At 61.4% G+C, this 47689-nt stretch carries 41 protein-coding genes, 1 tRNA gene and 2 pseudogenes; 15 read left to right on the top strand and 29 right to left on the bottom strand.

Annotated features, from left to right (window positions below):
- A pseudogene (locus B9A19_RS17640) lies at window positions 1-300 on the top strand (IS4 family transposase); the annotation flags it as partial.
- Window positions 301-344: 44 nt separating this feature from the next.
- Here B9A19_RS17640 and guaA read toward each other — a convergent pair.
- The 3 genes from guaA to B9A19_RS17655 are packed head-to-tail and all read right to left on the bottom strand — an operon-like array spanning window position 345 to window position 3609.
- Entirely contained in the window at window positions 345-1916 is a 1572-nt protein-coding gene (guaA, locus tag B9A19_RS17645) for a glutamine-hydrolyzing GMP synthase (protein WP_084092482.1), read from the bottom strand.
- A 35-nt stretch (window positions 1917-1951) separates the two neighbouring features.
- Window positions 1952-3400 carry a D-alanyl-D-alanine carboxypeptidase/D-alanyl-D-alanine endopeptidase gene (dacB, locus tag B9A19_RS17650; RefSeq protein WP_084092483.1) on the bottom strand — a complete coding sequence of 483 codons (1449 nt, stop codon included), beginning with the start codon at window positions 3398-3400 and terminating at the stop codon, window positions 1952-1954.
- Entirely contained in the window at window positions 3400-3609 is a 210-nt protein-coding gene (locus B9A19_RS17655; RefSeq protein ID WP_084092484.1) for an oxidoreductase-like domain-containing protein, read from the bottom strand. The genes dacB and B9A19_RS17655 overlap by 1 nt, the downstream gene beginning before the upstream one ends.
- A gap of 62 nt (window positions 3610-3671) precedes the next feature.
- Between B9A19_RS17655 and dnaX the strand changes: the two genes are divergently transcribed.
- The 3 genes from dnaX to recR all read left to right on the top strand — a co-directional run bounded on the left by dnaX (window position 3672) and on the right by recR (window position 6477).
- Complete coding sequence (gene dnaX, locus B9A19_RS17660; protein ID WP_084092485.1) at window positions 3672-5387, top strand: DNA polymerase III subunit gamma/tau; 1716 nt, start codon at window positions 3672-3674, stop codon at window positions 5385-5387.
- A 69-nt stretch (window positions 5388-5456) separates the two neighbouring features.
- Window positions 5457-5786 (top strand): YbaB/EbfC family nucleoid-associated protein, encoded by a 330-nt coding sequence (locus B9A19_RS17665; protein ID WP_084092486.1) that lies wholly within the window; start codon window positions 5457-5459, stop codon window positions 5784-5786.
- A 94-nt stretch (window positions 5787-5880) separates the two neighbouring features.
- Window positions 5881-6477, top strand: a complete 597-nt coding sequence (recR, locus tag B9A19_RS17670; RefSeq protein ID WP_084092487.1) for a recombination mediator RecR — start codon at window positions 5881-5883, stop codon at window positions 6475-6477.
- Between the two features lie 128 nt (window positions 6478-6605).
- Here recR and B9A19_RS17675 read toward each other — a convergent pair whose 3' ends face one another.
- The 8 genes from B9A19_RS17675 to edd form a co-directional block, all read right to left on the bottom strand.
- A complete protein-coding gene (locus tag B9A19_RS17675; RefSeq protein ID WP_084092488.1) occupies window positions 6606-7691 on the bottom strand; it encodes an ABC transporter ATP-binding protein in 1086 nt (361 codons plus the stop codon).
- A 10-nt stretch (window positions 7692-7701) separates the two neighbouring features.
- Window positions 7702-8550, bottom strand: a complete 849-nt coding sequence (locus B9A19_RS17680; RefSeq protein ID WP_084092489.1) for a carbohydrate ABC transporter permease — start codon at window positions 8548-8550, stop codon at window positions 7702-7704.
- On the bottom strand, window positions 8543-9442 hold the full coding sequence (locus B9A19_RS17685) for a carbohydrate ABC transporter permease (protein WP_084092490.1): 900 nt from the start codon (window positions 9440-9442) through the stop codon (window positions 8543-8545). The genes B9A19_RS17680 and B9A19_RS17685 overlap by 8 nt, the downstream gene beginning before the upstream one ends.
- Window positions 9443-9553: 111 nt before the next feature.
- On the bottom strand, window positions 9554-10798 hold the full coding sequence (locus B9A19_RS17690; protein WP_245804378.1) for an ABC transporter substrate-binding protein: 1245 nt from the start codon (window positions 10796-10798) through the stop codon (window positions 9554-9556).
- A gap of 239 nt (window positions 10799-11037) precedes the next feature.
- Window positions 11038-12138 carry a porin gene (locus tag B9A19_RS17695; RefSeq protein ID WP_084092492.1) on the bottom strand — a complete coding sequence of 367 codons (1101 nt, stop codon included), beginning with the start codon at window positions 12136-12138 and terminating at the stop codon, window positions 11038-11040.
- A gap of 246 nt (window positions 12139-12384) precedes the next feature.
- Window positions 12385-13398 (bottom strand): type I glyceraldehyde-3-phosphate dehydrogenase, encoded by a 1014-nt coding sequence (gene gap, locus B9A19_RS17700; protein ID WP_084092493.1) that lies wholly within the window; start codon window positions 13396-13398, stop codon window positions 12385-12387.
- A gap of 123 nt (window positions 13399-13521) precedes the next feature.
- Window positions 13522-14148 carry a bifunctional 4-hydroxy-2-oxoglutarate aldolase/2-dehydro-3-deoxy-phosphogluconate aldolase gene (gene eda / locus B9A19_RS17705; RefSeq protein ID WP_084092494.1) on the bottom strand — a complete coding sequence of 209 codons (627 nt, stop codon included), beginning with the start codon at window positions 14146-14148 and terminating at the stop codon, window positions 13522-13524.
- A gap of 113 nt (window positions 14149-14261) precedes the next feature.
- Window positions 14262-16094, bottom strand: coding sequence for a phosphogluconate dehydratase (gene edd, locus B9A19_RS17710; protein WP_084092495.1), 1833 nt, complete (start codon window positions 16092-16094; stop codon window positions 14262-14264).
- 315 nt (window positions 16095-16409) lie between these two features.
- Here edd and zwf point away from each other — a divergent pair, with 315 nt between their 5' ends.
- The 8 genes from zwf to B9A19_RS23160 all read left to right on the top strand — a co-directional run bounded on the left by zwf (window position 16410) and on the right by B9A19_RS23160 (window position 29472).
- Window positions 16410-17861 (top strand): glucose-6-phosphate dehydrogenase, encoded by a 1452-nt coding sequence (gene zwf, locus B9A19_RS17715; RefSeq protein WP_084092496.1) that lies wholly within the window; start codon window positions 16410-16412, stop codon window positions 17859-17861.
- 114 nt (window positions 17862-17975) lie between these two features.
- Window positions 17976-18677, top strand: coding sequence for a 6-phosphogluconolactonase (gene pgl, locus B9A19_RS17720; protein WP_217807108.1), 702 nt, complete (start codon window positions 17976-17978; stop codon window positions 18675-18677).
- Window positions 18678-18788: 111 nt separating this feature from the next.
- Window positions 18789-19634, top strand: coding sequence for a transcriptional regulator HexR (gene hexR, locus B9A19_RS17725; RefSeq protein ID WP_084092497.1), 846 nt, complete (start codon window positions 18789-18791; stop codon window positions 19632-19634).
- A 42-nt stretch (window positions 19635-19676) separates the two neighbouring features.
- On the top strand, window positions 19677-21323 hold the full coding sequence (pgi, locus tag B9A19_RS17730; protein WP_084092498.1) for a glucose-6-phosphate isomerase: 1647 nt from the start codon (window positions 19677-19679) through the stop codon (window positions 21321-21323).
- A 75-nt stretch (window positions 21324-21398) separates the two neighbouring features.
- Window positions 21399-24056: a pyruvate dehydrogenase (acetyl-transferring), homodimeric type gene (aceE, locus tag B9A19_RS17735; protein WP_084092499.1), complete on the top strand. Its 2658-nt coding sequence runs from the start codon at window positions 21399-21401 to the stop codon at window positions 24054-24056.
- 101 nt (window positions 24057-24157) lie between these two features.
- Complete coding sequence (gene aceF / locus B9A19_RS17740; protein WP_084092500.1) at window positions 24158-25804, top strand: dihydrolipoyllysine-residue acetyltransferase; 1647 nt, start codon at window positions 24158-24160, stop codon at window positions 25802-25804.
- A gap of 10 nt (window positions 25805-25814) precedes the next feature.
- Entirely contained in the window at window positions 25815-27614 is a 1800-nt protein-coding gene (gene lpdA, locus B9A19_RS17745) for a dihydrolipoyl dehydrogenase (protein WP_084092501.1), read from the top strand.
- Window positions 27615-27825: 211 nt separating this feature from the next.
- Window positions 27826-29472 (top strand): lytic polysaccharide monooxygenase, encoded by a 1647-nt coding sequence (locus B9A19_RS23160; RefSeq protein ID WP_139798942.1) that lies wholly within the window; start codon window positions 27826-27828, stop codon window positions 29470-29472.
- 113 nt (window positions 29473-29585) lie between these two features.
- Here B9A19_RS23160 and B9A19_RS17770 read toward each other — a convergent pair whose 3' ends face one another.
- The 6 genes from B9A19_RS17770 to B9A19_RS17795 all read right to left on the bottom strand — a co-directional run bounded on the left by B9A19_RS17770 (window position 29586) and on the right by B9A19_RS17795 (window position 35751).
- Complete coding sequence (locus B9A19_RS17770; protein WP_084092502.1) at window positions 29586-30059, bottom strand: DUF3291 domain-containing protein; 474 nt, start codon at window positions 30057-30059, stop codon at window positions 29586-29588.
- A 105-nt stretch (window positions 30060-30164) separates the two neighbouring features.
- Window positions 30165-31058 (bottom strand): EamA family transporter RarD, encoded by an 894-nt coding sequence (gene rarD, locus B9A19_RS17775; protein WP_084092503.1) that lies wholly within the window; start codon window positions 31056-31058, stop codon window positions 30165-30167.
- Between the two features lie 129 nt (window positions 31059-31187).
- Window positions 31188-31652, bottom strand: a complete 465-nt coding sequence (locus tag B9A19_RS17780) for a hypothetical protein (RefSeq protein ID WP_084092504.1) — start codon at window positions 31650-31652, stop codon at window positions 31188-31190.
- A 44-nt stretch (window positions 31653-31696) separates the two neighbouring features.
- A complete protein-coding gene (locus B9A19_RS17785) occupies window positions 31697-32176 on the bottom strand; it encodes an SRPBCC family protein (RefSeq protein WP_084092505.1) in 480 nt (159 codons plus the stop codon).
- Window positions 32177-32185: 9 nt separating this feature from the next.
- Window positions 32186-33922 (bottom strand): DEAD/DEAH box helicase, encoded by a 1737-nt coding sequence (locus tag B9A19_RS17790; protein ID WP_084092506.1) that lies wholly within the window; start codon window positions 33920-33922, stop codon window positions 32186-32188.
- Between the two features lie 209 nt (window positions 33923-34131).
- Window positions 34132-35751, bottom strand: coding sequence for a methyl-accepting chemotaxis protein (locus B9A19_RS17795; RefSeq protein ID WP_084092507.1), 1620 nt, complete (start codon window positions 35749-35751; stop codon window positions 34132-34134).
- Window positions 35752-35888: 137 nt separating this feature from the next.
- Here B9A19_RS17795 and B9A19_RS17800 point away from each other — a divergent pair, with 137 nt between their 5' ends.
- Window positions 35889-36746 (top strand): dienelactone hydrolase family protein, encoded by an 858-nt coding sequence (locus B9A19_RS17800; RefSeq protein ID WP_084092508.1) that lies wholly within the window; start codon window positions 35889-35891, stop codon window positions 36744-36746.
- Between the two features lie 63 nt (window positions 36747-36809).
- On the opposite strand, the gene B9A19_RS17805 is transcribed toward B9A19_RS17800, so the two are convergent.
- The 3 genes and pseudogenes from B9A19_RS17805 to B9A19_RS23520 all read right to left on the bottom strand — a co-directional run.
- Entirely contained in the window at window positions 36810-37130 is a 321-nt protein-coding gene (locus tag B9A19_RS17805) for a DMT family transporter (RefSeq protein ID WP_084092509.1), read from the bottom strand.
- A gap of 190 nt (window positions 37131-37320) precedes the next feature.
- Window positions 37321-37635, bottom strand: a complete 315-nt coding sequence (locus tag B9A19_RS23515; RefSeq protein ID WP_444541720.1) for a c-type cytochrome — start codon at window positions 37633-37635, stop codon at window positions 37321-37323.
- Window positions 37609-38073, bottom strand: a pseudogene (locus B9A19_RS23520) (c-type cytochrome); the annotation flags it as partial. The gene B9A19_RS23515 and the pseudogene B9A19_RS23520, both read right to left, overlap by 27 nt.
- A gap of 126 nt (window positions 38074-38199) precedes the next feature.
- Between B9A19_RS23520 and B9A19_RS17815 the strand changes: the two are divergent.
- Window positions 38200-38276, top strand: a tRNA-Arg gene (locus B9A19_RS17815).
- A gap of 53 nt (window positions 38277-38329) precedes the next feature.
- On the opposite strand, the gene B9A19_RS17820 is transcribed toward B9A19_RS17815, so the two are convergent.
- From B9A19_RS17820 to B9A19_RS17830, 4 genes are all read right to left on the bottom strand, one after another.
- Entirely contained in the window at window positions 38330-39460 is a 1131-nt protein-coding gene (locus B9A19_RS17820) for an FAD-dependent monooxygenase (protein ID WP_084092511.1), read from the bottom strand.
- Window positions 39461-39462: 2 nt separating this feature from the next.
- The gene (locus tag B9A19_RS17825) at window positions 39463-41352 is read right to left on the bottom strand and encodes a LodA/GoxA family CTQ-dependent oxidase (RefSeq protein ID WP_084092512.1); all 1890 of its coding nucleotides are present in this window, start codon (window positions 41350-41352) and stop codon (window positions 39463-39465) included.
- 252 nt (window positions 41353-41604) lie between these two features.
- Window positions 41605-41781, bottom strand: a complete 177-nt coding sequence (locus B9A19_RS22670; RefSeq protein WP_176217005.1) for a hypothetical protein — start codon at window positions 41779-41781, stop codon at window positions 41605-41607.
- Between the two features lie 76 nt (window positions 41782-41857).
- Window positions 41858-43672 carry an RHS repeat domain-containing protein gene (locus B9A19_RS17830; RefSeq protein ID WP_084092513.1) on the bottom strand — a complete coding sequence of 605 codons (1815 nt, stop codon included), beginning with the start codon at window positions 43670-43672 and terminating at the stop codon, window positions 41858-41860.
- Here B9A19_RS17830 and B9A19_RS17835 point away from each other — a divergent pair.
- On the top strand, window positions 43671-44021 hold the full coding sequence (locus tag B9A19_RS17835; RefSeq protein WP_084092514.1) for a hypothetical protein: 351 nt from the start codon (window positions 43671-43673) through the stop codon (window positions 44019-44021). The genes B9A19_RS17830 and B9A19_RS17835 overlap by 2 nt on opposite strands.
- A gap of 24 nt (window positions 44022-44045) precedes the next feature.
- On the opposite strand, the gene B9A19_RS17840 is transcribed toward B9A19_RS17835, so the two are convergent.
- From B9A19_RS17840 to B9A19_RS17855, 5 genes are all read right to left on the bottom strand, one after another.
- Complete coding sequence (locus B9A19_RS17840) at window positions 44046-44369, bottom strand: H-NS histone family protein (protein ID WP_139798943.1); 324 nt, start codon at window positions 44367-44369, stop codon at window positions 44046-44048.
- A gap of 50 nt (window positions 44370-44419) precedes the next feature.
- Window positions 44420-45052 carry an Imm43 family immunity protein gene (locus B9A19_RS22255; protein ID WP_139798944.1) on the bottom strand — a complete coding sequence of 211 codons (633 nt, stop codon included), beginning with the start codon at window positions 45050-45052 and terminating at the stop codon, window positions 44420-44422.
- A gap of 1 nt (window position 45053) precedes the next feature.
- Window positions 45054-46472 carry an RHS repeat-associated core domain-containing protein gene (locus B9A19_RS17845; protein ID WP_505579039.1) on the bottom strand — a complete coding sequence of 473 codons (1419 nt, stop codon included), beginning with the start codon at window positions 46470-46472 and terminating at the stop codon, window positions 45054-45056.
- Between the two features lie 164 nt (window positions 46473-46636).
- Window positions 46637-47056, bottom strand: a complete 420-nt coding sequence (locus B9A19_RS17850) for a hypothetical protein (protein ID WP_084092517.1) — start codon at window positions 47054-47056, stop codon at window positions 46637-46639.
- 15 nt (window positions 47057-47071) lie between these two features.
- Entirely contained in the window at window positions 47072-47689 is a 618-nt protein-coding gene (locus B9A19_RS17855) for an RHS repeat-associated core domain-containing protein (RefSeq protein ID WP_084092518.1), read from the bottom strand.

Below are 47689 nucleotides of genomic sequence, written 5' to 3' on the forward strand. Positions count from 1 at the left end.
CAGGAGTTGTGGGGCGTGTTGATTGCCTACACCTTGTTGCGACGGCTGATGCGTCTGATGGCGGAGCAGCTGCAGGTGGCCCCGCAGCGAATCGGCTTTCATGTTGCAGCGATGGCGATCATCGATCTACTGCGCTTTGCGCCCTTGGAGTCTGCTGGAAACCTGCCTAAACGACTGGCATTGCTCTTTGAACAGGCACGGTTATTCGTGCTGCCGCCTCGGCGCGAGGGGCGGACTTATCCTCGAGTGGTCAAACGGCGTTCGGCGAAATACCCAAACAAAAATGCCAGTCAGGCTTAACTGACTGGCATTACCCATGCGGGGGCTTTTTGCTGGGTGAGGGATCACTCCCACTCAATTGTTGCCGGCGGCTTGCCGCTGACGTCGTACACCACGCGGTTGATGCCGCGTACTTCGTTGATGATGCGGTTGGACACCTTGCCCAGCAGCTCGTAGGGCAGTTCGGCCCACTTGGCGGTCATGAAGTCGCTGGTGCAGACCGCGCGCAGCGCCACCACGTATTCATAGGTGCGGCCGTCGCCCATCACGCCGACCGATTTCACCGGCAGGAATACGGCAAAGGCCTGGCTGGTCTTGTCGTACCAGTCGAAGGCATGCAGTTCGTCGATGAAGATGGCGTCGGCACGGCGCAGCAGGTCGCAGTATTCCTTCTTCACTTCGCCCAGCACGCGCACACCCAGGCCTGGGCCCGGGAACGGGTGGCGGTAAACCATTTCGTGCGGCAGGCCAAGTGCCACGCCCAGTTCGCGCACTTCGTCCTTGAACAGTTCGCGCAGCGGCTCCAGCAGTTGCAGCTTCAGCGTGTCCGGCAGGCCACCCACATTGTGGTGGCTCTTGATGGTATGCGCCTTGCCGGTCTTGGCACCGGCCGATTCGATCACATCCGGGTAGATGGTGCCCTGCGCCAGCCATTTGGCGCTGGGCAGCTTGGCCGATTCGGCCTGGAAGACTTCGACGAACTCGCGGCCGATGATCTTGCGCTTGGCTTCCGGGTCGCTCACGCCGGCCAGATGGCCCATGAATTGTTCGGTCGCATTGACGTGAATCACCTTCACACCGAGATGCTTGTTGAAGATGTTCATCACCTGCTCGCCTTCATTCAGGCGCAGCAGGCCGTTGTCGACGAACACGCAGGTGAGCTGATCGCCAATCGCGCGGTGGATCAGCGCGGCAGCCACCGAGGAATCGACGCCGCCGGACAGGCCGAGGATGACTTCATCGCTGCCGACCTGCTCGCGGATGCGCGCCACGGCTTGCTCGATGTAATTCGGCATGGTCCAGCCCGGCTGGCAGCCGGCGATGTCCAGCACGAAGCGGTTGAGCATGTCGCGGCCCTTGAGGGTATGCGTTACCTCAGGGTGGAACTGCACCGCGTAGAAGCCGCGTGCCTCATCGGCAATCGCGGCAATCGGGCAAGCGGCGTTTTCGCCGATCACGCTGAAGCCTTGCGGCAGCGCGGTCACCTTGTCGCCGTGGCTCATCCACACTTCAAGATAGCCTTCGCCATTGTCGCCCTTGCGGTCCTCGATGGCGTTGAACAGCTTGCTGTGACCATGTGCGCGGATTTCGGCAAAGCCAAATTCACGCACCTTGCCGGCTTCAACCTGGCCACCGAGCGCCTGCGCCATCCACTGCATGCCGTAGCAAATGCCCAGCACCGGCACACCCAGCTCGAACAGCTTGGGGTCGGCCTGATAGTCAGACTCGTACACCGAGTTGGGGCCGCCCGACAGGATGATGGCCTTGGGGTTGAATGCCTTGATGAAGTCGATCGACACATCGAAGGAATGCAGTTCACAGTACACATGGGCTTCGCGCACGCGGCGGGCGATCAGCTGGGTGACTTGCGAACCGAAGTCGAGAATGAGGACTTTGTCCAAGGCTTGTTGCGTCATGGGCAGGCTTCCTTTCGGGCGGGCAATCTGCGATTTTACCTTGTTGCGCGCAAGGCGGCGAGTTCGCTGGTCGGCGCATTGGCAATCCAGCGCAGGATTTCATCCAGCACCGGTGCATATTGCGGCGCGCGCGGGTGGTTGGCGATGGCCACCACCGCCCAGTCCACGCCATCGGCATCGCGCACATAACCGGCCACCGCCTTCACATCCTTGAGCGTGCCGGTCTTGATGTGCGCGGCAATATCGTCACGTTTGAGGCGCTTTCTCATCGTGCCATCAATGGCCACAATGGGCAGCGACGAAATGAACTCGGCGGCAAAACGGCTGCGGTTGGCGCTGACCAGCAACTGCGCCAGATGCGCGCTGCTGATGCGTTCGTGGCGCGACAGGCCCGAGCCGTTTTCCAGCGTCAGCTCGTCAAAACGCAAGCCTTGCTGGCCCAGCCAGCTTTTGATGGCAGTGGCGGCGCGCGTCGGCGTATCGCCGCTCTCCTGCGATTGCGCCCCCAGGGTAAGGAACAGCTGGCGCGCCATCATGTTGTTGCTGTACTTGTTGATGTCGCGAATGGTGTTGGCCACATCCTGCGATTTGGTCGAGGCCAGCACTAGCGCACTCGCTGGCGTGGCGCCCTCGCTCCAGCCGGCGATGCCCTGCCCGCCCAGCTCGCGCCACAGCTGGCGCACCAGCGCGGCGGTATAGGTCTGCGCATTCATCACCGCCACATAGCGCTCGACGCGGCAACCCGCCGGCACCTCGCCCGCCAGTTGCAGCGTGATCTGCAGATTGTTCATCTGCCCCAGCCGCTGATTGACGCGCTGGCTCCATGCCTCGCAATTGCCGCTGCGGCCGATGGCCAGCTCGTTGCTGACGCGCACCTCGGGCAGTGGCGGCTCGGCGGTCAGGCGCACCCGGTCACCCGTGCTGTCAATCAGCAGGCGGATGGATTTGAAATTGGTCAACGCCGCATCCGGGTCAACCATGAAGGGGCGCTCGGCGCCGTTGCCATCGTCGTCAAAGCCGCTATCGGGCGGCAACATGAACAAGCTGCGATCCAGCACCAGCTTGCCCTTGATGTCGGTCACACCAGCCGCCTTCAGATCACGCAGCCATTGCCACACGCGCTCGATGGTCAGCTTGGGGTCACCGCTGCCGCGCAGATAGAGATTGCCGTTCAGCACACCGTTCACCGGCTGCGCATCGCTCAGCAGGTCGGTCTGCCACTGCCACGCCGGGCCGAGCAGGCCCAGTGCGCTATAGGTGGTGACCAGCTTCATGGTCGATGCCGGGTTGACCGGGCGCTCGGCCTGGTACTGCAGCACCGGCTTGCCGTCATTCAGCGCCACGATGGCGACCGACAAACCATCTGCCGGCAGCTTGTTGGCTTTCAGGGCTGCCTGCACGCTGGCGGGCAGGCTGTCGGCCGCACTGGCGGCCAGCGAGAATGCCGCGCAGCACAGCGCGGCCAGGGTAGTACGAAGCAACATCAGCGGATTTCCAGTTTCACGTCGGGATGGCGCTGCTGCCAGGCCATCGCGGCGGCGCGGTAGGTATTCAGGTCGGCAGCGTAGAAGTCGAAAATACAGGGGTCGCAGCCACTGCCGCAGCACTCCTCCAGCTCGGGCTCGCGCGGCGGCTCGGGTGGCGGATCATCGGGAAAGCGTTGCAGCAACTGGGCGTAATCGGGGACGGACATGAGATTGCGTTGCAAAACATCGGGAATCGTTTAGAAACGGCCAATGGGTTAGAATTCGCCCCATGGCCTACCAAGTACTCGCCCGCAAGTGGCGCCCCAGAACCTTCGCCCAGCTCGTCGGGCAGGAACACGTGATTCGCGCACTGGCAAACGCGTTTGCCAGCGAACGGCTGCACCACGCCTACCTGCTGACCGGCACGCGCGGCGTGGGCAAGACCACCATCGCGCGCATCATGGCCAAGGCGCTCAATTGCGAGACCGGCATTACGTCTGACCCGTGCGGCGTCTGTTCAGCCTGCACGCAGATCGACGCCGGCCGTTTTGTCGACCTGCTGGAAATCGACGCCGCATCCAACACCGGCATCGACAACATCCGCGAGGTGCTCGACAACGCGCAGTACGCGCCGACCGCCGGGCGCTTCAAAGTGTACATCATCGACGAAGTACACATGCTGTCCAAGAGCGCGTTCAACGCCATGCTCAAGACGCTGGAAGAGCCGCCCGGCCACGTCAAATTCATTCTGGCCACCACCGACCCGCAGAAAGTACCGATCACGGTACTCAGCCGCTGCCTGCAATTCTCGCTGCGCCAGATGACGCCGCAACAGGTGTCCGGCCACCTGAACAACGTATTGAATGCCGAACAGATCCAGTTCGAGCCGGGCGCACTGCCGCTGCTGGGGCATGCTGCCAATGGCTCGATGCGCGATGCGCTGTCGCTGCTGGATCAGGCCATCGCCTATGGTGCCGGCCAGGTTGAGGAAGCCGGCGTGCGCGCCATGCTGGGCGCAGTGGACCAGAGCTATCTGTTCGAGCTGCTCAATGCACTGATCGCACGCGACGGCGCCGCGCTGATGGCTGCAGCCGATGCGATTGCCGGCCGTGGCCTGAGTTACGAAGCCGCACTGCACGAGCTGGCCCACCTGTTGCACCAGATTGCCGTGGCGCAGACCGTGCCGGGCGCACTGGCCGACGATCTGCCGCAACGCACCAACATCCTTGCAGTAGCGCAGGCACTGGCGCCGGAAGATACGCAACTGTTTTACCAGATCGCGCTGCATGGCCGGCGTGACCTGCCGTTGGCACCGGACGAATACGCCGGCTTCACCATGACCCTGCTGCGCATGCTGGCCTTTGCGCCGGCGGCCAACAGCCATATCGACGCACTGGGCGCGCCGGCTGCACGCGCACCCGCAACCGCACCCGTGCCCACGGCGCCAACAGAGGCAGCAGCCCCGGCGGAACCCACGGTGGTTGAAGAAGCACCGCAACGCGCCTATGTACCGACCATACCGGTGCAAATGCATACGCCTGAAGAGGCAGCGCCGCTTGTCGCCGCCCCTGCCCCTGCACCGGCCGAGCCCACACCGCCGTGGCTGGAAGAAGAACCGGCCAACCGCGTATTCGATGGCGACTGGCGCACCTTGCTCGGCCGCCTCAAGCTTGGCCGTGCCAGCATGCTGGCCCAGCATGCCGAGCTGACCGGGCACGACGGCGACAGCTACACATTGCGCGTGGCCGATGAACACAAAATGGTCGCCACGCGCGATTACCAGGAGTCACTGCGCGAGGCGCTGGAGGGCTATTTCGGCCGCCCCATCCAGCTCAAGGTCAACGTGGATGCCAGCACGGCCGACACACCGGCCGCGCAGGCTGCGCGCGAGCGCGAGCAGAAACAGCGCGATGCCGAGGCGCAGATTCAGAACGATGGCTTTGTACAGACGCTGGTGCGCGATTTTGGCGCCAGCATCCTGCCCGATTCGATCAAACCGGTTTAACCTGTACGCAGGATATTCCTCCCGATTCAACATCGCCGGCCCGGCCGGCAACGCAACAAGGAGCACATCATGTTCAACAAGGGCGGCATTGGCCAGCTGATGCAAAAAGCGCAGAAGATGCAGGAAGACATGGCCAAGGCACAGGAAGAACTGGCCAAGGTCGAAGTCGAAGGCGTAGCTGGCGCGGGCATGGTCAAGATCGTGATGACCTGCGGCCACGCAGTGAAGCGCGTCTCCATCGATGACTCGCTGCTGTCGGACGACAAAGACATGCTGGAAGACCTGATCGCAGCGGCATTCAACGATGCAGCGCGCAAGGCCGAAGCCACATCGCAGGAACGCATGAGCGGCATGACGGCAGGCCTGGGCCTGCCGCCGGGCTTCAAGATGCCGTTCTGATCCAGACGGGTATCAACCCGGCCGGAACAAGCCCTGCACGCGATGCGCCGCAGGGCTTTTTACATCGCACTGCTCACTATCCACTGGTGCCGCCATGAAAGCCCCCTCCTCGCTTGAGCAATTGATCCAGGCCCTCAAGGTATTGCCGGGAGTAGGCCCCAAATCGGCCAGCCGCATGGCCTACCACCTGCTGCAACGCGATCAGGGTGGTGCAGCCAATCTGGCGCATGCCATCGAATACGCGATTGCCACGCTCAAGCACTGCCGCCGCTGCAACACTTTTACCGAAGGCGAACTGTGCGAAATCTGCGCCGATGAAGATCGCAACCATCAGCAGCTGTGCGTGGTGGAAATGCCCACCGACCTGCTGATGATCGAGCAGACGCTGGCCTACCACGGTCTGTATTTCGTGCTGATGGGGCGGCTGTCGCCGCTGGATGGCATCGGCCCGAATGAAATCGCGTTGGCCCGGCTGCTGGAGCGTGCGGTCGATGGTGAGGTGCAGGAAGTGGTCATTGCCACCAATTTCACCGTCGAGGGCGAAGCCACTGCCCACTATCTGGCCGAGCTGATGCGCACACGCGGTCTGCAGGTCAGCCGCATTGCGCGCGGTCTGCCGGTGGGTGGCGAGCTGGAGCACGTTGATCCGGGCACACTGGCCCAAGCCTTGGTCGAGCGGCGCAAACTCTGATCGACGGGCGCGACGTACCCGCTGTATCGCAACGCGCAGACAAAAAAAGCCCCGCACTCAGCGGGGCAAGTTGACTACTCACGAGGAAATCGGCGGGCGCCGGCGCAGGCCGGACCCCGGGTCATGTATCACGCCAGGCGTGCTTCGCTCTCGGCGTCGAACAACACGGCCTTGGAGACATCCGGCTGCAGGCGCACGGTATCGCCCGGCCCCTTGGCCTCGCGCGGGTGCAGGCGGGCGCACACTTCGATGCCGTTCAGCTGGGTCAGCACCATGGTGTCCGGGCCGGTCGGCTCGGTCAGGTGCACCTTGCAGGCCAGCCCTTGCTCGCCCACCACGTCGAATTGCTCGGGGCGGATCCCCAGGATCACCTTCTTGCCCACGCTGCCGGTCAGCTTGGCGGCCTGCGGCAGCGCAATGAAGCGGGCTTCGCCCTCGCTCTGCAGGCTCACCCCCAGCTGGCCATCCTGCTCGGCCAGATGGCAAGGAATGAAGTTCATCGATGGCGAACCAATGAAGCTGGCCACGAACAGATTGGCCGGCTGGTCATAAATCTCTTGCGGGCTGCCGAACTGCTGGATCACGCCGTCCTTCATCACCGCGATCTTGTCGCCCAGGGTCATGGCTTCGATCTGGTCGTGCGTGACATACACGATGGTGGTTTTCAGGCGGTGGTGCAGCTGCTTGATCTCGGTACGCATTTCGACGCGCAGCTTGGCATCAAGGTTGGACAGCGGCTCGTCAAACAGGAACAGGATCGGGTCACGCGCCAGCGCACGCCCCATGGCGACACGCTGCCGCTGGCCGCCGGACAGCTGGCTGGGCTTGCGGTCCAGCAGGTGGTCCATCTGCAGCATCTTGGCGACACGGGCAATGATCTCGTCCTGCTCTTTCTTGGGCACGCCACGCGTTTCCATGCCGAAGGCGATGTTCTGGCGCACGTTCATGGTGGGGTACAGCGCATAGCTCTGGAACACCATGGCGATGTCGCGGTCTTTCGGTGCCACGTTGTTGACCACGCGGCCGCCAATGTGGACTTCGCCGGTCGTCGGGCTTTCCAGTCCGGCAATGATGTTCATCAACGTGGATTTACCGCAGCCAGACGGGCCGACCAGAATCAGGAACTGGCCCGATTCGATTTCGATGTCGATCCCCTTGAGGATATGTGTGTCGCCAAAGCTCTTGGTGACGTTCTTGATGGCGAGAGCGCCCATATAGTTCTCCTTATCCCTTCACCGCGCCGGCAGTCAGGCCGCGCACGAAATATTTGCCTGCGAATACGTAGACGAGGATGGTCGGCAGCGCGGCAATCAGCGCGGCGGACATGTCGACGTTGTATTCCTTGACCGAGGTCGATGTGTTGGCGAGGTTGTTCAGCCCCACGGTGATCGGCTTGCTGTCGCCGGCGGAGAACACCACGCCGAACAGGAAGTCGTTCCAGATCTGCGTGAATTGCCAGATCAGCACCACCATGATGATGGGGGTGGACATCGGGATGATGATGCGCAGGAAAATGCGCCAGAACCCCGCACCATCCAGCCGCGCCGCCTTGATCAGCTCATCGGGAATGCTCACGTAGTAGTTGCGGAAGAACAGCGTGGTCGAAGCCAGACCATAGATCACGTGCACGGTCACCAGACCGGCGATCGAGTTGGCAATGCCGAACCAGCCCAATGTCTGCGCCATCGGCAGCAATACCACCTGGAAGGGGATGAACACGCCGAACAGGATCAGCGCAAACGTCAGCTCGGAGCCACGGAAGCGCCACTTGGACAGCACGTAGCCGTTGAGCGCGCCCAGCGTGGTGGAAATCAGCACCGCCGGGATGACCATGCGTACCGAGTTCCAGAAGAACGGCTGCAGACCACCGCAATCAACACCGGTGCACGCACTCGACCAAGCCTTGCCCCAGGCCTCAAAGGAAATGCTGGTCGGCAGCGACAACAGGTTGCCGGCACGAATCTGGTCCATCGTCTTGAGCGACGTGACCACCATGACATACAGGGGCAACAGATAGTACAGCGCCGCCACCAACAGCGCTGCGTACAGCGCACCACGCCAGAACTTAGGCATTGCGGTTACCTCGCAGCTCGGAATAAAGATAGGGAACGACGATGGCAGCCACCGTCATCAACATCATGGTGGCACTGGCAGCGCCGAGGCCGGTCTGGCCGCGGGTGAACGCCATTGCATACATGAAGGTGGCAGGCACGTCCGACGCAAAGCCGGGGCCGCCGCCGGTCAGCGCCATCACGAGGTCGAAGCTCTTGATGGCGATGTGGCACAAAATCATCAGGGTAGAGAAGAACACCGGGCGCAGGGCTGGCAGGATGATCTTCCAGTAGATGCGCGGTAACGAGGCACCGTCGATCTGGGCGGCCTTGATGATGGAATCATCGATACCACGCAGGCCGGCAAGGAACAGCGCCATCACGAAGCCGGACGATTGCCACATGGCGGCAATCACCACGGTGTAAATCGAGGTATCCGGGTTCACCAGCCAGTCGAATGTGAAGTTGGCAAAGCCCCAGTCATGCATGAGCTTTTCCAGCCCCAGCCCCGGGTTCAGCATCCACTTCCACGCAGTACCGGTCACGATGAAGGACAGCGCCATCGGGTACAGGTAGATGGTGCGCAGCGCGCCCTCGCCACGGATTTTCTGATCCAGCAGGATGGCCAGGAAAATACCGACCGCCATGGCGCCGCCAATGAACAGCCCGCCGAAAATGAACAGGTTTTTGACGGCCACCCACCAGCGTTCGCTTTCAAACAGTGCCTGGTATTGAACAAGGCCGGCCCATTCGAAATTGGGCAGCAGGCGTGAACTGGTAAAGGACAGGTAGCCGTTCCAGGCAATGAAGCCGTAGACGAACAAGATCGTCAGCAGGAACGACGGTGCCAGCACCAGCCGGGGCAACCAACGCTCCGCAAATCCGTAGTGCGCGGATTGGGTTGGGTTAGACATGGCAGGATTCTCCGGGAACCGGGTTGTTGTAGGTATGGGACTTGCGCAACCGGCACCCGCGGGTGCCGGCCGGATGCGCCGCCATCGGTCGATGGCGGCGCGGTTGCTGCATTACTTGGTCTTGGCTGCGGTGGCCAGCTTGTCGGCTGCAGCCTTGGCGGTCATGTTGTCGTCGTTCCAGTATTGCGAGACGACGTCATAGATCGCGCCCTGGGTAGCCGAGTGCATGGCCATGCCGTGTGCAAACGACGGCACCAGCGAGCCCGACTTGTTGTCGGCGGCAAAGTCCTTGGCCGATTGCTTGCCGCAATCGTCGAACTTGCTCATGTCGGCACCCAGACGGACCGGAATCGAACCCTTGTTCAGGTTGAAGATTTCCTGGAACTGCGGGCTGACCAGTGTGGAAGCCAGATCATTCTGCCCCTTCACGGCATCCTTGTTCGCCAGCTTGAACATGGCAAAGCTGTCGATGTTGAAGGTGTAGGCATTGGCGGTACCCGGCGCAGCCACGCACAGGAAGTCCTTGCCCGGCACCTTGCCAGCGGCGAGGAACTCGCCCTTGGCCCAGTCGCCCATGAACTGCATGGCGGCCTTGCCGTTGATGACCATCGAGGTTGCCAGGTTCCATTCGCGGCCGGCAGCGTTCTTGTCGGTGTACGGCTTGATCTTCTTGTAGGTCTCGAGCACCTTGACCATGGTGGCGCTCTTCAGGGTGCCCTGGTCGAGGTTGATGAAGGCCTTCTTGTAGAAGTCCACGCCACCCACGCCCAGCGCGACGGTTTCGAATACGGTGGAGTCCTGCCACGGCTGACCGCCGTAGGCGACCGGCTGGATGCCGGCTTTTTGCAGCGCTTCAGCGGTCTTGAAGAATTCGTCCCAGGTGGTCGGTGCCTTGGCATTGACCTTCTTGAGCAGCTCCGGGTTGACCCACAGCCAGTTCACGCGGTGCACGTTCACCGGTGCCGCCACGTAGTGGCCCTTGTACTTCATGGTGTCGATCACGACCTTGGGCAGTACCTTGTCCCAGCCGTCGGCCTTGGCCACGTCATCCAGCGAGGCCAGCACGCCTTCATCGCCCCATTCCTGAATGGCCGGGCCCTTGATCTGTGCCGCTGCCGGCGGGTTGCCCGAGACGACACGGGTCTTGAGTGCGGTCATGGCGTTTTCGCCCGCGCCACCGGCTACCGCGAAGTCTTTCCACTTGTCGCCCTTGGCTTCGAGCATCTTCTTGAGCTCGCCAGCCGCCTTGGCTTCGCCACCGGACGTCCACCAGTGAAGCACTTCGACTTCAGCCGCATTGGCGGCAAAAGCAACGGTCATGGCCGCTGCACAGAGCGTAATACGCAGGGTTTGCATTTTCTCCGATCTCCTAGGCTCGAGCCGCCCCATGGCGGGGCTCGATGCACCAACATTAGGCCATGCCGGCACCAACAGAAATCAGGTAATCACCCTTGGGTAGGTTACGTAAGGCCTACACCTTATACGACATTCAAATTTCGCCGTGCTTCAGCGTTGTCCTTGGCACAGTGACGCAGAAACAGAAAAAGGCGACCGAAGTCGCCTTTTTCAAGCTTTAATCAACTCTTGCGAGTGGATTAGAAGCCAGTCCAAGTACCGATCAGGAACTCTTGGCCCGACTTTTGGCTGGCGGTATCAACGCCCAGACCTTGCCAGGACATGCCAGTCGGCTTCACGTAGCCGCCAGCACCGTTGTCCTTGCTGAACTGGATGTGACGAACACGAGCATAAGCTTCGGTGTTCTTGCTCACGCCGTAGTGCAGAGCAACGTTGAACTGAGTTGCCTTGGCATCGTCATTGTCCTTCACATAGGTCAGACCTGTGTGCAGGCTCAGCTTGTCGTTGAACGCGTAGTTAACCTTACCGTGGAACACGTTGGTGGTCTTGTCTGCGCTGTTCTGACCCCAGTGGTTACGAGTGTAGTCGAAGAACACAGTAACCGGGCCGAACGGGTAACGGATGCCAGTGAAGAACGATGTGTTGGTACCATCGCCGACAACAGCCGGAGTGGTCACAATGCCCGGCACGCCGCCAACGATATCAACCTTGGACGAAGCAGCAGTCTTTTGACCCTTCAGACCCAGGAAGGAGATGTCGAAGTGACCGCCAGCGCCGAAGTCAACGCCGCCACCGATTTCGTAGCCTTGGCCGTTGTTGCCGCTAGCAATTGCGTTGTCGCCAGCGTCGAATGTAGCAACAACGTTCACCGGACCGAAGTTGCCGTTGAACTGAACAGCGTTAGTCCACCACACCTTGTCGCCAACGATACCGAAGTCTTCGCCCAGGTTGCCCGAACCGTCGGTCAGGTACGGCCAGTCGTGACGCAGGTATTGGTCGGTGAAGATACGGCCAGTCTTGACGCTCCACGAATCACCGGCGATACCGATGTAAGCTTCACGCGAGCCCCAGCCCTTCACGCCCGGACCGTAAGCACCGCCGCCCGGCTTTTGCGAAACGCGCCAGATGGTCTTCAGACCGTTGTCCCACTTGTCTTCGCCGTCGAAGTTGATGGTCAGGTCGTCTTCGAAGCCAAAGCGGTTACGACCGCCTTCGCCATCACCATTGTGAGTACGGAAGATCACGTCCAGCTCAGCTGCACCGCTGATCTTGACTTCAGCGAAAGCCGGAGCTGCGAAGGCGCCAGCAACAGCGGCGGCAACCAGAACACGCTTAAACATTATTAATTCTCCTAGATACGAGAGTTGGCTTTGAAAACCAGCTTGGTAACAGCAAACTTTGCATCAGTGATCGACGCATAACCTTGCCCTACGAACGAAGGTTAAGGGAGTAACCGGCATCGATCAAACCCGATTGGCTCTGGTGACGCAAAACGTCGCATTCGCGCAACACCCCGCCTAACAGAGCAATGTTACAAACAAAAAAACCGCCGGAGGAGCCGGCGGTTTTGCTGGAAGAACGGCGGATTACTTGGCGTTCCAGAGTGCTTTGGTGGTGTCGAGCATACGGTTGGAGAAGCCCCACTCGTTGTCGTACCAGGCCAGCACCTTGACCAGCGTGCCGTGGCTGACCTTGGTTTGCGTCGAGTCATAAGTCGACGAAGCCGGGTCGTGATTGAAGTCGACCGAGACCAGCGGCTTGTCGTTATAGTTCAGCACGCCCTTCAGCTCGCCTTCCGAGGCCGCCTTCAGCACGGCGTCGATTTCAGCCTTGGTGGTTTCACGGGCAGCGGTGAAGGTCAGATCGACCAGCGACACGTTGATCGTCGGTACACGCACCGAGAAACCGTCCAGACGGCCATTCAGCTCCGGCAGCACCAGGCCGACAGCGGCAGCAGCGCCGGTCTTGGTCGGGATCATGCTGTGGGTGGCCGAACGCGCGCGACGCAGGTCGCTGTGATACACGTCGGTCAGCACCTGGTCGTTGGTGTAGCTGTGGATGGTGGTCATCAGGCCGGACACGATGCCGATCTTGTCGTGCAGCGGCTTGGCCAGCGGTGCCAGGCAGTTGGTGGTGCAGGACGCGTTCGAGATGACGGTATCCGACGCCTTCAGGATGCCATGGTTCACGCCGTACACGATGGTGGCGTCAACGTCGTTGCCGCCCGGGGCGGAGATCACCACCTTCTTGGCACCAGCGGCGATGTGGGCCGAAGCCTTTTCCTTGCTGGTGAAGAAACCGGTGCATTCCAGCACGACGTCGATGTTCAGTTCTTTCCACGGCAGTTCGGCCGGGTTGCGCTGTGCGCACACCTTGATCTTGTCGCCATTGATGACGAGGTATTCACCTTCCACCGACACTTCTGCATTCAGACGGCCGTGCACGGTGTCGTACTTGGTCAGGTGGGCATTGGTTTCTGCATTGCCGAGGTCGTTGATGGCAACAATCTGGAATTCGTCGGTGCGACCGGATTCATACAGCGCGCGCAGTACGTTGCGGCCGATACGGCCATAGCCGTTGATGGCGATGCGGATAGCCATGGTGAGTCTCCTTGGAAAATGAATCTGCGGGCAAAATCAGCGCAAGTATGCCAGCAAGACATGGCCGGCACATTGCGCAAGAACAATAGGGGCCGTTTTCAAACGGCCCCGCACATGCGGTATTTACTTGCCGCCGAGCGCGGCAGCTTCGCGCGCGATGGCGGTGATGGCATCCCAGTCACCCGCAGCGATCTTGTCCTTCGGACAGAGCCACGAACCGCCGACGCAACCGACATTGGGCAGCGCCAGCAGCTTGGGGGCCGACTCGACGGTCACGCCGCCGGTCGGGCAGAACAGCGCCTGCGGCAGCGGGCCGCCCAGCGCCTTGAGCATGGCATAGCTGCCAGCCTGCTCGGCCGGGAACAGCTTGAGCGCATCAAAGCCCTCTTCCAGCGCGGCAATCACTTCGGACGGGGTCATCACGCCCGGCAGCAGCGGAATGCCCGCCTCACGGGCGGCGGCAGCCAGCTTGGGGGTCAGGCCCGGGGTAACGGCAAACACTGCGCCGGCCGCCTTGGCTTCGGCAAACTGCTCGGGGCGCACGACGGTGCCCACGCCGACGATGGCGCCCGGCACGTTATCGGCAATCGCCTTCACGGCAGCCAGCGCCACCGGGGTGCGCAGCGTGACTTCCAGCACCTTGATGCCACCGGCAACCAGGGCACGTGCCAGCGGCACGGCGGTTTCCAGGTCGTCGATCACGATGACCGGCATCACCGGGCACGAGCGCATGATTTCTCGAATTTGCATGGTTGGTTAACTTCTTTGCTGGTTCGTTGATCAAAGCCCGCTCTAGGCGAGCATGCCGGAACAAACGCCGGCGATTCGGCCGGGCGTGCCCGGCGGTACTGCAGTCTAATTAATTAGTGGGCAAGACCCAGTGCAATCGCACCCTCTTCCGCACCGGTAGCCGATGCGCGGAAGCTGGCAAACAATTCACGACCCATGCCGTGGCCGTTCTTGCTCATGTCGGCAGTGGGGCAATCGCGTTTGGCCCATTCGGCTGCATCGACCCTGGCCTCGACCACGCCCAGCTCGGCATCCAGACGGATGATGTCGCCATCACGCACCTTGCCCAGCGGGCCGCCGCACAATACTTCCGGCGTCATGTGGATGGCCGACGGCACCTTGCCCGATGCACCGGACATGCGGCCATCGGTCACCAGCGCCACCTTGAAGCCGCGATCCTGCAGCACACCCAGTGCCGGGGTCAGCTTGTGCAGTTCCGGCATGCCATTGGCACGCGGCCCCTGGAAGCGCAGCACGGCAACGAAATCCTTTTCCAGCTCGCCACGCTTGAACGCAGCCAGCACGTCGTCCTGGTCGTCGAACACGATGGCCGGCGCTTCAACCACGCGATGCTCCGGTGCCACCGCCGACACCTTGATCACGGCGCGGCCGACATTGCCGGACAGCAGGCGCAAACCGCCATCGGCGCTGAACGGGCTGCCGGCCGGGCGCAGCACGGCTTCGTCGCCCGATTGCGCCGGCGCATCGCGCCATTCAGCCTTGCTGTCAATCAGGAACGGCTCTTGCGCATAGCGGCGCAGGCCGTGGCCGGCCACGGTCAGCACATCATCATGCATATGGCCGGCGTCGATCAGCTCGCGGATCAGATAACCCATGCCGCCCGCAGCGTGGAAGTGGTTCACGTCCGCGGCACCGTTGGGGTAAACGCGCGCCAGCAGCGGCGTCACTTCGGACAGGTCGTGGAAATCGTCCCAGTTGATTTCGATGCCGGCCGCCTTGGCGATGGCAATCAAGTGGATGGTGTGGTTGGTCGAGCCACCGGTTGCCAGCAGGCCGACGATGCCGTTGACTACGGCCTTCTCGTCCACCACCTTGCCGACCGGGATGAATTCATTGCCCAGCGCGGTGATCTGCGCGGCACGGCGCCCGGCGGCGGCGGTCAGCGCATCACGCAGCGGGGTATTCGGATTGACGAAAGCGGCACCCGGCAGGTGCAGGCCCATTACTTCCATCAGCATCTGGTTGGAGTTGGCCGTACCGTAGAAGGTACAGGTGCCGGCACCGTGATAGCTGCCCTCTTCCGAAGCCAGCAGCTCGTCGCGGCCGCATTTGCCTTCGGCAAACAGCTGGCGCACCTTGGCCTTGTCCTTGTTGGAAATGCCCGAAGTCATCGGGCCAGCCGGCACGAATACCGCCGGCAGATGGCCGAATTGCAGCGCGCCCATCAACAGGCCCGGAATGATCTTGTCACAGACACCCAGATACAGCGCGGCATCGAACACATTGTGCGACAACGCCACGGCGGTGCTCATCGCGATCACGTCGCGGCTGAACAGGCTCAATTCCATGCCCGGCTGGCCTTGCGTCACACCATCACACATGGCCGGCGTGCCGCCGGCAAATTGCGCGGTTGCGCCCACTTCGCGCACAGCCGCCTTGATGATGGCCGGGAACACCTCCAGCGGCTGATGCGCCGACAGCATGTCGTTGTAAGACGACACGATGGCCATGTTGGGCTGGCGCATCTCGCGCATCATGATCTTGTCGTTTTCCGGGGCAGCAGCCCAGGCATGCGCCTGATTGGTACAGGCCAGGCCCTTGCGCACCGGTTCCTTGGCTGCAGCAGCCTCAAGGCGCTGCAGATAACGGGCACGCGAATCGCGACTGCGCTCGATGATGCGCTGGGTAACTTCGATCAGACGGGGATGCAAAGGGCGGGACGACATTGACAAGCTCCGGGTCAGGCGGTAGCGAAAGCCGAATCGCACCGCGAAAAATCAGGCGTAGTTTTACTACAGACTAACTACAAATTCAACTGTGAGCGGGCACTTCGGCACAGCTGCTGCATCGCAACAACAGTCAGCGATGGCGCGGGTTTGCTGGATTTGCGCCGCTTCGGTGCCCGTGCACCAATCTGGGCGCGCAAAACCGTTTGCGCGTGATTTTCTGCGTGTAGTAAGATTACAAAGTCTTACTACATCCAGCCTCGGCACGTCCGGCGCAAAAGCGCCCCGCCGGGCCCGAACAACAAAGGAACAGGAATGACCGCGATCGACGCTTTTGACATGGTGCTGTTCGGTGGTACCGGCGATTTGGTAATGCGCAAATTGCTGCCCGCGCTGTATCACCAGCATCAGGACGGCAACCTGCCAGCCGAGGGCCGCCTGATCTGTCTGGGCCGCAGCGTGCCCGACACCGCAGCCTATCTGGACAAAGCGCACGGTCTGGCCAAGGGCTATCTGGGCAACGCCTACAACGACGCCGACTGGGCCTCGTTTGCCGCCCGCATCCAGTATCTGAAACTCGATGCCAACCAGCCGGAAGAATTCCAGAAGCTGGCCGACGTGCTGGGCGAATTCCCGCACCGCTCCCGCGTATTCTACCTCTCCACCGCGCCCGACCTGTTCGCCCCGATCGCCAAGAGCCTGGCTGGTGTCGGCCTGAACCAGGGCAATTCGCGCGTGGTGCTGGAAAAGCCGCTGGGCCACGATCTCGAATCGTCGAACAAGATCAGCCGCGAAGTCGGCGAGTTCTTCCAGGAACAACAGATTTACCGGATCGACCACTATCTGGGTAAAGAGCCGGTGCTGAACCTGATCGCACTGCGCTTTGGCAACACGCTGCTGGAACCGCTGTGGCGCCGTGAGTGGATTCGTGACGTACAGATCACCGTGACCGAGCAGGTCGGCGTGGAGACCCGTGCCGACTTCTATGACAAGGCCGGCGCACTGCGCGACATGATCCAGAACCACCTGCTGCAGCTGCTGACCATCGTGGCCATGGAGCCGCCAGCCAGCATCGACGCCGACGCGGTGCGTGACGAAAAGCTCAAGGTACTGCGCGCACTCAAGCCGCTGACCGCCGAAACCGTGCACAGCCACGTGGTGCGCGGCCAGTACCGTGCCGGCGCCATCGGCGGCAAGCCGGTGCAGGGCTATCTGGAAGAGCCGGGCGTGCCCGGCAGCTCGAAGACCGAGACCTTTGTCGCGCTCAAGGCTGAAATCCAGACCTGGCGCTGGGCTGGCGTGCCGTTCTACCTGCGCACCGGCAAACGCCTGCAGGAACGTCTGGCCGAGATCGTCATCAATTTCCGCGAAGCACCGCACTCGATCTTCGGCCGCAACGCCACGCCGAACCGCCTGGTGATCCGCCTGCAACCGGATGAATCGGTACGTCTGTACCTGATGGCCAAGGAGCCGGGCAATCAGTTCCGTCTGCGTCCGGTGCATCTGGACCTCGACTTCAAGGAATTCTTCTCCAGCCGCAGCCCGGAGGCCTACGAGCGCCTGCTGATGGACGTGATCCGTGGCGATCTGTCGCTGTTCGTCCGCCGCGACGAACTGCAGGCGGCCTGGAAGTGGGTCGAGCCCATCATCAACAGCTGGGAAACCAGCGCGGAAGGCCCCAAGCCCTATACCGCCGGCACCTGGGGCCCGGCAGCGGCCTCCGCCCTGCTGTCGCGCGACGGCATGGCCTGGCACGAAGAGGCCTGATCGATACGATCACAACGGCATCCGCACAGCCAGCGGCCGCACCCACCGGGCGGCCGCACTGGCGGGAACCCCGGTGCAACCGTGGCTCGATCAGCCCACCACACCCAAAGGTAAATGATGTCCCTGCAATGGCATGAATTCGCATCCAAAGAACAACTGGATGCCCAACTGGCGGTCACCCTCGCCAATGATCTGAACGCTGCCATCGCCGCACGCGGCAAGGCCGGCATCGCCGTCTCGGGCGGCCGCACGCCCGCCGGCATGTTCAAGGCGCTGGGCGAGCAAGCCATCGACTGGTCCAAGGTCGTCATCACGCTGGTGGACGAGCGCTGGGTGCCGGTGGACCACGCAGACAGCAACGAGCGCACCGTGCGCCAGAACCTGCTGGTCGGCCCTGCCGCTGCCGCCACCTTCATCTCGCCGGTGTCGTCCGCCGCAACGCCGCACGAAGGGGCCGCCGAGATCGAAGCACGCCTTGCCGCCCTGCCCGCCCCCATCGACGTGCTGATCCTGGGCATGGGGGACGACGGCCACACTGCCTCATTGTTCCCGAATGCCGAAGAACTCGAAGCCGCCTGTGCCTCGACCGCGCTGGTGGCTGCAGTCACCCCGCCGGCAGCGCCACACAAGCGCATCACGCTGACCCTGCCGACCATTGCCAAGGCACGCCACGTGGTCGTGCACATCACTGGCGACGGCAAGAAATCGCTGCTGGAAACTGCCATGACGGAGCAGAAAACCGCCGTCGAGCAATACCCGATCCGCCGCGTGCTGGATCAGGTAGCCGGTCCGAAAGACGTTTTCTGGGCGGCCTGATCGATCGCCGCAAACACGTAACAGACGGGGCTTTCTGCAACAGCAGACGCCCCGCTGTTTCAAGTGGCCTCCGCCTTGTGGCAGTGCCGCATTCCTGATTGAGAGCGATGCATGCTGGAAAGAATCAAAACCATGATCGATAGCCTGTCCCGGTCCGAGCGCAAAGTCGCCGAACTGGTACTGGCGCAGCCGAATCTGGTTGCCAATGCCCCTATCGCGCAGATCGCCGAACTGGCTGACGTTTCGCAGCCCACCGTGATCCGTTTCTGCCGCTCGCTCAACTGCTCGGGCCTGCAGGATTTCAAGTTGCGCCTCACGCGCAGCCTGGTGTCCGGCGTGCCTTATGTGCACTCGATGGTGTCGGCCGAAGATTCGGCGCACGACCTCGCCAAGAAGCTGTTCGACAACAATATCTCGCATTTGTTGCGCTGCCGTAACGAGCTGGATACCGATGTACTCGAACGCGCGATCAAGGTGCTCTCCAACACGCACAAGATCGAAGTCTGGGGCCAGGGCCAGTCCGGCGCGGTTGCCATCGATGCGCAGAACAAGTTCTTCCGCCTCGGCGTACCCACCGTGGCCTATACCGACCCGCACATGCACGGCATGAGCGCGTCCATGCTCAAGCCCGGCGATGCCGTGGTCGCGGTGTCCAATTCCGGCCGCACGCTGGACCTGATCCGTTCGGTGGAAATCGCCCGCGACGCCGGTGCCGACGTGATCGGCATCACCCATTCCAAATCGCCATTGGCCAAGCGCTGCAACATCTGCCTGTTTGCCGACACGATGGAAGATCCTGATCTATACACACCGATGATCACGCGCATCGTGCACTTGGTCATCATCGACGTGCTCGCTGTCGGCGTGGCGCTCAAACGTGGTCCGGAGCTGATCGACCAGCTCGAAAAAATGAAACGCAACCTCAAGGAAAAACGCGTGCGCGGGCACGAAAGCTGATCCGCACACCCGTTCATGTCTCTGACGCAAGGAAGATCCCCGATGTCCAGCTTGACTCAATCCCCGGCCTGGCTTGCGCTGGCGGAACACTTCAAGGAAGTGTCCGGCCTGCATATGCGCGATCTGTTTGAACAGGACCCGCAACGCTACGAGAAATTCTCGCTCGAATCCGGCGGTCTGTTCTTCGACTATTCGAAGAACCGCATCACCGAAAAGACCATGTCGTTGCTGCTCGATCTGGTGCGCCAGGCCGGCGTGCCCGAGCGCATCGAAAAGATGTTTGCCGGCGAGAAAATCAACATCACTGAAAACCGCGCCGTGCTGCACATCGCGCTGCGCAACCTCGACAAGAACCCGATCACCGTCGACGGTGAAAACGTCATGCCCAAGGTCAATGCGGTCAAGGAGAAGATGTTCCAGTTCTCCGACGAGATCCGCTCGGGCGAGCGCGTCGGCTACACCGGCAAGGCCTTCACTGACATCGTCAACGTCGGCATCGGCGGCTCCGACCTCGGCCCGGTGATGGTGTGTAATGCGCTGAAGGACTTCGGCCACCAGCGCCTGAACATGCATTTCGTGTCCACAGTGGACGGCGACCAGATCGTGTCGATCCTGAAGAAGCTGAACCCGGAAACCACGCTGTTCATCATCGCGTCCAAGACCTTCACCACGCAGGAAACCATTACCAACGCGCGCACCGCGCGCCAGTGGTTCCTGGATCGCGTCGGCAACGAAGCACACATCGCCAAGCATTTCGTCGCCGTGTCGACCAATGCCAAGGCCGTGGCCGAATTCGGCATCGATACCAACAACATGTTCGAATTCTGGGACTGGGTGGGTGGCCGCTATTCGCTGTGGTCGGCCATTGGCCTCGCCATCGCCATCTATCTGGGCCGCCACGACTATCAGGACCTGCTGCATGGTGCCTACACCATGGACGAGCACTTCAAGAACAAGCCGCTGGAACAGAACCTGCCGGTCATCCTTGCCGTGCTGGGCGTGTGGTACATCAATTTCTTCGGCGCGGCCACGCACCTGATCTCGCCGTACAACCAGAGCCTGCAGCGCTTCCCGGCCTATCTGCAGCAGCTGGACATGGAATCGAACGGCAAGACGGTCGATCTGGACGGCCAGCGCGTCGATTACCAGACCGGCCCGGTGGTGTGGGGTGATGCCGGCATCAACGGCCAGCACGCCTACTACCAGATGCTGCATCAAGGTTCGCAGCTGGTGCCGATCGACTTCATCGCCAGCGTCGAGCACCCGGAAATCCCCGAGCCGCACAGCACCATCCTGATGGCCAACTTCTTCGCGCAGACCGAAGCCTTCATGCGCGGCAAGAACGAAGCCGAAGTGCGCGCGGAGCTGAACAAGGCCGGCATCGTGGGTGAAGCGCAGGATGCGCTGGTGCCGCACAAGATTTTCGAGGGCAACCGCCCGACCAACACCATCCTGATGCAACGCCTGACACCGCGCCGCCTTGGCGCGCTGATCGCGCTGTACGAACACAAGGTGTTCGTGCAAGGCACCATCTGGAACATCAATTCCTACGACCAGTGGGGCGTGGAACTCGGCAAGCAGCTGGCCAAGGCCATCGAAGCCGATCTGCACACCCCCGGTCTGACCACCGGCCACGACGCGTCCACCAACGGCCTCATCAATTACTACAAGCGGAATACCCCGCGCTAACCGCCATCCCGCCCTGCGCCCACCGGCCCGGGGCGGTCGGCAGTCCCCAGATCAACCTATCAAGTGAGAGTGACAATGGCAGAGCAGCATCATGACCTCGACCCCCAGGAAACGCGCGAGTGGCTGGAAGCCCTCGATGGCGTGCTGGAACAGGAAGGCGCGGAGCGTGCGCATTTCCTGGTCGAACAACTGATCGACCATGCCCGCAAAGATGGCGTGAACATTCCGTATACCGCCACCACTGCGTACATCAACACCATTCCGGCACACCTCGAGGCCAAGAGCCCGGGCAATCACAATTATGAAGAGCGCATCCGCTCGTATACGCGCTGGAATGCCGCAGCCATGGTGGTCAAGGCCAACCGCAGCGATGCCGAGCCGGGCGGCCATATCACCTCGTTTGCCTCTGCAGCCGCACTGTATGACGTGGGCTGGAACCACTTCTGGCATGCGCCGAGCGACAACCACGGCGGCGATCTGGTGTACTTCCAGGGCCACAGCGCGCCGGGCATGTATGCCCGCGCCTATCTGGAAGGCCGCATCACCGAAGAGCAACTGAACAAGTTCCGCCGTGAAGTGGACGGCGGCGGCCTGTCGTCCTACCCGCACCCGTGGCTGATGCCGAACTTCTGGCAGTTCCCCACCGTGTCGATGGGCCTGGGGCCCATCATGGCCATCTATCAGGCCCGCTTCATGAAGTACCTGCACGACCGTGGCTTTACCCAGAAGGGTGACCGCAAGGTGTGGGCCTTCATGGGCGACGGAGAAATGGACGAGCCGGAATCGCTGGGCGCGATCTCGCTGGCCGGCCGTGAAAAGCTGGACAACCTCGTGTTCGTCATCAACTGCAACCTGCAGCGTCTGGACGGCCCGGTACGCGGCAACGGCAAGATCATCCAGGAACTGGAAGGCGACTTCCGTGGTTCGGGCTGGAACGTGATCAAGGTCATCTGGGGTTCGGGCTGGGATGCACTGCTGGCACGCGACAAGAAGGGCCTGCTGCAAAAGCGCATGGCCGAAGTGGTCGACGGCGAATACCAGACCTACAAGTCCAAGGACGGCGCATACGTGCGCGAGCACTTCTTCAACTCGCCAGAGTTGAAGGAACTGGTGTCCAATATGTCCGACGACGACATCTGGCGCCTGACTCGTGGCGGCAACGATCCGCACAAGGTCTACGCCGGCTACAAGGCTGCTGTCGAACACAAGGGTGCGCCGACACTGCTGCTGGTCAAGACCGTCAAGGGCTACGGTATGGGTTCGGCTGGTGAATCGCAGAACGTGGCGCACCAGACCAAGAAGCTGTCCGACGACGACATGCTGCACCTGCGTGACCGCTTCAAGATCCCGCTCACCGACGAAGAAGCCAAGGCGTGCAAGTTCTACCTGCCGCCGGCCGATGCGCCGGAAATGCAATACATGCACGCGCAACGTGCTGCGCTGGGCGGCTACCTGCCGTCGCGCAACCCGGTGAACGAACCGCTGCAAGTGCCTGCACTGGACGCCTTCAAGGCCCAGCTGGAAAGCACCGGTGAGCGTGAAATGTCCACCACCATGGCCTTCGTGCGCATCATGAACACGCTGGTCAAGGACAAGAACATCGGCAAGCGCGTCGTGCCCATCGTGCCGGATGAATCCCGCACCTTCGGCATGGAAGGCATGTTCCGCCAGCTGGGCATCTGGTCGCACGTCGGCCAGCTGTACGCACCGCAAGACGCCGACCAGCTGATGTTCTACAAGGAATCTACTGACGGCCAGATCCTGCAGGAAGGCATCAACGAAGCCGGCGCTATGGCCGACTGGATTGCCGCTGCCACCTCGTACGCCAACCACGGCGTGACGATGATCCCGATCTACATCTACTACTCGATGTTCGGCTTCCAGCGTATCGGTGACCTGGCCTGGGCGGCCGGTGACCTGCGCGCACGCGGCTTCCTGGTGGGCGGCACCGCCGGCCGCACCACGCTGAACGGCGAAGGCCTGCAGCATCAGGACGGCCACGGCCACCTGTTTGCCGAATTCATCCCGAACTGCGTGTCGTATGACCCGACCTTTGCCTACGAGCTGGCAGTGATCGTGCAGCACGGCATGAAGCGCATGTATCAGGATCAGGAAAACATCTATTACTACCTGTCGGTGATGAACGAAAACTACACCCACCCGGCCATGCCGGCGGGTGCTGAGGAAGGCATCATCAAGGGCATGTATCTGTTCCGCGAGGGCGATGCCAAGGCCAAGCTGAAGGTGCAGCTGCTGGGTTCGGGCACCATCTTCCGCGAAGTGATTGCCGCTGCCGACCTCTTGAAGGCCGACTTCGACATCGACGCCGACATCTGGTCCGCCACCAGCCTGAACGAGCTGAAGCGCGACGGCATGGCCGCCGAGCGTTACAACCTGCTGCACCCGACCGGCGAGCAGCAGGTGCCGTACGTGACGCAGCTGCTGAAGGATCGCCAGGGCCCGGTGATTGCCGCGACCGACTACAAGCGCGTGTTTGCCGACCAGATCCGCGAATACGTGCCGCAACGCATGGTCACGCTGGGTACAGACGGTTTCGGCCGTTCGGACAGCCGCCAGGCGCTGCGCAAGTTCTTCGAGGTCGATCGTTACCACGTGGCACTGGCTGCCCTCAAGGCACTGGCCGACGAAGGCAAGATCGAGCGCACCAAGGTGGCCGAAGCGATTGCCAAGTACGGCATCGAAACCGACCGCCCGGCACCGTGGACCGTATAAAGCACTGAGTGCAACGGGGTGGCGCTGCCACCCCGCCCGGCGGGCGCATGTACGCATGCCCCGCCCCTGCCCTCTCAGGCTCACCCTCTCAGGATTTGGACATGAGTAACCTGATCGAACTGAAGATTCCCGATATCGGCGGCCACGAAGGCGTCGACGTCATCGAAGTACTGGTCAATGTCGGCGATACCGTCAGCAAGGAACAATCGCTGATCACGCTGGAAACCGACAAGGCCACCATGGAAGTACCCGCCAGCCACGCTGGTGTCATCAAAGAACTCAAGGTCAAGGTGGGCGACAAGGTGTCCGAAGGCACCGTCGTCGTCATCGTGGAAGCAGGCGATGCCGCTGCTGCCGCACCTGCGCCTGTGGCTGCGCCGGCTCCCGTCGCGGCACCGGCCCCCGCACCAGCAGCAGCACCGGCTGCAGCACCTGTTGCTGCGGCAAGCGCACTGGTGGAAGTGCATGTGCCGGATATCGGCGGTCACGACAACGTGGACGTGATCGAAGTGCTGGTCAAGGCCGGCGATACCGTCGCGCTGGAGCAATCGCTGATCACGCTGGAAACCGACAAGGCCACCATGGAAGTACCGTCCAGCGCGGCCGGCGTGGTGGAAAGCGTGCTGGTCAAGGTGGGCGACAAGGTCAGCCAGGGCGGCCTGATTCTCACCGTGAAGAGCAACGGTGCAGCCGCTGCTGCACCGGCACCCGCTGCCGCAGCAGCCCCCGTTGCGGCACCTGCAGCCGCGCCTGCCCCGGCACCTGTTGCGGCCCCCGTGGCAGCTCCGGTGGCCAGCGCGCCCGCCAGGATCGATGAAGTCGCCTTCTCCAAGGCCCATGCCAGCCCGTCGGTACGCAAGTTCGCACGCGAACTGGGTGTTGATCTGGGCAAAGTCAAGGGCAGCGGCCCCAAGAACCGTATCGTCAGCGTTGACGTACAAGCCTATGTGAAGGGCGTGATGACCGGCAGCATCGCCAGCCCGGTCGCACCGGCCGCTGGTGGCTCGGGCGTGGGTCTGGATCTGTTGCCGTGGCCCAAGGTCGACTTTGCCAAGTTCGGCCCGGTCGAAGCCAAGCCGCTGTCCAAGATCAAGAAGATTTCCGGCGCCAACCTGCATCGCAACTGGGTGGTCATCCCGCACGTCACGTTCAACGACGAGTGCGATATCACCGAGCTGGAAGAATTCCGCAAGAGCATCGGCAAGGAATGGGAAAAGTCCGGTCTCAAGCTGTCGCCGCTGGCCTTCATCATCAAGGCCGCTGCTGAAGCACTGAAGGCATTCCCGGAAATGAACTCGTCGCTGGATGGCGACAATCTGGTGCTCAAGCAGTACTACCACATCGGTTTCGCTGCCGACACGCCGAATGGCCTGGTCGTGCCGGTGATCAAGGATGCGGACAAGAAGGGCCTGAAGCAGATCGCCAGGGAGCTGACCGATCTGTCGGCACTGGCGCGCGAAGGCAAGCTCAAGCCGACCGACATGCAAGGTGCGACTTTCACCATTTCGTCGCTGGGCGGCATTGGCGGCACCAGCTTCACGCCGATCATCAACGCGCCGGAGGTCGCGATCCTTGGCGTGTGCAAGAGCCAGATCAAGCCGGTATGGAATGGTTCGGCCTTCGAGCCGCGCCTGATGTGCCCGCTGTCGCTGTCCTTCGATCACCGCGTGATCGACGGCGCGCAAGCCGGCCGCTTCACCGTGCATCTGGGCAAACTGCTGGCCGACATCCGTCGCCTGGTTCTGTGAGGACGGCACGATGAGCACAATCGAACTCAAAGTACCGGATATCGGCGGCCATGACGGCGTGGATGTCATCGAAGTGTTCGTCAGCGTCGGCGATACCGTCGCGGTCGAGCAAAGCCTGATTACGCTGGAAACTGACAAGGCCACCATGGAAGTGCCGGCCAGCCATGCCGGCGTGATCAAGGAACTGAAGATCAAGGTCGGCGACAAAGTGTCGGAAGGCAGCGTCATTGCCATCGTCGAAGCCAGCGCAGCCGCCGCTGCGCCTGCTCCGGCAGCGGCTCCCGCCCCTGCGGCTGCACCGGCCCCCGCGCCGGTTGCAGCACCCGCTCCGGCAGCCACACCGGCACCGGTTGCTGGCAGCTACAGCGGCCCGGTCGATATCGAAACCGAGCTGGTGGTGCTGGGCGCAGGCCCGGGCGGCTATTCGGCTGCGTTCCGCGCATCTGACCTGGGCGTCAAGACCGTCATCGTCGAGCGCTACGCCACCCTGGGTGGCGTGTGCCTGAACGTGGGCTGCATTCCGTCCAAGGCACTGCTGCACAATGCAGCCGTGATCGACGAAGTGGCCCACCTTGAAGCGCACGGCATCAAGTTCGGCAAGCCGGAAGTCGATATCGACGCACTGCGCGGCTACAAGGAAAAGGTCATTGGCAAGCTCACCGGCGGTCTGGCCGGTATGGCCAAAGCACGCAAGGTAGACGTGGTACGCGGCCTCGGCACTTTCCTCGATGCCTACCACCTGCAGGTGGAAACCACCGAGGGCACCGGTCAGGCCAAGACCGGCACCAAGCAGGTGATCCGCTTCAAGCAGGCCATCATTGCCGCCGGTTCGTCGGTGGTGAAGCTGCCCTTCATTCCGGATGATCCGCGTGTGGTCGATTCGACCGGCGCGCTGGAACTCAAGGCCGTACCGAAGAAAATGCTGGTGGTCGGCGGCGGCATCATTGGTCTGGAAATGGGCACCGTTTACTCCACGCTGGGCGCACGTCTGGACGTGGTGGAAATGATGGACGGCCTGATGCAGGGCCCGGATCGTGATCTGGTCAAGGTGTGGGAAAAGTGGAACGCCCACCGTTTCGACAACATCATGACCAGCACCAAGACCGTGGCCATCGACCCGCGCGAAGATGGCGTTTACGTCACCTTCGAAGGCGTCAACGCCCCCAAGGAACCGCAGCGCTACGATCTGGTGCTCTACGCCACCGGCCGCTCGCCCAATGGCAAGAAGATCGGCGCGGAAAACGCCGGTGTCTTCGTAGACCCGCGCGGCTTCATCCCGGTGGACAAGCAGCAACGCACCAACGTGCCGCACATCTTTGCGATTGGCGACATCGTCGGCCAGCCCATGCTGGCGCACAAGGGCGTGCATGAAGGCCACGTGGCAGCCGAGAACGTGGCCGGCCACAAGGCGTTCTTCGACGCCCGCGTGATCCCGGGCGTGGCCTACACCGATCCGGAAGTGGCATGGGTGGGCCTGACCGAGGCCGAAGCCAAGGCGCAGGGCATCAAGGTGGAACGTGGCGTGTTCCCGTGGGCGGCCTCGGGCCGCGCCATTGCCAACGACCGCACCGAGGGCTTTACCAAGCTGATTTTCGATGCCGAAACGCATCGCATCGTCGGTGGTGCCATTGTCGGCCCGCACGCTGGGGACATGATCGGCGAAGTCTGCCTGGCCATCGAAATGGGCGCGGATGCCGTGGATATCGCCAAGACCATCCACCCGCACCCGACCATGGGCGAATCGATCGGCATGGCTGCCGAGGTATTCGAAGGCAGTTGTACCGACCTGCCGCCGATGAAGAAAAAGTAAGCCTCTCTTACTCTGGCAGCAAAAAAACGCCGCACCGGATTCCGGGCGGCGTTTTATTTTATTGGATTTTGCTTATTTTCTAATCAATTCCTCCCCGCTTGTATGTTTTCATACAGCTGGTATATGCTTGCCGCGACCGTGACGACCAGCAAGAGTTGCGCGGCAGCCCGCCCTGTCCAGGCGGGTATCCAAAGAAGAAGAGGAGATCGAAATGCAGCAAGCCTTTGCCCTCCGGCAAATCGGCTTGGCGGTGGTGTTTGCGCTGCCTGGCCTTGCCTTTGCCCACGGCTCGATGGAAGTCCCGGTCAGCCGCGTACTCAACTGTTTCAACGAAGGCCCGGAAGCGCCCAAGTCGGCCGCCTGCCAGGCCGCTGTCGCCGTATCCGGCCCGCAAATGCTCTATGACTGGAGCGGCGTCAACCAGAACCCCAATGGCAACCACCAGGCCTTCGTGCCGGATGGTCAGCTGTGCGGCGGTGGCAAATCCAACTATGCCGGCCTGAACCTGGTGCGCAATGACTGGGTGACCAGCCCGATTGCACCGGATGCCAACGGCAACTTTGAATTCATCTACAACGCCCCGGCGCAGCACCAGACCCTGTACTGGCGTTTGTATCTGACCAAGGACGGCTGGAACAACAGCCACGCGCTGAACTGGAGCGATCTTGAGCAGTTCTGCGAACTGGGCAATATCGCCGGCGACGCCACCAAGCGCTACCACCTGACCTGCAAGCTGCCGAAGAAGACCGGCAACCACATCCTGTACGCAGTGTGGCAGCGTTCGGACAGCCCGGAAGCGTTCTACTCCTGCTCGGACGTGAGCTTCTCGGCCGTGGCTTCGAGCTTCAAGGAACTGGGCCAGATTCGCACCTCCAGCAACCTGGCCAACGATACCGTCGTCACCTTCCGCCTGTTCAATGCAGCCGGCGGCGACCTCGAATCGATCTCGCAAACCATGTCGTGGGATTCGGTCACCGGCGCGGAAATGTTCACCGCCACCAACTGGCCGTACTATCTGGCGCAGAAGGTCAACGGCACCTCCAAGTACGCCGCCATTGGCGTGCTGAACACCACCAACGGCAGCATTGCGCCGGTGCAGGACGCACAAGCCAACCGCGTTTACTCGCGTGACGGCAGCAGCTACACCTACGCCATCGACATCAAGGGTGCCAGCGTGACGCCGGCACCGACCACCGTGCCGACGGCAGTGCCTACCGCTGTTCCGACAACGGTGCCGACCACCACCCCGACAGCCACGCCCACTGTCGTACCGACAACAGTGCCGACCACCGTGCCGGTCACACCGACACCGAAGCCGACCACGGCGCCGACCGTTACCCCGGTACCGACAACGGCACCGACCGGCACGCCGAGCGGTTGCAACGCGGCATGGGCCAGCGGTTCGACCTACAACGGTGGCGACAAGGTGAGCTACAACGGCCGCAATTACCAGGCCAAGTGGTGGACCCAAGGCAACGTGCCGTCCAGCAGCAGCGGTGACGGCCAGCCGTGGCAAGACCTGGGCGCCTGCGGCAGCACCACCAGCGTGCCGACCACCGCACCGACCGTAACCCCGGTTCCGACCAAGGCACCGACACCGGTTCCGACCGTTGCTCCGACCACTGCCCCCACCGCAGTGCCGACCAAGGCGCCGACCCCGATCCCGACAGTAGCCCCGACCGCTGCACCGGGTACCTGCGCGGTGGCATGGAAGGAAGGCAGCACTTATCAAGCCGGTGACAAGGTGTCGTACAACGGCATCAACTATCAAGCACTGGTGACCCACACCGCTTACGTGGGCGCCGGCTGGAATCCGGCGGCCAGCACGACTCTGTGGAAATCGCTGGGTAGCTGCTGATCGTCAGAGCAAGCAAGACGATGTAAAGCGACTTTGCCGGAAAGCGCCGACACGCTTTCCGGCTTTTTTGCGCCTGCACGTCATGCATGCCAACGCAATGTTGGCAGCATGCCTCAGTCGCTCAATAGTTCGCGGTGAAGTTGCTGTGGTGGTGCAAAAGGCTTGCTGAAGACAAATGCATGCCCACTCGGCCCGTGTGCCTGCAAATGCGCCAATCGCGCGGCCGCTTCCACCACCGTTGGCCGGTGGCCTGCCGGCACCCACCACAGCACCGTATAAGCGGTATCCATGCGCTCGAACCACTCACGGCGGCGCTTGAGCACTTCGGTATGGGCCGAGCGGAATACGTAATCGCTCAGCGCAACCACATCGCGCCAGACCGACATATTGACCAACACTTCCGGCCCGAACGGGCGCAGTGCAGTGGCATCGCCCTCCTCATCCTGCAGCCGCCACACAAAACCGGGGCTGGCCTCGGCCAGCGCGTTGATGCGATCCAGGTTGGCCACGAAATCGGCCAGTTCGGGCGAATCAAGCGGTGCCTTGAGGGTGGCGATATTGACTTGGGCCAGTTCAAATGCGGACATGCGGGGTCTCCATACGCGCCGGAATGGCGTGCGGCGATGCAGATTCTAGCTGGCCAGCGGGAGCGTGTATGCGGGGATCACCGACCCGCAATCGCCCCAGCGCCATCAGCCCGCTTCGGTCAGCACCGCTGCACGCTGGCGGCTATGCCAATAACCCTCGATGCTGTACAGCACCAGCGCAGCCCAGATCAGCGAAAAGCCGATCTGCTTGTCGATGCCGAACGGCTCGTGCCACAGCACCACGCCCAGCAGCAGTTGCAAGGTCGGGCCGGTGTATTGCAGCAAACCCAGCAGCGAGAGGGGAATGCGCCGCGCACTGGCGGCAAACAGCAACAGCGGCACGGCGGTGATCGGCCCGGCCAGCAGTGCCAACCCCTGCACGCCAGTCGAGGCATGCGGGAAGCCTGCCTGGCCGGTGGCAAACAGCCAGCCCAGCGCAGTGCCAGCCAGCGGGAACAGGATCAGCGTTTCCAGCGACAAACCCTCCAGCGCCCCCAGCGCGGCAGTCTTGCGCAGCAGCCCATAGGTGCCGAACGACGCCGACAGTACCAGCGCAATCCACGGCAACTGGCCCAGCGAGAATGTCAGCCACGCCACGCCGCCAGCCGCCACGGCAATGGCGCCCCATTGCCCGCGCCGCAAGCGCTCGTGCAGGAACAGCACGCCCAGCAGCACATTGAACAACGGGTTGACGAAGTAACCCAGGCTGGCATCGACCACCCGGCCGGCATTCACCGCCCAGATATAGGTAAACCAGTTGATCGACAGCAACAATGCGCTGAGCGTAAAACCCGCCAGCAGGCGCGGCTGGGCAAACGCCGCGCGCAGCCAGCCCCAGTGCTTGCGCCAGATCAGGATGGCGCCCAGAAACACCAGCGACCACACCATGCGGTGCAGCAATATCTCCAGCGGCGGAATGCCGTGCAGCGATTTGATGTACAGCGGCAGCAAGCCCCAGATGGTATAGGCGAGCAGGCCGAAGATGATGCCGGTTTGCATGAAATAAACAGTCCTGAGCACGCCGCCGGCGGCAATGCCGGTGGCAGACTCCCATGCTAGGCTGTTATGGCAACAGCCCCAATTGGGGAAAGCAAGGAATACAGATGTGCTGCCGTCATCACGGTGCAGTCAGTATCTAGCCTCGATGACACGATAGTCATCGTAACGGATACGACAGGCACTTTCGCCCATCGTGAATGGGTTGGGCACAACGGCATAGTAGCTACCGTCCTCCAACTGGATATGCGAATTACGCCAACTCATCCACATACGCGCAGCCAGATCGGCCAACAGGCTGGAATGGGGCAACTGCCGTGCTTGCGTGCAGAAGTCGTTGACCCGATAACTGGCCAACGCAAAGGCCAGGATATAGCTCACAACCACCAGCAGAAAAACACGCCACAAATGCTGGCGACCATACCAAGTCCCCAGGGCGGCCATCGGCAATGCAAGCCACATGAAGCGGCTGCCGGCCGGATCCAGTGCCATGGCCCAGAACGCACCAATATTGAAGCCGAAAAACAGACCGAAGCAGAGCTTGCTGAACAAACGCAGCGCCTCACCAGAAATGATCGGTTTGCGGCTTGCTTGCATCAAATCCTTTCCAATAAAAAAGGCATCTTGCGATGCCTTTTTCCTCAACCCAGCTCACCCTGCTCCGCCATCATGCGGATGCGTTGCAGCGCTTCTACATCCATCTGGCGATAGGCCGCTTTGAGGTATGCGGCGTAGTTCGTTTCGCCCTCTCCGGCGTTCGGATCATGATCCGGCACCGGGGTGTCGTAAATGAAACGCACCAGCAGTTGTTCCGCCTCGGGGGCTTCGATGGTGACGGTGAGCGTACCGCCGGCGTGTTGCTCGTTCGGCTCGGTATCGTGGCGCACAGACTGCAAGGGCACCAGCGTGATGCGGTCGCGCACGGTCAACGTGCCCAGCTGCATCTCGCGCAGCAGGCTGCCCGCGCTACGTTCCAGAATGCGCACCGATTCGATGTGCTCCAGAAACAGGTCGGGCGCTTCGGCACGCAGGATCAGCCCGTTCCAGAGCTGCTCCAGCGTGAGCGGTTCGACCATGGGATTATCCGGGTCGTTCACCAGCACCAGATGTTCGAAGTACATCCAGCCCCCTTAGTTATAGCGGCGGCGCGGCGTATCGAACAGCGCAGCCACCGGGCGGCTTTCGTTACTGGTGGGCTGACGCTCGTCCCAGTAGGACGGGTCGCGCTGCTGGCCACCACCACTGCCACGGCTTTGCTGTTGCTGGTTACCACGGTTGTCGCGATCACCGCGTGCCTTGCCGCCCTGTCCCTGGCCACGCCCCTGGGCGTTGCCACCCTGACCGCTACCACCCTGACGCTGGCCACCCTGGCCCTGACGTGCCTGACCCTGACCCTGGCCATTGCCCTGACGTGCCCCCTGACCCTGGCCCTGACCTTGACGGCGCTGGCCCTGGCCCTGGCCTTGCCCTTGACGCGGCTGACCCTGGCGACGGTTCTGGCCGGCTTCGCCCCCCTGTCCACCGGCTTGACCAGCACCGGCACCGCCTTGTGCTGCAGGCTGGCCGTCGGCTTGCGCCGGGCGCTGCTGACGCGGTGGCCGCTTGGCTTGCTGGCCGGCCTCACCGCCTTCACGACGCGGCTTTTGCTGGCGCTGGCCTTGGCCCTGACGCTGCCCACCCTGGCCCTGGCCACGGCGGCCATTGACGATCGGTTCGGCCTTGATGGTCGGATCGGGCTCGAAACCTTCGATCACTTCGCTCGGAATCTCGCGCTTGATCAAGCGCTCGATGTCGTACAGCAACTTGGTTTCATCGACACAGACCAGCGAGATCGCCTCGCCCTCCGCGCCGGCACGGCCTGTACGGCCAATACGGTGCACATAATCTTCCGGCACATTGGGCAACTCGTAGTTCACCACGTGCGGCAGTTCGTCGATGTCGATACCGCGTGCAGCAATGTCGGTCGCAACCAGCACCTGCAGGGTGCCGGCCTTGAATTCGCTCAGCGCTCGGGTGCGCGCGCCCTGGCTCTTGTTACCGTGGATGGCCAGCGAAGTGATGCCGTCCTTGTCCAGCTGTTCGGCCAGACGATTGGCACCATGCTTGGTGCGGGTGAACACCAGCACCTGGAACCAGTTGTGCTGCTTGATCAGGTGCGCCAACAGCTGGCGCTTCTTGTCGCGGTCCACCGGGTGCACGCGCTGGGCAATGGTTTCTGCGGTGGCATTGCGGCGGGCCACTTCGATCAGTGCCGGTTTGTCCAGCAGCTTGTCGGCCAGTGCCTTGATTTCATCCGAGAAAGTGGCCGAGAACAGCAGGTTCTGGCGCTTTGCCGGCAACAAGGCCAGCACTTTCTTGATGTCGTGCACAAAGCCCATGTCCAGCATGCGGTCGGCTTCGTCCAGCACCAGGATTTCGATGTGCGACAGATCAACCGTCTTTTGCGACACGTGATCCAGCAGACGGCCGGGTGTGGCCACCAGAATATCGATGCGGCCCTTGAGCGCCTTGATCTGCGGGTTGATGGCAACGCCACCGAACATCACCATCGATTTCAGGTTGGTGTTCTTGCCGTATTCGCGCACGCTTTCTTCCACCTGCGCGGCCAGTTCACGCGTCGGGGTAAGGATCAGCGCACGGATGCCGCTCTTGGTACCTTCTGCCGGCGCGCGTTGCGACAGCAGTTGCAAAATGGGTAGCGTGAAACCGGCGGTTTTACCGGTACCGGTCTGCGCACCGGCAAGCAGATCGCCGCCGGAAAGGATGGCCGGAATGGCCTGGGTCTGAATCGGTGTCGGCTCGGTATAGCCGCGTTCGGCAACTGCGCGTACCAGCGCATCATCCAGACCTAGGGAAGCAAAAGACATAGAGTTTTCCGATGGAAAGATACAGTTGTCCCGGGTGGACGCAGGTTTGCGAGAAGCAGAACTCGGGACGGTATTACAGCCACATGCCGGCAAGGAGCCGGTCATTGCGTCGGGCTGATCAAGGTTTATGCGGGGAGTATAAGGCAGGATGCGCGGTTTACCAAGCGCGATACTTGCACATTCCGCCTGCCCCGCCAGAATGCACCGTGCTAGCCGACCCGGAAACGCCCGATCTCGCCCGACAATTTCTGCGTCAGCTGACTGAGTGTTTGCGCGGCATCGTCCATGGCGCCGACGGCAGCGGCGTTCTCCTCGGCCATCTGCGCGATCTGCTCGACCCGCTTGGCGATTTCCTGGCTGCCCACGCGCTGCTCGCCCAATGCCTCGCTGATCTGTGCTACCGCATTGCCGGTTTCGACGCAATGCGCGCGGATGCGCTCGATCACCTCACCGGCGCCATTGGCGACCTGCGCGCACGCGTTGACCTGCTGCGTGGTATGGCCCATGGTGCTGACCGAATGTTCGGATTGGGTGCGGATGGCGGCGATCTTCTGCTCAATTTCGACAGTGGCCTGTGCGGTACGTTCGGCCAGCTTGCGCACCTCGTCGGCCACCACGGCAAAGCCGCGCCCTTGCTCACCCGCCCGCGCGGCCTCGATGGCGGCATTGAGCGCCAGCAGATTGGTCTGTTCGGCCACGCCGCGTATCACCTGCACGATGCTGGCGATGCGCTGCGTTTCCTGCCCCAGCTCACCCACGATGCCGGCCGCCTCACCCACGGCCTGGTCGATGATCTGGATTTCACGCACCGCCGATTGAATCTGTCCCTGCCCCTCTTCGGCCAGCTTGCGGGTGGCCGTGCCCAGTTCGCGCGCGGAGGTAGCGCTATCGGCCACCACATTGATGCTGACCGTCACTTCCTCTACCCCGGCGGCAATGCCGGTGGTCACCTGGCTTTGCACATCGCTGGCGCGCGACAGCTCCTGACTGGTACCGGCCAGCTTGGTGGCCTCCTGGCTCACCGAGCCCATCACCTGCCGTGCCTGCAGCAGCAGATGCTGGATGCGTTCGGCCAGCGCATCATAGGCCTGGCCTATGCTGTCCAGCTCATCCTTGCCCAGCAGCCCCACGCGCAAGGTCAAGTCACTGTGCTCGCGGCTGCGTTGCAGCGTTTCGGTCAGCCGGCCCAGCTTGCTGCTGATGGTTTTGAGCAGCCAGATACTCATACCCGCACCCAGCACCATGGCCAGCCCCAGCGACACCCAGGTCACCACCAGCGTCTGCCGATAGTTGCTCTGTGCAACGGCGTAATTGTTGGCTGCCTCCTTGAGCTGCAGGTCGACCAGCTGGCTGATGTCATCCGTCACCGGGTCGATGGCGGGGTAAAGCTTGTGGCGGGCAAACTGGTTGATGGCCTCGCCATCCTTGCCGGCAATCAACTGCTTCAACTCACCGACAGCGGCATCAGCCTTGGCCATGCGAGCCTTGGCATCGGCCACCAGCCTCGTTTCCTCGCCGGTCATTTCGGTAGCGGCATACGCCTGCCATTCGGCATGCAAACGGGCATCGGCCTCGTCCACCGCCTTGGCGGCCGCCGCGGCATCAAGCACGCCATAGTTGAGTTTGTGCGTGGTATCGACAATATTGACCGCATACATGTCCGACACGATCTTGAGCTGCTTGAGCGGCACCACGCGGTCGTTATAGGTCGACTTGAAATGATCATTGGTCTCCGCCAGCACCAGCAGGCCGTGTAGCCCGACCACGAGCAACAACGCCAGCAGTACGCCGGCCAGCATTACCAGTTTTGCGCGGATGCCCATCGCCATACCCCAGATCGTAAGCCGTATACCCTCTGATGCCCGTTATAGCGGAGCAGCTGTAAGCCTGCCAGCAAGAATGTCCATATCTTGCGCTATGCTGTGGAAGCCTCTGCCCATGCCAACCTCGCCAAGGGAGTTTTGCAATGAACGATGTGTTGCCCCGTGTCACCCTCACCCGTCGCACATTGCTTGCCACGGGTGTATCGCTGGGAATTGCCAGTGGTTTTGCCCGCGCCGTGTCGCCGGTGGCAGACAGCACCATCTATACCGACGCCAGCGGGCTGGACCTGGGCCAGGGTAGCGTTGAGGTCGAAGGCGGCAAGCTGCCCCTTTATTACGCCCGCCCGGCTGGCGGCACCCAGTTGCCGGTGGTGATCGTGGTGCAGGAAGTCTTCGGCGTGCACGAACACATCCAGGACCTGTGCCGCCGCCTGGCACGGCAGGGCTATCTGGCGGTGGCGCCCGAGCTGTACTTCCGCCAGGGCGATCCGCGCCAGTACAGCGATATCAGCGAGCTGATGAGCAAGATCGTCTCGCAGGTGCCCGACGCCCAGGTGCTGGCCGATCTGGACCAGACCGTGGCTTGGGCGGGTAACCATGGCGGAGACGCTCAGCGCGTGGCGCTCACCGGTTTCTGCTGGGGGGGCCGCATTGCCTGGCTGTATGCCACGCACAACCCCAAGCTGAAAGCCATCGCCGCGTGGTATGGCAGATTGATGGGGCAGCCCTCGGCCAACAACCCGCAGCAGCCGATTGATCTGGTGAAACAGCTCAAGGTGCCGGTGATGGGGTTTTACGGTGGCAAGGACCAGGGCATCACGCAAGATAGCGTGGGCAAGATGCGTGCCGCCTTGCAGGCTGCCGGGCGTTTCGACGTGCTTAATGTTTACCCGGAAGCCGGCCACGGCTTCAATGCCGACTACCGCGCCAGCTACAACGCTGCCGCCGCGACGGATGCCTGGGCCAAGATGCTGGCGTTTTTCCGCCACCACGGGGTTTGAGCCGCCTGAAACAAAAGAAGCCGGCAAGCGCCGGCTTCTTTGTTGTGCAGTGCATGGCGTCTGCTATGACACGGCTTTCAGCCCCACCACGCCGCCCACAATCAGCGCCAGGAAAAACAGCCGCGCTGCGCTCATGCCATCTCCAAACCAGATGATGCTGCCTATGGTCACGCCGATGGCGCCCAGCCCGGTCCAGATCGCATAGGCGGTGCCGGCCGGAATGCCGCGCATGGCGAAAGACAGCAAGGCCATGTTCACAAAGGACAGCGCGATCGAGCCGGCCACCACCCACGGGCTGGGATGCAGTTGTACATATTTGAGCGACAGCGCCCAGATGATCTCGGTGACGACGGCCAGCGCCAGAATCAACCAATGACTTGCCATGATGACGTTCTCCCGAACCTGCCTGCAATGCCGGCAAGCGCCGGGTCGCAGATCGGTTCCAACAGCGGGCTCGTCACAAGCACCCTCGCGCCGGAAACCCGAAAGAGACGCGGAATGCATTACTGCAAAGGGTATGGCAAAAGCAAAAACGGGCGGAGATTCCGCCCGTTCTGCCATCAATTCATCCAGGTTACTTGGACTGATTGATCATATACAGCGCAGCAGCCTTGAACTCTTCGTCCGAGCCTGCATAACCACCCTTGGGCGGCATGGCGTTCAAGCCCTTGATGGCGATGGCAATGGCAGCATCTGCACCACCCTTCAGGCGCGGCGCCCAGGCGGCCTTGTCGCCCAGCTTCGGTGCGCCGGCAGCGCCGGTGCCGTGGCAAGCCTGGCAAGTGCCTTCCCAGATTTCCTTGCCCTTGGTGGCCGGGTCTACCGCGCCGCCTGCTGCCGCACCGGCAACCTTGGGTTCTTCAAACTTGGCGCCGCCTGCATTGGCCATGAAGGCCACTGCACGCTTCACTTCGTCGTCGGTCAGCTCAGGATCGCCACCCTTGGCCGGCATGGCATTGAAGCCCTTGATCGCGTGGCCCCACAGGGTTTCATAACCCTTGGCAATACGCGGGCCCCAGGCGCTGGCGTCGCCAAACTTGGGCGAACCGGCCATGCCGGTGCCGTGACAGGAAATACAGATGGCTTCATAGACGGCCTTGCCATTGCGCGAGCCCGGAGGGCCGCCTTCCACGATCTTGACCTTGCCGACCGGCTGGATACGCGCCGCCACGGCTTCTTCGGTCATGGTGGTCTTGCCCAGATCGACACCGCTGCCCGAGCTGGCCAGCTTGGCAACCAGCACACCGAAGGCCACCAGAGCAACGATGGAAACCAAAATCAGAATAACGACGTTCTTTGCTGCAGAAGATGCGCTGGAACCGCTCATGCTGCCATCCCTTGTGTAATGTCTTGGAGGTGGAATAACCGGCCGGATTATACGTCTATTAATCGCCGGCCTCAAAGCAGTGCATAGACGTTGTTGGGCAAACGCGTTATCATCCGGCCCTGATTTGCGCTCGTAGCTCAGTTGGATAGAGTGTCAGTTTCCGAAGCTGAAGGTCACAGGTTCGATTCCTGTCGGGCGCGCCAAATACCGTCACCACGCAATCGCTGGGTGCTCTCGCACTACCCTCCCCACTGCCTCAAACTGTCATGGCCACAAGCGGCACTGCTTGCTGATGGTCAAGCTGCGCATCGTGTCTGCGTTGCCAGAACGGCGCCCCGGCCCAGCGCTGCTCCTGCCCGTACCAGAAAGCCAGGTGCCGGCGATAGGCAGCCTTGATCTGCGCCAGCTCCGCGCCATAGCCGACCCAGGCATCGGCATCTCCGGCCAGCGTGCGATCACCGGCCTCGGCAGCCAGCAGCCCTGTATACAGCGCGTTGAACAAACCCTGTGACGACAACGGGTCAAAGCTCAGCGCCGCATCCCCCACAGCAAACCAGCCCGGCCCGGCTGATGCGGTCGAGCAAGCAGAGTGCGCGGCGGTGCGTTGCATGGCCGTATCGGCCCTGAAGCCTGCCCGCGCCAGCCTGGGCCCCAAACCCGGCAGGGCGCTGGCGGTGCGTAGCAACCATTGCGTATCGCGCATGGCACGCGCAGCGGGTAAATCAGCATCGGTATGAAACGCCAGCACGCGACGGCGGCCGGGCAGTGCTGCGCTATACCACCAGCCACTTTCGGCCGATTCGATGTACGACAGGCCATCATCTGCCGGCCCCTGATCGTTGCCATACAACCACCCGCAAATCAGCTTGTCCTGCCGCAGCCGGCGCGCACCCAGAGCCGTGGACAGCCGTGCGTTGCGCCCGCCCGCGTCAATCAACACCCGCGCATGCAGCGGGCAGATGCCGGATGGCGTATGCAACAGTAACTGCCAACCGTCGGCCACCGGCTTGATGTCCACCGCAGTGGTATTGCGCAGCAGCGCGGCACCCCGCGCCACCGCGCTGGCCTGCAGCCAGGTTTCGAAGCGGGCGCGATCCAGATGCCAGCCCGGCCCATCCGGATCACGCAAAAAGTCCTGCTCGGCTTCCTGCCCGCCCCAGCGCGAACGGTTGCCGTGGCAAGGCGCGTGGCCCTGCCGCAGAAACTCGTCCCACAGGCCCATATCGACCAACAGGCGGCGCGCAGCCGGTGGCAGCGACTCACCGATGCGCTGCACCGGTGCCGCCAATCGGTCAATCAGCAGCACCCGGTGCCGGGCAGCCAGGTTGAGGGCCGCCGTGGCCCCTGCTGGCCCGGCACCGACAATCAGGACATCAGTACGCAGCATGCTTAGCGCAAGCGACGCGGGCCGAGGTGGTGCACCTTCTCCACCGTGGACAAATCAACGTCCTCGAATTCCTCGTCCACCGTGCCGGCCGCTGCAGCGGCAAACAGACGCTCGCCGTGCTGCTGCGGCAGTTGTTCGACCTGCAAGGTGGCCGGGAAGCCCGCGCTATCACGCGGCCCGTCGCGCACTTCGACCACGCCCACCTGGGCGATGTCCTTGATCATGTTGTTGATCTGCTGTTCATAGCTGATGTTGCCCAGTGGACGGATCCACGATGCGCGCTTGGCAAAGGCGCTCAGGCGGTCGTCCAGCGGCAGGCTCTCGTTCATCACCACGGCATAGGCTTGCTGGCTCATCACCTGGTTGGGCACGCGGGCCGGCCAGAAGGTGGGCAGATACGGGTCATAACTCTTCTGGTAACCCGAGCGGCAGCTGGCGGTATCAGTCTGCCACGGCACCGCCATCCAGCGCGTGATGCCGCCGGCAATCTGCGGGCCGCACGGGCCGCTGATATTGTCGGGCGTGAGCACCGCGCCATAGTCCGGCTCGATCCAGCCCTTGGGCTGATGTGCCAAGCGGTATGGCGCCATATACATGGTGTCCTGCCGCATCGGCCAGGTCATTTCGCAACCGGGGTGGAAGGCATCGGCCAAGCAGAATTCCATTGCTGCCTGATTGAGCGTATCCGGCTGCGCGGCCAGCGGCACGTCATCGATACGCTGCGGCGGCACGGCGGTCGGGTCATAGTCGGCAATGAAGTCACCGGCAGCCCATTGTTTGAGGAAGCGCAGTTGCAAGGGTGCAAGTTCGACGTTCTGGCGCGGCGTATCGGCTGCCGGCACGGCCATGGCATCGCCATACAGCCACGGCCACGGCGACGGTGCCCAGGCATCACGATCAAACTGGCGGAACTGGTTATACAGCGTAAGCCGCCACTCTTTCAGGCTGTCCGATGGATTGGCCAGCTTCTTCATCCATTCCGGCTGGCTGAACGGCGTACTGCCGCCCCAGCCAAACGCAGCAGCAAAGCCGGCATTCACCCATTGCAGATGCGACAGGCGCTCGAAAATCGGCCGGATATCATTCTGGAACGACGGTTTCTCCGGCGCAGTCAGCGTGCCGTTGCTGACGAACAGATCGCGCATCAAATCCCACATGGTGCGCACCGACTTCTGCTGCGGCGCATAGTTGGGCGGCGCCACCACCACCCAGGCCGGGTCGACCGTCAGTTCCTGGCCGTTGTACTGTACCGTCGCCGTCACCGGGCCGTCGGCCACGTCGTCATGCCAGCCCTCGTTGTTGGCAAAAGTGATCGCGCGTGCGCCATTCCACGACGCCGCCTTGCCATGCCCGCCCAGCACGAACAAGCGCCCTTGCGCATCGGTGCGTAGCTCGCCCAGATACACCTCCTTGCCCATGAAACGGCCGGAGGCAAACTGATACCCCTCACCACGCTGATCGCTGCCGCTGATACGCCGCTCACCCGGCGCAATGCTCAGCACCGAGCGATCGGCCACCGCCATATTGCGCAGGAAGGATGGCTGCGCCGTGGCTGCCTCGGGGATATCCAATGCAATCTGGAACTGATACCAAGCCGCCTTGGTATTGGCCAAGGTCACCCCCCATTCGATCTGCGCATCGGCCGCAGTCAGCTCCTGCACCACCTCGCCAGCTGCATTGAAGCCGTAGATGCGAAAGCGTGCAGCCTCGCGCTTCAGCGCACCCTGCTCATCGCGGTAGAAGCCAGGCTCGGCCGGCGCCGGATCGGGCACCTCGGGGCCGAAATAGAATGCATCCGGGCTATTACCCACGCGGGCAATGCCGATGGCCGGATAAATGCCGGCCTTGACGATAGTGGTATCTAACGGCTGAGTCTGGGTATTGGTAGACATGCAAGCGCTTCTCTTGGTGGGAGTGTAGGCGCTACCGACCATCAGCCACCTGCGCTCAACACAATCTCGATGTGCTGCCGCTGCGGGGACGTTGCCAAGCTGGGCCAGTAGCGTGAGTTACCGGGGCGATGCTGAATTTTTGCTTATCAAAGTCTGTCGCCACGCAGCATGTTATTTCTAGATAAAGGCGCGGTGATGTCAAGCAATGGGCAACACACCCGTTGCACCCAAAACAAAAACCTGCAGCTGATTTTAGCCTTCATCGGTGCACATGCTCTCGACCCATCGCGGGTTGGCGTTGAACGGGCTGACGGTGCGGCTGTAGAGGCGTCGCCCGAGCGGGTCGTAGGCGAACTGGGTGAGGACCTGGTCACTGCGTACGCTGGTGAGGCGGTTGTAGTGGTCCCATTCGTAGCCAGAGCCACTCACAAAGCCCTGCTGGCGGCGTTACGCTCACTGGCCGTACGGATGTACTGTCTGCGTTTCGCGTGCCTTGCCAGCACCGCTACGCTGGGTTTTGTAAGCAGCTCCACGTGCTTTGGCCGTTGCTGATGCGGGTGCTGAGGTTGCCACGGTTGTCGTAGTGGTAATGCACGCCGGCATAGTCACGCAGCAGTTTGTCGAGCAGTTTGCTGCCGCCGGTCATGCGGCTGGTGAATTGGCTGGTGTCTTGCTGGAAGCTGCGTGTGTCTTGCGTTTTGGCGTCGAGCAGGTTGCCGGCCGGGTCGAAGGCGAAGCTTTCCTTGCCGAGTGCACTGTTGGCTTCGAGCAGGCGGCCGACCGGGTCGTAGCGGTAGCTGAGGCTGCCGCGGCGGCTGTCGGCGATGCCGGTGAGCTGGCCGGCCTGGTCGTATTGGTAGAGACGTTGTACCAGCGGGCCGCTGCGGGTCTGGCTGGCGGCTTCGGTATGGGCGAGCAGCTGGGCCTTGAGGCGGCCGGCCGGGTCGTATTGCTGGGTGTGGACCAGCTGGCTGCCGAGCTGGCGCTTGATTTCGCGGTGCAGGTCGTCGCGTTCGAAGCCAAGTTGTTCTTGCTGGTCGAGCAGCAGGCCGTGGATGTGGCCGCTGCCGTAGGTGAGCCAGTCGAGGCGGTGGCCGTCCGGGCGCACGGTGGCGATGCGGTTGCCGAGCGGGTCGTATTCATGTTGCCAGACGGCACTGACGCTTTGACCATTGAGGATGTAGTGCTGGTGTTCGGTGGTCAGGTTGCCGGTTTCGTCGTAGAACCATTGCAGCTTGCTGGCGGCGTTGTCGGCGTAGATGAGCTGGCCCTTGGCGCTGTAGGCAAAGCCTTCGCGCTGGGCGTTGCGCGGTACGCCTTCGCTGTCGAGTTCGGTGAGCGGGCCGGCGGCACGTTCAGTGAGGCGGCCCATGGCGTCGAACTGCAGGCTGGTGCGGATGCCGTTGTCGTCGATGTGGGCGAGGACGCCGCTGCCTTCGTCGTAGTGGTATTGGGTGCGGCGGTTGTCGAAGCCGGTTTCATCCAGCAGGCGGCCGACCGGGTCGTAGTTGAAGCGCCACTGGCTGCCGTTTTCGTTGGTGAGGCCGACCAGGCGGCCGAGGGCATCCCAGGCGTAGCCGAGGCGCTGGCCGGCGGCGTCGATGCGCTGGTTGACGAGGCCAGCCAGCGTGTAGCTGTAGCGGGTGGTCTGGCCGAGCGGGTCGGTGTGGTTGAGCAGACGGCCTTCGGCGTCGTACTCGAAACGGCTTTGCGCGCCATCAGGGTGGGTGATGGCGGCGAGCTGGCCGTTGGCGTAGTGGTATTGGGTGGTTTCGCCGGCGGCGTTGACGTCTTTGCTCAAGCGGCCGCGTTCGTCGTACTGCCAGCTGCTGGTCTTGCCCGAGCAATCGGTGTAGCTGGCCAGTTGGCCCTGCGCGGTGTAGGACAGCAGCTTGCTGCCGCCCTTGGCGTCGGTGATTTCCACCGGCTGGCCGTAGGCGTTGTACTGGTAGGCGGTCTTGTGGCCGAGCGGGTCGGTTTCTTCAGTGACGTTGCCTTGTTCGTCGTAGGCACGCAGCCAGTGGTTGCCTTCCGGATCGCGGATGCCGGTGAGGTTGTCGTCGTCGTCCCAGGCGAAGTGGACGGTGGTGCCATCTGGGCGGGTGTGCTGCAGCAAGTTGCTGCGCTCGTCATAGCGATAGAAATCGCTGTTGCCGTCCGGGTGCAGGTGCTGCACCACGTTCTTGTTGTTGTCTCGGTACAGCCATTCTTCGCCGCCATCCGGATGGACGATGCGATAGGTGTAGCCGAGGATGTCGTAGTAGTGCTGGGTCTGCTTGCCAAGGGCATCGGTCACCGTGGTCAGGCGGATGTTCGTCATGCTCAAAGAAAGGGAGCACCGCACCGATGTGCTGCTCTCTCTCGTACTGATCGGCAAAGAAGTACCCCGTGTCGAGTGCTGCCATCCGGTATTGCCCTTCAGTGCACCACACCCGAGGGGCTACATGACCATTCAGCAACCTCATGACGCGATCATGTTGCCCCAATCCCAGTACCCGCACCGGAATGCAAACCTCGTCGCGCCCATGGCCAGCCCCTGCCAAGAGTTGGCGAGCTGCGATCAGCAGGTCTTCTCTGGCGTGTTCCGGCAGCCTGGCCAGCGCACGTTGGCGCAACAGCTTGCCTGTATGCGTGTCATGAAACAGCGCAACCTGCTTCAAGAAAGGTGAACGATCCATGTGGCTGGTCGAAGGTCAGATTTTGAGATCAGCTAACTGGCCACCGCCGGCCAGGAAATCGACAACCCACTGCGGCTTTCGGCCATGGCCTGTCCACGTCTGGTTGCCGTTTTGCGGGTTGTGATAGCGAGGAATGCCCTTGGGCTTGGCTTTGGGGGTGGCGGGTTTTTCAGGCTCACCGAGCAGCTCGCGCAAGGAGAAGCCTTTCTCGGAAGCCAGGATTTTGAGCTCATCCAGCAAGGCCAGGCAGCCTTGCTGGCGGCGTGCCGCAATCTCAGCACTGACCTCATTCTGCAATCGTTCGAGTTCATCCAGAGCGAGATGAATCAGATTCCTCACGGTGCAGCCCCAAAATATTTATTTAGCACCAAATTTGGACGCGATATTAACTATATTCGACGAAGTGTTGGCCAGACAACATCCTCCAATCGAATAAATTCGACACCTTTAAAATCCATGTCTTTTGCCAGCAAATAAAAGTCCTCCGAGCAAAAAATGGTATCGTTTGCAGGATCAATACCTTTAATGCAAAAAATAGTATCGGAAAATTTTGGACTAATTGCAAGCTTCTTAATTCTTTTTGTGGACGAGCCAGCTTTAACCAAAAATTGGGATAGGTCAGAATCCTCAGCTATCGATACGTCGTGTCTGGGAAATTTAGCTGCAAAGTATTGACGCTCTGCAATATCCTTTCCTACTCTTGACTTCACATCAACTCTTTGAAAATCCAACAAGCTACCGCCTGCCCTTTGAATGCAAGCCAGAAAATCCTCGCTTATCAAATGATAGGCAAAGCTGTCACTTCTTACCGCAAAGTTGTATAGCTTATCACTTGTTATGAAACAAAGTCCTTCTGGGAATTTTTCGACTTCCCCAAATCGGCCATACGGATTTGCATACCAAGGGTACGTACCATAGCTAAATTTCTTTGCGTCCAAGAAAAAGCGTGGATGTAACTCACCCTGCAACATACCAAGCGGGCATCCACGATCTTCTCTTTGTTCCAATGCGTAATAATTCATATCAACTAACTCGCCGAGCCTTTCCCATCGCAGAGGGAATAATTAGTCCAACACGCAACCTGCCTTGCAAGTCGCCTATTTTCGTCTTTGCTTCCACTGCCGATATGGCGCCTGAATTGTAGTCGTTTTCTATTCTCTGAACTTGGCTATTAACCATTGGGCTATAATATTTACCATGGGAGCCGCAATGATAAAATTTCCTCTTCATTGCAATCGCCTTTTTTTCCGAGTCCGGCATTAGCACGCCATTTGCAGCTAGATCCCTCTGGCCACCCATGCCAATATTGTTAAAGAATACTTCGTGCTTTCCCCATACTTCTTCCGGAATCAAATGATGGGCTTGCATATTGTCGCCCGTAACACCACCTAAATTTCCATTTAGTTTCGTACTGCAAAGACCAAGCGGATCAACTGATTCAGTTGGATTCTGACCATACACATGCAGGTTCAGCCCCCCCGCAAGTTTGATCGGATCCTTGCTCACAAACCGCCCGATCACCGGATCATAGTACCGATGGCGGTTGTAGTGCAGCCCCGTCTCGTGGTCGTAGTACTGACCCTGGAAACGGAACGGGTTGTGGATGCCGGCCTTCTTCGCCGCATCGCTGATCACTTCCCTGGCTTCACCCCACGCCTTGTAGCTGGCCTGCCAGGCCAGGTTACCTTGGGCATCGCTCAGCTCCTGCGGCGTGCCGAGGTGGTCGCAGTGGTAGTAGTGCAGTTGTTCGAATGCCTTGGCTTCGGGCGGGGCTTGCCATAGCGGGTCTTGCTCGCGGTCGTAGTCGCCTTCCCATACCGGGGTGCGCGGCAGGCGGATGGTGCCTGCGGTGGTGGCTTGCAGTAGCGGGACGAAGCTGCCCGGTTCGAACACGTAGTGGGTGGTGCGCTGGCTGTTCGATTCCCACGCCAGCGTGTCGCCGTCCCAGCCGTACAGGGTGATGCCGAGGTTCTTTTCCTTGCTGATGCGCGCTTGTTCTTGTTCGGCCCATTGCAGGTTGGCGTTGAACGGGCGGATGGCGCTGCTTTGTTTGTAGAGGCGTCGCCCGAGCGGGTCGTAGGCGAACTGGGTGAGCACCTGGTCACTGCGTACGCTGCTGAGGCGGTTGTAGTGGTCCCATTCGTAGTATGTGGTCTGGCCGTTGCTGATGCGGGTGCTGAGGTTGCCACGGCTGTCGTAGTCGTAGTGCACGCCGGCGTAGTCACGCAGCAGGTTGTCGAGCAGTTTGCTGCCGCCGGTCATGCGGCTGGTGAATTGCGTGGTGTCTTGCTGGAAGCTGCGCGTGTCTTGCGTTTTGGCGTCGAGCAGGTTGCCGGCCGGGTCGAAGGCGAAGCTTTCCTTGCCGAGTGCGCTGTTGGCTTCAAGCAGGCGGCCCACCGGGTCGTAGCGGTAGCTGAGGCTGCCACGGCGGCTGTCGGCGATGCCGGTGAGCTGGCCGGTCCTACAACAAAGTACACCGCTTCAGACGATATTAAGATTTGGCGCGGGAGCAGGCTGACTTATTTCATAAACGCGTGTTCAATCGTCCGGGACTAGACAACTAGACAGGTAGATCATGCCAGAGAGGGCGGTTTCTGGAAGTGCCCTTATAGGTCAAAAAAGTATATCAAAAAATCGTTAATATCCGGCCATGCTTTTCTTTTGTGGTCTTTCTCCGAGCAACCAGCCCCTAAAAAAAGCACCTCCTTATTTTCAATATTGTAGAAATATCCGCCACCACCCTCCATGCTCGATAGCAATATTAAGTCAGATGGGATTTTCATTGCTTGGCGAACCGCCGCCAAATTGGCGCTATAATTTGTATTCATGAGATGCCACCCCAGCTGCAGCAACTCCCCATGTGCGCTCAAGAAAGATGGCCCATCTTCAGCGTGCACAAAAAAATAGAAAAGGTCATCGGAATCTGAAATTCCAACATTTCTCAATGCGTCTGCATATCCTTTTGCTTCATCAGCATACCACCACCCCTTCCCTCTAAAAAAATCAATCACTTGATTTGAAATCATAAAATTTTCCTTGCTTTATGGACAACCACAAGACGATTTGCCTTTTTGCGCTGAAGCTCGTTCTTTCCAATATGCTTCACGATCACCGTTGAATTCATCTCTATTGACGGGATTATTCGGGTGAGCATTGGGTAGGTGTGGGTGCAAAGCATTTGTTCCATAGAATTTTTGGTGCGTATCAGCGGAAAGCTCAAACAATGATCCATTTGCATCCTGTTTAGAGTGATGCAAATTTAGTTGCGAATACTTTCCATTTTTAACCACAAATGGGCTCTTCCCCTCACTTGCCAACTCTAGGTTAGTTTTAACACCATCACGCGTATTGACAGGCAAGTCCCAGTCAATCTCTTGCTGATAGACATTGTGTTTTTTCCCAGAAGGTGCATTAAAGGAACACCGTTTGAAAAAACCTTTCAGCCCCAACGGATCAATCCACTGCACCGCATTCGGCGCGTACTGGTAGATATTCAACCCACCCGCCAGCCCGATCGGATCCTTGCTCACAAACCGCCCGATCACCGGATCATAGTACCGATGCCGGTTGTAGTGCAGCCCCGTCTCGTGGTCGTAGTACTGACCCTGGAAACGGAACGGGTTGTGGATGCCGGCCTTCTTCGCCGCATCGCTGATCAC

This window comes from Andreprevotia lacus DSM 23236 (assembly GCF_900176275.1).
GTDB classification, from domain to species: Bacteria; Pseudomonadota; Gammaproteobacteria; order Burkholderiales; family Chitinibacteraceae; genus Andreprevotia; species Andreprevotia lacus.

What these genes read in the sequence shown, in the direction of transcription:
- guaA (WP_084092482.1), bottom strand. Translation starts at nt 1,916, where the DNA reads ATGACGCAACAAGCCTTGGACAAAGTCCTCATTCTCGACTTCGGTTCG.
- dacB (WP_084092483.1), bottom strand. Translation starts at nt 3,400, where the DNA reads ATGTTGCTTCGTACTACCCTGGCCGCGCTGTGCTGCGCGGCATTCTCG.
- B9A19_RS17655 (WP_084092484.1), bottom strand. Translation starts at nt 3,609, where the DNA reads ATGTCCGTCCCCGATTACGCCCAGTTGCTGCAACGCTTTCCCGATGAT.
- dnaX (WP_084092485.1), top strand. Translation starts at nt 3,672, where the DNA reads ATGGCCTACCAAGTACTCGCCCGCAAGTGGCGCCCCAGAACCTTCGCC.
- B9A19_RS17665 (WP_084092486.1), top strand. Translation starts at nt 5,457, where the DNA reads ATGTTCAACAAGGGCGGCATTGGCCAGCTGATGCAAAAAGCGCAGAAG.
- recR (WP_084092487.1), top strand. Translation starts at nt 5,881, where the DNA reads ATGAAAGCCCCCTCCTCGCTTGAGCAATTGATCCAGGCCCTCAAGGTA.
- B9A19_RS17675 (WP_084092488.1), bottom strand. Translation starts at nt 7,691, where the DNA reads ATGGGCGCTCTCGCCATCAAGAACGTCACCAAGAGCTTTGGCGACACA.
- B9A19_RS17680 (WP_084092489.1), bottom strand. Translation starts at nt 8,550, where the DNA reads ATGCCTAAGTTCTGGCGTGGTGCGCTGTACGCAGCGCTGTTGGTGGCG.
- B9A19_RS17685 (WP_084092490.1), bottom strand. Translation starts at nt 9,442, where the DNA reads ATGTCTAACCCAACCCAATCCGCGCACTACGGATTTGCGGAGCGTTGG.
- B9A19_RS17690 (WP_245804378.1), bottom strand. Translation starts at nt 10,798, where the DNA reads ATGCAAACCCTGCGTATTACGCTCTGTGCAGCGGCCATGACCGTTGCT.
- B9A19_RS17695 (WP_084092492.1), bottom strand. Translation starts at nt 12,138, where the DNA reads ATGTTTAAGCGTGTTCTGGTTGCCGCCGCTGTTGCTGGCGCCTTCGCA.
- gap (WP_084092493.1), bottom strand. Translation starts at nt 13,398, where the DNA reads ATGGCTATCCGCATCGCCATCAACGGCTATGGCCGTATCGGCCGCAAC.
- eda (WP_084092494.1), bottom strand. Translation starts at nt 14,148, where the DNA reads ATGCAAATTCGAGAAATCATGCGCTCGTGCCCGGTGATGCCGGTCATC.
- edd (WP_084092495.1), bottom strand. Translation starts at nt 16,094, where the DNA reads ATGTCGTCCCGCCCTTTGCATCCCCGTCTGATCGAAGTTACCCAGCGC.
- zwf (WP_084092496.1), top strand. Translation starts at nt 16,410, where the DNA reads ATGACCGCGATCGACGCTTTTGACATGGTGCTGTTCGGTGGTACCGGC.
- pgl (WP_217807108.1), top strand. Translation starts at nt 17,976, where the DNA reads ATGATGTCCCTGCAATGGCATGAATTCGCATCCAAAGAACAACTGGAT.
- hexR (WP_084092497.1), top strand. Translation starts at nt 18,789, where the DNA reads ATGCTGGAAAGAATCAAAACCATGATCGATAGCCTGTCCCGGTCCGAG.
- pgi (WP_084092498.1), top strand. Translation starts at nt 19,677, where the DNA reads ATGTCCAGCTTGACTCAATCCCCGGCCTGGCTTGCGCTGGCGGAACAC.
- aceE (WP_084092499.1), top strand. Translation starts at nt 21,399, where the DNA reads ATGGCAGAGCAGCATCATGACCTCGACCCCCAGGAAACGCGCGAGTGG.
- aceF (WP_084092500.1), top strand. Translation starts at nt 24,158, where the DNA reads ATGAGTAACCTGATCGAACTGAAGATTCCCGATATCGGCGGCCACGAA.
- lpdA (WP_084092501.1), top strand. Translation starts at nt 25,815, where the DNA reads ATGAGCACAATCGAACTCAAAGTACCGGATATCGGCGGCCATGACGGC.
- B9A19_RS23160 (WP_139798942.1), top strand. Translation starts at nt 27,826, where the DNA reads ATGCAGCAAGCCTTTGCCCTCCGGCAAATCGGCTTGGCGGTGGTGTTT.
- B9A19_RS17770 (WP_084092502.1), bottom strand. Translation starts at nt 30,059, where the DNA reads ATGTCCGCATTTGAACTGGCCCAAGTCAATATCGCCACCCTCAAGGCA.
- rarD (WP_084092503.1), bottom strand. Translation starts at nt 31,058, where the DNA reads ATGCAAACCGGCATCATCTTCGGCCTGCTCGCCTATACCATCTGGGGC.
- B9A19_RS17780 (WP_084092504.1), bottom strand. Translation starts at nt 31,652, where the DNA reads ATGCAAGCAAGCCGCAAACCGATCATTTCTGGTGAGGCGCTGCGTTTG.
- B9A19_RS17785 (WP_084092505.1), bottom strand. Translation starts at nt 32,176, where the DNA reads ATGTACTTCGAACATCTGGTGCTGGTGAACGACCCGGATAATCCCATG.
- B9A19_RS17790 (WP_084092506.1), bottom strand. Translation starts at nt 33,922, where the DNA reads ATGTCTTTTGCTTCCCTAGGTCTGGATGATGCGCTGGTACGCGCAGTT.
- B9A19_RS17795 (WP_084092507.1), bottom strand. Translation starts at nt 35,751, where the DNA reads ATGGCGATGGGCATCCGCGCAAAACTGGTAATGCTGGCCGGCGTACTG.
- B9A19_RS17800 (WP_084092508.1), top strand. Translation starts at nt 35,889, where the DNA reads ATGAACGATGTGTTGCCCCGTGTCACCCTCACCCGTCGCACATTGCTT.
- B9A19_RS17805 (WP_084092509.1), bottom strand. Translation starts at nt 37,130, where the DNA reads ATGGCAAGTCATTGGTTGATTCTGGCGCTGGCCGTCGTCACCGAGATC.
- B9A19_RS23515 (WP_444541720.1), bottom strand. Translation starts at nt 37,635, where the DNA reads ATGGCCAATGCAGGCGGCGCCAAGTTTGAAGAACCCAAGGTTGCCGGT.
- B9A19_RS17820 (WP_084092511.1), bottom strand. Translation starts at nt 39,460, where the DNA reads ATGCTGCGTACTGATGTCCTGATTGTCGGTGCCGGGCCAGCAGGGGCC.
- B9A19_RS17825 (WP_084092512.1), bottom strand. Translation starts at nt 41,352, where the DNA reads ATGTCTACCAATACCCAGACTCAGCCGTTAGATACCACTATCGTCAAG.
- B9A19_RS17835 (WP_084092514.1), top strand. Translation starts at nt 43,671, where the DNA reads ATGCTCAAAGAAAGGGAGCACCGCACCGATGTGCTGCTCTCTCTCGTA.
- B9A19_RS17830 (WP_084092513.1), bottom strand. Translation starts at nt 43,672, where the DNA reads ATGACGAACATCCGCCTGACCACGGTGACCGATGCCCTTGGCAAGCAG.
- B9A19_RS22255 (WP_139798944.1), bottom strand. Translation starts at nt 45,052, where the DNA reads ATGAATTATTACGCATTGGAACAAAGAGAAGATCGTGGATGCCCGCTT.
- B9A19_RS17850 (WP_084092517.1), bottom strand. Translation starts at nt 47,056, where the DNA reads ATGATTTCAAATCAAGTGATTGATTTTTTTAGAGGGAAGGGGTGGTGG.